52 protein-coding genes and 1 tRNA gene (1 of these 53 running past the window's edge) are annotated in these 57,671 nt (G+C 41.2%); 34 read left to right on the top strand and 19 right to left on the bottom strand.

Going from position 1 to position 57,671, the window contains the following annotated elements; translation table 11 throughout:
- The 3 genes from groL to H5159_RS18095 form a co-directional block, all read right to left on the bottom strand.
- Positions 1 to 638 carry the 5' end (the start) of a chaperonin GroEL gene (gene groL, locus H5159_RS18105; RefSeq protein WP_182780800.1) on the bottom strand. 1,009 nt of this gene lie to the left of the window's left edge, so the window shows 638 of its 1,647 coding nt (coding positions 1–638); it begins with the start codon at positions 636 to 638; its stop codon lies off the left edge, out of view.
- Between the two features lie 48 nt (positions 639 to 686).
- Positions 687 to 974: a co-chaperone GroES gene (locus H5159_RS18100; RefSeq protein ID WP_002958836.1), complete on the bottom strand. Its 288-nt coding sequence runs from the start codon at positions 972 to 974 to the stop codon at positions 687 to 689.
- Positions 975 to 1,084: 110 nt separating this feature from the next.
- Positions 1,085 to 1,561 carry an FxsA family protein gene (locus H5159_RS18095; protein WP_002958838.1) on the bottom strand — a complete coding sequence of 159 codons (477 nt, stop codon included), beginning with the start codon at positions 1,559 to 1,561 and terminating at the stop codon, positions 1,085 to 1,087.
- Positions 1,562 to 1,739: 178 nt separating this feature from the next.
- Here H5159_RS18095 and cutA point away from each other — a divergent pair, with 178 nt between their 5' ends.
- The 5 genes from cutA to accC all read left to right on the top strand — a co-directional run bounded on the left by cutA (position 1,740) and on the right by accC (position 6,440).
- Entirely contained in the window at positions 1,740 to 2,060 is a 321-nt protein-coding gene (cutA, locus tag H5159_RS18090) for a divalent-cation tolerance protein CutA (RefSeq protein WP_002958839.1), read from the top strand.
- A complete protein-coding gene (locus H5159_RS18085) occupies positions 2,060 to 3,889 on the top strand; it encodes a protein-disulfide reductase DsbD (protein WP_182780799.1) in 1,830 nt (609 codons plus the stop codon). Before cutA ends, H5159_RS18085 begins: the two co-directional genes overlap by 1 nt.
- Positions 3,890 to 4,117: 228 nt before the next feature.
- Entirely contained in the window at positions 4,118 to 4,570 is a 453-nt protein-coding gene (gene aroQ / locus H5159_RS18080; RefSeq protein ID WP_002958841.1) for a type II 3-dehydroquinate dehydratase, read from the top strand.
- A gap of 38 nt (positions 4,571 to 4,608) precedes the next feature.
- Positions 4,609 to 5,073 carry an acetyl-CoA carboxylase biotin carboxyl carrier protein gene (accB, locus tag H5159_RS18075; RefSeq protein ID WP_182780798.1) on the top strand — a complete coding sequence of 155 codons (465 nt, stop codon included), beginning with the start codon at positions 4,609 to 4,611 and terminating at the stop codon, positions 5,071 to 5,073.
- A 26-nt stretch (positions 5,074 to 5,099) separates the two neighbouring features.
- Positions 5,100 to 6,440: an acetyl-CoA carboxylase biotin carboxylase subunit gene (gene accC / locus H5159_RS18070; protein WP_002958843.1), complete on the top strand. Its 1,341-nt coding sequence runs from the start codon at positions 5,100 to 5,102 to the stop codon at positions 6,438 to 6,440.
- A gap of 208 nt (positions 6,441 to 6,648) precedes the next feature.
- On the opposite strand, the gene H5159_RS18065 is transcribed toward accC, so the two are convergent.
- Positions 6,649 to 7,350 (bottom strand): FadR/GntR family transcriptional regulator, encoded by a 702-nt coding sequence (locus H5159_RS18065; protein WP_024596672.1) that lies wholly within the window; start codon positions 7,348 to 7,350, stop codon positions 6,649 to 6,651.
- A gap of 199 nt (positions 7,351 to 7,549) precedes the next feature.
- Between H5159_RS18065 and H5159_RS18060 the strand changes: the two genes are divergently transcribed.
- Together H5159_RS18060 and H5159_RS18055 are read left to right on the top strand one after the other, a co-directional pair.
- The gene (locus H5159_RS18060) at positions 7,550 to 8,308 is read left to right on the top strand and encodes an SDR family NAD(P)-dependent oxidoreductase (RefSeq protein WP_002958845.1); all 759 of its coding nucleotides are present in this window, start codon (positions 7,550 to 7,552) and stop codon (positions 8,306 to 8,308) included.
- Positions 8,309 to 8,311: 3 nt separating this feature from the next.
- Positions 8,312 to 9,262, top strand: coding sequence for a 2-dehydro-3-deoxygalactonokinase (locus tag H5159_RS18055; protein ID WP_165723681.1), 951 nt, complete (start codon positions 8,312 to 8,314; stop codon positions 9,260 to 9,262).
- A gap of 59 nt (positions 9,263 to 9,321) precedes the next feature.
- Here H5159_RS18055 and glpD read toward each other — a convergent pair whose 3' ends face one another.
- The 7 genes from glpD to galE all read right to left on the bottom strand — a co-directional run bounded on the left by glpD (position 9,322) and on the right by galE (position 18,339).
- Complete coding sequence (gene glpD / locus H5159_RS18050) at positions 9,322 to 10,827, bottom strand: glycerol-3-phosphate dehydrogenase (RefSeq protein WP_182780797.1); 1,506 nt, start codon at positions 10,825 to 10,827, stop codon at positions 9,322 to 9,324.
- A 211-nt stretch (positions 10,828 to 11,038) separates the two neighbouring features.
- A complete protein-coding gene (gene glpK, locus H5159_RS18045; protein WP_033013631.1) occupies positions 11,039 to 12,538 on the bottom strand; it encodes a glycerol kinase GlpK in 1,500 nt (499 codons plus the stop codon).
- A 207-nt stretch (positions 12,539 to 12,745) separates the two neighbouring features.
- Positions 12,746 to 14,068 (bottom strand): dienelactone hydrolase family protein, encoded by a 1,323-nt coding sequence (locus tag H5159_RS18040; RefSeq protein WP_182780796.1) that lies wholly within the window; start codon positions 14,066 to 14,068, stop codon positions 12,746 to 12,748.
- A 29-nt stretch (positions 14,069 to 14,097) separates the two neighbouring features.
- Positions 14,098 to 15,102 carry a Gfo/Idh/MocA family protein gene (locus H5159_RS18035; RefSeq protein WP_182780795.1) on the bottom strand — a complete coding sequence of 335 codons (1,005 nt, stop codon included), beginning with the start codon at positions 15,100 to 15,102 and terminating at the stop codon, positions 14,098 to 14,100.
- A 19-nt stretch (positions 15,103 to 15,121) separates the two neighbouring features.
- Positions 15,122 to 16,270 (bottom strand): galactokinase, encoded by a 1,149-nt coding sequence (galK, locus tag H5159_RS18030; protein WP_182780794.1) that lies wholly within the window; start codon positions 16,268 to 16,270, stop codon positions 15,122 to 15,124.
- Positions 16,260 to 17,324 carry a UDP-glucose--hexose-1-phosphate uridylyltransferase gene (locus H5159_RS18025; protein WP_182716030.1) on the bottom strand — a complete coding sequence of 355 codons (1,065 nt, stop codon included), beginning with the start codon at positions 17,322 to 17,324 and terminating at the stop codon, positions 16,260 to 16,262. Before H5159_RS18025 ends, galK begins: the two co-directional genes overlap by 11 nt.
- Position 17,325: 1 nt before the next feature.
- Positions 17,326 to 18,339 carry a UDP-glucose 4-epimerase GalE gene (gene galE, locus H5159_RS18020; protein WP_149601995.1) on the bottom strand — a complete coding sequence of 338 codons (1,014 nt, stop codon included), beginning with the start codon at positions 18,337 to 18,339 and terminating at the stop codon, positions 17,326 to 17,328.
- Between the two features lie 267 nt (positions 18,340 to 18,606).
- On the opposite strand from galE, the gene H5159_RS18015 reads away from it, so the two are divergent.
- Both H5159_RS18015 and H5159_RS18010 read left to right on the top strand, forming a co-directional pair.
- On the top strand, positions 18,607 to 19,437 hold the full coding sequence (locus tag H5159_RS18015) for an SDR family NAD(P)-dependent oxidoreductase (protein WP_182780793.1): 831 nt from the start codon (positions 18,607 to 18,609) through the stop codon (positions 19,435 to 19,437).
- Positions 19,437 to 19,793, top strand: coding sequence for a putative quinol monooxygenase (locus H5159_RS18010; RefSeq protein ID WP_024596663.1), 357 nt, complete (start codon positions 19,437 to 19,439; stop codon positions 19,791 to 19,793). The genes H5159_RS18015 and H5159_RS18010 overlap by 1 nt, the downstream gene beginning before the upstream one ends.
- A 62-nt stretch (positions 19,794 to 19,855) precedes the next feature.
- On the opposite strand, the gene H5159_RS18005 is transcribed toward H5159_RS18010, so the two are convergent.
- Positions 19,856 to 20,098 (bottom strand): YdcH family protein, encoded by a 243-nt coding sequence (locus H5159_RS18005; protein WP_002958856.1) that lies wholly within the window; start codon positions 20,096 to 20,098, stop codon positions 19,856 to 19,858.
- Between the two features lie 549 nt (positions 20,099 to 20,647).
- On the opposite strand from H5159_RS18005, the gene H5159_RS18000 reads away from it, so the two are divergent.
- From H5159_RS18000 to speD, 8 genes are all read left to right on the top strand, one after another.
- Positions 20,648 to 21,229, top strand: coding sequence for an aminodeoxychorismate/anthranilate synthase component II (locus H5159_RS18000; RefSeq protein ID WP_024596662.1), 582 nt, complete (start codon positions 20,648 to 20,650; stop codon positions 21,227 to 21,229).
- Positions 21,230 to 21,272: 43 nt separating this feature from the next.
- Positions 21,273 to 22,433 (top strand): HDOD domain-containing protein, encoded by a 1,161-nt coding sequence (locus H5159_RS17995; RefSeq protein WP_182712481.1) that lies wholly within the window; start codon positions 21,273 to 21,275, stop codon positions 22,431 to 22,433.
- 379 nt (positions 22,434 to 22,812) lie between these two features.
- Complete coding sequence (locus tag H5159_RS17990; RefSeq protein ID WP_182737588.1) at positions 22,813 to 24,018, top strand: aspartate aminotransferase family protein; 1,206 nt, start codon at positions 22,813 to 22,815, stop codon at positions 24,016 to 24,018.
- A gap of 85 nt (positions 24,019 to 24,103) precedes the next feature.
- On the top strand, positions 24,104 to 25,120 hold the full coding sequence (gene astA / locus H5159_RS17985) for an arginine N-succinyltransferase (RefSeq protein ID WP_024597056.1): 1,017 nt from the start codon (positions 24,104 to 24,106) through the stop codon (positions 25,118 to 25,120).
- Positions 25,121 to 25,135: 15 nt separating this feature from the next.
- Complete coding sequence (astD, locus tag H5159_RS17980) at positions 25,136 to 26,605, top strand: succinylglutamate-semialdehyde dehydrogenase (protein ID WP_024603338.1); 1,470 nt, start codon at positions 25,136 to 25,138, stop codon at positions 26,603 to 26,605.
- Positions 26,606 to 26,737: 132 nt separating this feature from the next.
- Complete coding sequence (locus H5159_RS17975; RefSeq protein WP_002958862.1) at positions 26,738 to 27,085, top strand: DUF3802 family protein; 348 nt, start codon at positions 26,738 to 26,740, stop codon at positions 27,083 to 27,085.
- Between the two features lie 86 nt (positions 27,086 to 27,171).
- Positions 27,172 to 27,585 carry an OsmC family protein gene (locus H5159_RS17970; RefSeq protein ID WP_002958863.1) on the top strand — a complete coding sequence of 138 codons (414 nt, stop codon included), beginning with the start codon at positions 27,172 to 27,174 and terminating at the stop codon, positions 27,583 to 27,585.
- A gap of 88 nt (positions 27,586 to 27,673) precedes the next feature.
- Positions 27,674 to 28,486 (top strand): adenosylmethionine decarboxylase, encoded by an 813-nt coding sequence (gene speD, locus H5159_RS17965; RefSeq protein WP_024597058.1) that lies wholly within the window; start codon positions 27,674 to 27,676, stop codon positions 28,484 to 28,486.
- Between the two features lie 103 nt (positions 28,487 to 28,589).
- Here speD and H5159_RS17960 read toward each other — a convergent pair whose 3' ends face one another.
- Positions 28,590 to 29,873 carry an aromatic amino acid transport family protein gene (locus H5159_RS17960; RefSeq protein WP_182780792.1) on the bottom strand — a complete coding sequence of 428 codons (1,284 nt, stop codon included), beginning with the start codon at positions 29,871 to 29,873 and terminating at the stop codon, positions 28,590 to 28,592.
- Between the two features lie 444 nt (positions 29,874 to 30,317).
- On the opposite strand from H5159_RS17960, the gene H5159_RS17955 reads away from it, so the two are divergent.
- From H5159_RS17955 to H5159_RS17945, 3 genes are all read left to right on the top strand, one after another.
- Positions 30,318 to 31,115, top strand: coding sequence for an alpha/beta fold hydrolase (locus tag H5159_RS17955; RefSeq protein ID WP_182780791.1), 798 nt, complete (start codon positions 30,318 to 30,320; stop codon positions 31,113 to 31,115).
- Between the two features lie 292 nt (positions 31,116 to 31,407).
- A complete protein-coding gene (locus tag H5159_RS17950; protein WP_182780790.1) occupies positions 31,408 to 32,439 on the top strand; it encodes a YaaC family protein in 1,032 nt (343 codons plus the stop codon).
- Between the two features lie 216 nt (positions 32,440 to 32,655).
- Complete coding sequence (locus tag H5159_RS17945) at positions 32,656 to 33,432, top strand: hypothetical protein (protein WP_182780789.1); 777 nt, start codon at positions 32,656 to 32,658, stop codon at positions 33,430 to 33,432.
- 127 nt (positions 33,433 to 33,559) lie between these two features.
- Here H5159_RS17945 and cysQ read toward each other — a convergent pair whose 3' ends face one another.
- The 6 genes from cysQ to cysG are packed head-to-tail and all read right to left on the bottom strand — an operon-like array spanning position 33,560 to position 40,522.
- A complete protein-coding gene (gene cysQ / locus H5159_RS17940) occupies positions 33,560 to 34,330 on the bottom strand; it encodes a 3'(2'),5'-bisphosphate nucleotidase CysQ (RefSeq protein ID WP_182780788.1) in 771 nt (256 codons plus the stop codon).
- 9 nt (positions 34,331 to 34,339) lie between these two features.
- On the bottom strand, positions 34,340 to 34,933 hold the full coding sequence (gene cysC, locus H5159_RS17935; RefSeq protein WP_182695911.1) for an adenylyl-sulfate kinase: 594 nt from the start codon (positions 34,931 to 34,933) through the stop codon (positions 34,340 to 34,342).
- Positions 34,934 to 34,965: 32 nt separating this feature from the next.
- Positions 34,966 to 36,690, bottom strand: coding sequence for an SLC13 family permease (locus H5159_RS17930; protein ID WP_182780787.1), 1,725 nt, complete (start codon positions 36,688 to 36,690; stop codon positions 34,966 to 34,968).
- A gap of 31 nt (positions 36,691 to 36,721) precedes the next feature.
- Positions 36,722 to 38,146: a sulfate adenylyltransferase subunit CysN gene (gene cysN, locus H5159_RS17925; RefSeq protein WP_182780786.1), complete on the bottom strand. Its 1,425-nt coding sequence runs from the start codon at positions 38,144 to 38,146 to the stop codon at positions 36,722 to 36,724.
- Positions 38,146 to 39,045 (bottom strand): sulfate adenylyltransferase subunit CysD, encoded by a 900-nt coding sequence (cysD, locus tag H5159_RS17920; protein ID WP_002958873.1) that lies wholly within the window; start codon positions 39,043 to 39,045, stop codon positions 38,146 to 38,148. Before cysD ends, cysN begins: the two co-directional genes overlap by 1 nt.
- A 49-nt stretch (positions 39,046 to 39,094) precedes the next feature.
- Positions 39,095 to 40,522, bottom strand: coding sequence for a siroheme synthase CysG (gene cysG / locus H5159_RS17915; RefSeq protein WP_182780785.1), 1,428 nt, complete (start codon positions 40,520 to 40,522; stop codon positions 39,095 to 39,097).
- A 450-nt stretch (positions 40,523 to 40,972) separates the two neighbouring features.
- Between cysG and deoC the strand changes: the two genes are divergently transcribed.
- The 14 genes from deoC to H5159_RS17845 all read left to right on the top strand — a co-directional run.
- Positions 40,973 to 41,716, top strand: a complete 744-nt coding sequence (gene deoC, locus H5159_RS17910) for a deoxyribose-phosphate aldolase (protein WP_182780784.1) — start codon at positions 40,973 to 40,975, stop codon at positions 41,714 to 41,716.
- Between the two features lie 148 nt (positions 41,717 to 41,864).
- A tRNA-Trp gene (locus H5159_RS17905) sits at positions 41,865 to 41,941 on the top strand.
- Positions 41,942 to 42,073: 132 nt separating this feature from the next.
- Positions 42,074 to 42,451: a preprotein translocase subunit SecE gene (gene secE, locus H5159_RS17900; protein WP_002958877.1), complete on the top strand. Its 378-nt coding sequence runs from the start codon at positions 42,074 to 42,076 to the stop codon at positions 42,449 to 42,451.
- 4 nt (positions 42,452 to 42,455) lie between these two features.
- Positions 42,456 to 43,019 carry a transcription termination/antitermination protein NusG gene (gene nusG / locus H5159_RS17895; RefSeq protein ID WP_002958878.1) on the top strand — a complete coding sequence of 188 codons (564 nt, stop codon included), beginning with the start codon at positions 42,456 to 42,458 and terminating at the stop codon, positions 43,017 to 43,019.
- Between the two features lie 214 nt (positions 43,020 to 43,233).
- Positions 43,234 to 43,662 (top strand): 50S ribosomal protein L11, encoded by a 429-nt coding sequence (rplK, locus tag H5159_RS17890; protein ID WP_002958879.1) that lies wholly within the window; start codon positions 43,234 to 43,236, stop codon positions 43,660 to 43,662.
- A gap of 3 nt (positions 43,663 to 43,665) precedes the next feature.
- The gene (gene rplA / locus H5159_RS17885; protein WP_002958880.1) at positions 43,666 to 44,370 is read left to right on the top strand and encodes a 50S ribosomal protein L1; all 705 of its coding nucleotides are present in this window, start codon (positions 43,666 to 43,668) and stop codon (positions 44,368 to 44,370) included.
- Positions 44,371 to 44,693: 323 nt separating this feature from the next.
- Positions 44,694 to 45,188: a 50S ribosomal protein L10 gene (rplJ, locus tag H5159_RS17880; RefSeq protein WP_002958881.1), complete on the top strand. Its 495-nt coding sequence runs from the start codon at positions 44,694 to 44,696 to the stop codon at positions 45,186 to 45,188.
- Positions 45,189 to 45,264: 76 nt separating this feature from the next.
- The gene (rplL, locus tag H5159_RS17875) at positions 45,265 to 45,627 is read left to right on the top strand and encodes a 50S ribosomal protein L7/L12 (RefSeq protein WP_002958882.1); all 363 of its coding nucleotides are present in this window, start codon (positions 45,265 to 45,267) and stop codon (positions 45,625 to 45,627) included.
- A gap of 271 nt (positions 45,628 to 45,898) precedes the next feature.
- Complete coding sequence (gene rpoB / locus H5159_RS17870; protein WP_024597281.1) at positions 45,899 to 49,924, top strand: DNA-directed RNA polymerase subunit beta; 4,026 nt, start codon at positions 45,899 to 45,901, stop codon at positions 49,922 to 49,924.
- Between the two features lie 104 nt (positions 49,925 to 50,028).
- Entirely contained in the window at positions 50,029 to 54,204 is a 4,176-nt protein-coding gene (gene rpoC / locus H5159_RS17865; RefSeq protein ID WP_002958884.1) for a DNA-directed RNA polymerase subunit beta', read from the top strand.
- A 195-nt stretch (positions 54,205 to 54,399) separates the two neighbouring features.
- The gene (gene rpsL, locus H5159_RS17860; RefSeq protein WP_002958885.1) at positions 54,400 to 54,774 is read left to right on the top strand and encodes a 30S ribosomal protein S12; all 375 of its coding nucleotides are present in this window, start codon (positions 54,400 to 54,402) and stop codon (positions 54,772 to 54,774) included.
- Between the two features lie 97 nt (positions 54,775 to 54,871).
- Entirely contained in the window at positions 54,872 to 55,342 is a 471-nt protein-coding gene (rpsG, locus tag H5159_RS17855) for a 30S ribosomal protein S7 (protein WP_010555004.1), read from the top strand.
- Between the two features lie 27 nt (positions 55,343 to 55,369).
- On the top strand, positions 55,370 to 57,484 hold the full coding sequence (fusA, locus tag H5159_RS17850) for an elongation factor G (protein WP_182692564.1): 2,115 nt from the start codon (positions 55,370 to 55,372) through the stop codon (positions 57,482 to 57,484).
- A gap of 62 nt (positions 57,485 to 57,546) precedes the next feature.
- Positions 57,547 to 57,671: GTP-binding protein (locus tag H5159_RS17845; protein WP_033023824.1), on the top strand; the 125-nt coding region annotated here is incomplete at its 3' end.

The following is a 57,671-nucleotide window of genomic DNA, read 5'->3' as shown; positions in this document are numbered from 1 at the left end:
GTGCCTTTTTCTGGGCTGTTGATAAAGTAAGGAGATAAGTAACCACGGTCAAACTGCATGCCTTCAACAACATCTAGTTCGTTTTCAAGTGATTGACCTTCTTCTACAGTAATAACACCACTGTTGCGGCCTACTTTTTCCATTGCTTGAGCAATGATATTACCAATCTCTTGATCAGAGTTAGCAGAAATAGTACCTACTTGTGCAATTGCTTTAGTATCAGAACAAGGAACAGATAACGCTTTAAGCTCTGCAACAGCAGCAATAACTGCTTTGTCGATGCCGCGCTTAAGATCCATTGGATTCATGCCTGCTGCAACAGCTTTAAGGCCTTCATTAACAATAGACTGTGCAAGTACTGTAGCGGTAGTTGTACCATCGCCGGCTGCATCATTTGCTTTAGATGCAACTTCTTTAACCATTTGTGCGCCCATGTTTTCAAACTTGTCTTCAAGTTCGATTTCTTTTGCTACAGATACACCATCTTTAGTGATAACTGGAGAGCCAAATGATTTGTCTAGTACAACGTTACGGCCTTTAGGACCTAATGTAACTTTTACTGCGTTTGCCAGGATGTTTACGCCAGTTAGCATTTTAGCGCGTGCGTCACCTGCAAAAAGTACTTCTTTTGCTGCCATGTTTTAAATTCCTCTAAATTCTTAAATGTTTATAAACGAAAAGTAGGTTTAGCCTACAATGCCTAAAATATTATCTTCACGCATGATCAGGTACTCTTGACCTTCGATCTTTTCAACTTTTTCAACATATGAGCCAAATAACACAGTGTCACCGGCTTTAACTTCTAACGCTCTCACGTCACCGTTATCTAAAACGCGACCATTACCTACGGCTACAACTTCTCCGCGAGTTGATTTTTCAGCTGCAGAGCCAGTTAATACAATACCGCCAGCAGATTTTGTTTCTTCTTCTAGACGTTTAACGATTACGCGATCTTGTAAAGGACGAATGTTCATGTTTTTTAGTTCTCCTAACAGTTTCTGAACAGTACAGAAAAAAGCTTTTCTAATTTGCATTCATTAATGGGGGTAGAGTGTAAAATTCCAAGAGAAAAAATGATAAATTTTTAATCTTTTCGCTCATATTCGCCATCAATAGTCGTTGGTCGTTCCATTTGCCCTTGCTCTCGTTCAGCATGTTGCTGCCCAGCAAACGGCGATGGCCCTTGTTGCCTACCTGCGCTCATTCTAACAGTTGCTTGGCTAGCAAGGCCTGCGGCCAGTTTGTTACGAATTGCAGGCGTTAATAATAGTAACCCAAACACGTCGGTCATAATGCCAGGAGTAAGTAATAATACCCCTGCAATTACAACGCATATTCCGGTAAATAATTCTTTGGCTGGCATTTGTCCTTGCGCCATTTGCGCTTGTACGTTTTGCAGCGCACCCATACCCTGTGTTTTAACCATTTTGGCACCTAAAATCGCAGTAATAACCACAAGTGCAATTGTTGCAAATCCGCCAATCACGTCGCTTACTTGAATCAGCAAAGCGATTTCGATAATAGGGATGATGATAAACAACACAAATAAAAATCTAAACATAGCGCTCTCTAAATAATGACACTCAAAAGAGTTGATGAAATATAAATGAGGGTGACTAGGTCTCTTTTCAAGGTTAGGGCATAGGTATAGTCATTTTACTGATATTTAAGCGTCTACACATTGTATCGGCTATCAGATACTATGAAGCTAGACACTGTCCAATAAGAATAGGTTCATAATGACTACGCATTTTAAAATGATTTTTACGACTTGCAAAGACGAAGCAGAAGCACGCAGCCTAGCAAGGGCGTTGGTAGAAAAAAAGCTAGCAGCTTGTGTAAATATTTTACCTAACATGGGCTCTATTTATATGTGGGAGGGCGAAGTAGCAGAAGCAACTGAAGCCAAGCTACTTATAAAAACAAAAGCAGATAAAATGAACGATGTGTTTTTAACAATAAAAGAGCTACATAGCTACGAAGTGCCGGAGATTCAGGTTGTAGAAGTTTCAACCGGTAATTTGGCGTATTTTAATTGGATGGACGAGGTACTGAATTAATGCGTTTTTTCTTTTTATTGTTGGTTACATTATTAACTGTACCCGTAAAGGCTGCGACTAATAATGTGCTTGGTGATCTACTTGGGCCTCCGCAACAGACTTTTTTACCTGTAGACCAAGCGTTTGTTTTTGATTTTGACCAGCAAGGCAGTACCTTGTTTGTAGGTTGGGATATAGCGCCAGACTATTATTTATATAAAAAGAAAATAGAAATTATCGCCAAAGGTGCAAACATTCAAGTAGGCGACTCTGGCCGTGGCGAAATTATTGAAGATGAATTTTTTGGTAAAACAGAGGTTTTTTTTAATTCCGCGAGTGTTATTAGTAAGCTAAGTAATATAACCGAAGGCGCCGTGGTTAAAGTTCGTTACCAAGGCTGTGCAAAAGCAGGGCTTTGCTATCCACCAGAAGTAATCAGCATCCCACTTAGTGTTATTAGTGGTGCACAGGTTAAAAATGTAGACCAAAATAACACTACAGATGAAGCAGCAACTGCGCAAAGCACATTTGCAGCACTCAACGAGCCAGCTACTGAACCTACAACAAATTCGGATGATACCGAAAAAGAACTTACTTTTACTGAACAGTTAGCAAGTCAGGGCTTAATAACTAATTTACTTATATTTTTTGTTGTTGGTGTAGGCCTTGCTTTTACGCCTTGCGTATTTCCAATGTTTCCTATTTTGTCGAGCTTAATTGCGGGTCAGCAAAACCTTTCAACTAAAAAAGCGTTTGCGTTGTCGTTTGTATATATACAAGGCATGGCAGTTACCTATGCAGCGCTTGGTTTAGTTGTTGCGGCGCTTGGTGGGCAAGTGCAGGGGTATTTACAGCATCCATTTGTATTAGTTAGCTTTAGTTTACTATTTGTATTATTGGCTATGTCGATGTTTGGTTGGTACGAAATTAAACTGCCAAGCAGTATGATGAGCAAGCTAACTCAGGTAAGTAACAATCAAAAAGGCGGCAACTACGTTGGCGTATTTTTAATGGGCGTACTGTCGGGGCTAATTGCATCACCGTGTACTACAGCGCCACTGTCGGCGGCGCTCTTATTTGTTGCGCAAAGTGGTGATTACTTAGTAGGTGGTTTAACACTATACGTGCTTAGTTTAGGTATGGGGTTACCACTTTTATTACTTGGTACATCTGGCGGTAAGTTGCTTCCTAAAGCAGGTGGTTGGATGGAGCAAGTTAAAACCTTGTTTGGCTTTGTAATGCTTGTTGTGCCGCTTATATTACTTGAGCGCCTAATCAGCGCCGACATTATATTATTAATGGCTGGTGTGCTTGCATTAGCAACGGCACTTTACCTACATCACTGGCAAAGTAGCCAAACACAAAGCAAGTTAAAAACTGCATTATGGTTTGCTGCAACGCTATTAGTTATGACAGGGTTTACGTTAACTAAAAACTACTTTTGGCCAGTACAAGCTGTGCAAGTAAGCTCACAAAGTAATGAGTTTAAAAAGGTGGCGGATTTAGCTGAGCTAAAAGAAGCCGTAGCGCAAGCCAGTAATGAAGGTCGAATGGTTATGGTCGACTTATATGCTGACTGGTGTGTGGCGTGTAAAGAGTTTGAGCATTACACGTTTCCAGATGCCAAAGTGCAAAGTGAATTTAGCCATTATCAGCTAATTCAAGTTGATTTAACAAACAGTGACAATAAAACAATTGAGTTAATGGAAGAGTACACCGTGTTTGGTTTACCTAGTATTTTGTTTTTTAACACCCAAGGTAAAGAGCTAACTACACAACGTGTAACCGGCTTTTTAAACGCAGAAGATTTTGCTAAACACCTTGCTACAGTGCGCGCCAGCGCACAATAGTAGTGCAATAGAGCCACTTGGATATACCAAGTGGCTTACGACTCCCTCCTAATTATCTGTTCCCAAAACAGAGATTAGACCAGTATTTTGCTGCTATTTACATCGAAATCACTATAATAGTTGGTTAACGTGAGAATTTGTTGCTACATTACTTTTTTCTGCTTACTTAAAAGCGAAAAACTACTTAGCAACCGCTTAACTCATTACTTATAGGATATATCGCGTATTATGGCTGCAAAATTTAACCTTTTAGTTATAAATGGTCCAAATTTGAACATGCTTGGCAAGCGTGAACCGGATAAATACGGTTTTCAAACGCTAAGTGAAATTATGAGCGAACTAACCAGTGCCGCTGATAGTCTAGATGTTGAGTTAGCACATTTTCAAAGTAATAGTGAGCAAGCCCTCATTGAGCGAATACACAGTGCTTGGCAAGCGGTTGATTACATAATAATTAACCCTGCTGCATTTACGCATACAAGCGTTGCATTACGTGATGCATTGCTAAGTGTTGATATTCCGTTTTTTGAAGTGCACTTAAGTAATGTGCACGCACGTGAAGCCTTTCGTCATCATTCGTATTTTTCTGATGTGGCACAAGGCGTGATATGTGGATTAGGTGCAATGGGTTACCACGCAGCATTAAATGCCGCTGTGAGCCGGTTGAAAAACTCGATTTAATTTTAAATTAACACACAAACAAACAGGCGGGTCGTGTAATGGATATTCGCAAGATAAAGAAGCTTATCGAATTAGTAGAAGAATCAGGTATTGCTGAGCTAGAAATCACTGAAGGTGAAGAATCAGTACGTATTAACCGTAACAACATGAGCGCAGGCCCTGGTTACCCGCAATTTGCTCCACAGCAATATGCACCGGCGCCAGCAGCACCAGCTCCAGTTGCAGCAGCTCCTGTAGCAGTTGAAGCAGAAGCTCCAGCAGAACCTACTGGCCATCAAGTTAAATCACCAATGGTTGGATCTTTTTATGCAGCAGCGTCTCCTGAAGCTCCAGCGTATGTAGAAGTTGGTCAGCAAGTTAAAGTTGGCGATACGCTTTGTATTATCGAAGCTATGAAAATGATGAACCAAATTGAGTCAGATAAAGCCGGTACAGTAAGAGCTATCTTAGCTGAAAATGGCGAGCCAATAGAATTTGATCAACCTCTATTCATCATTGAATAATAGCGTAACCTAAAAGGCCAACTCTAATGTTAGATAAAGTAGTCATTGCAAACCGAGGTGAAATTGCACTTCGTATATTGCGCGCCTGCAAAGAGCTTGGGATCAAAACGGTTGCTGTGCATTCAACGGCGGATCGCGATCTTAAGCATGTATTGCTTGCAGATGAAACCATCTGTATTGGTAGACCATCAGCAACTGAAAGTTATTTAGATATCCCGCGCATTATTGCTGCGGCTGAAATAACTGACGCTGTAGCGATTCATCCAGGTTACGGTTTCCTTGCAGAAAACGCTGATTTTGCCGACCAAGTTGAGCAAAGTGGTTTTGTATTTATTGGTCCAAAAGGTGACACTATTCGCCTTATGGGTGATAAAGTTTCTGCTATTTCAGCAATGCGTAAAGCAGGCGTTCCATGTGTACCAGGGTCTGATGGTCCGGTATCAGATGATAAAGAACGTAACATGCAAATCGCTAAACGAATCGGTTACCCGGTAATCATCAAAGCCGCTGGTGGCGGTGGTGGTCGTGGTATGCGTGTTGTTCGTAGCGAATCTGAACTTATTGATTCAATTGCATTAACACAGCAAGAAGCTAAGCAGTTCTTTGGTAATAGCATGGTTTACATGGAGAAATTCCTTGAAAACCCACGCCATATCGAAGTTCAAGTATTAGCAGATGGCCAAGGTAATGCAGTACATTTAGGTGAACGTGATTGTTCTATGCAACGTCGTCACCAAAAAGTAGTTGAAGAAGCACCAGCGCCAGGTATTACTGCAGAAACACGTAAATTTATTGGTGAACGCTGTACACGTGCATGTATCGAAATCGGTTACCGCGGTGCAGGTACGTTTGAGTTTTTATACGAAAACGGCGAGTTTTACTTCATCGAAATGAATACACGTATTCAGGTTGAACACCCTGTAACTGAAATGGTTACTGGTATTGATTTAATCAAAGAGCAGTTAAAAATTGCTGCGGGTCAACCATTATCATTCACGCAAGACGACGTTGTTATTCGTGGTCATGCTATTGAGTGTCGTATTAATGCTGAAGACCCTGAAACGTTTATCCCTTCACCGGGTAAAATTACACGTTTCCATCCTGCTGGTGGCTTAGGTATTCGTTGGGACAGCCATATTTACGCTGACTATACGGTTCCACCACATTACGATTCAATGATTGGTAAGTTAATCACTTACGGTGAAAACCGTGACGTAGCTATTGCCCGCGCGCGCAATGCACTTAACGAGCTAGTAATTGACGGAATTAAAACTAATACTCCTTTGCATAAGAGAATTCTTGCAGATGAAAACTTCCAAAATGGTGGTACTAACATCCACTATCTTGAGAAGAAATTAGGATTGTAATTCTAGCCTGTAAAAAGGCGTTTTATCTTAGTTAATAACCCGAGTTATTAAGCTGATTTAAATAATTGAAAATCCGATATCAGGAGACTGATATCGGATTTTTTAATGCCTGTAATTTAAGTTTTATAGGCAATAAAAAAGTCCATAAAATATACTGCAAAGAGTAAATTCGATGGACTCAATATTTATATAATATGCTGAACTAACATTACACTAATTTAGATTCAATTAACTGTAGTGCTTCTTCTAAAATTGTTTCTACTGCTTTTTTAGCGCGCTCAGGATCGCGTGACTTTATAGTCTCTAAAATATCAGCGTGCTTAGCAACATCTGCGCCCGGTACACCTTTAATGTGGTTTGTATAACGAATACTTACTCTAAGAGCTGTACTAATAAACTCAGTTAACTGCACAAAAAAGCGATTGTTACTGGCCACTAATATGCTGGTATGAAAAGCAATGTCGGCTTCTAATGGGTCGTCTAAGCCTTCGTCTGCTTCAGCCATACGGGCTAAGGCACTATCTATATCAGCGAGTTGTTCAGCAGTTGCATTTAGTGCTGCAAGAGCGGCCGCTTGTGGTTCAAGGGCTACGCGTACTTGAGTAAACTCTTTTAATAACGACAGTGATGGCTTACTGCTTAAAATCCAACGTAGTACGTCGGTATCAAACATGTTCCAGCTACTTTCAGGTAATACACGAATACCTTGCTTAGGACGCGATGAAATTAACCCTTTAGCAGAGAGCATTTTTACCGCTTCGCGGGTAGCGCTGCGACTTACATCATACTTTATACATAAATCGGCTTCAGAAGGCAGGCCTTCGCTTACAGGGTAAACACCACGCACAATAGCAAAACCCAAATCGTGGGTTAATTGTTGTGTTAAATTTTGACGGGGTTGGCTTTTCATTGCGCAGGATTCCGAGTTGATATATTGCTTTATTATATATCATATATCATATTAATGTACTCAAGGATATGATATAAACTTTTAATTAACTAAATATTTTAACACAGCAATAACGACTTAGTTTGGCTCTTTATACTGTAAATGTAAGTTTATAAAGGGTTTAAATAAAATTGAAAATGCGCTGTATGGAGAGTTGAATTTGAACACCCTAGCTCAATATCATAGTCTTTCTGGTAAAGTTATTTTTATTACAGGCGGTGCATCAGGCATTGGTAGAGCAATGGTTAAATCCTTTGTAAACCAAAATGCAAAAGTAGCATTTATAGATATTGATGATAAGGCAGCGCAATCGCTTATTCGTGATTTACCCAATGCAAAACTATGGTATAGGCAAGTTGATGTAACTGACTCTCATGCACTTCAGCAATCACTTGTGGATGCATGCGCCGCTTTTGGTGCCATTAATGTACTAGTTAATAATGTAGCGAACGATCGCCGTCAAGCAAGCGAAGACGTTACAGTGCAAGACTGGGATCAGTGCTTACAAATAAACTTAAACCCTGCATTTTTTGCCTCTCAAGTTGCTATGTCTTTTATGAAGGGCGATGGAGCGGGCAGTATCATTAACTTTAGTTCTATTAACGCTATTATGGGGCAACCTCAAATGGCAGGCTATGTAACCGCAAAAGCAGGCCTAATTGGTATGACTAAGGCACTGGCTCGCGATTACGGCGAGTTTGGTATTCGCGTTAACGCTATTTTACCAGGGTGGGTGGCTACCGACCGTCAACTAGCAAGCTGGTTTACCGAAGAAGAGCAAGTTAAGTGGATGGAAGCCATGGCGCTTAAAAAATTAGTAACTCCTGAAGATGTTGCTAATTTGGCACTCTTTTTAGCCGCCGATGAAAGCAGTATGATCACCGGGCAAAGTATTAAAATTGACGGTGGGAGGCTTTAAAGCTTGGCTACTTCATCTCTTTTTATTGCTGTTGACTGGGGCACGAGCCATTTACGCGCTTATTTGTGCGAAGTACAAGCGCAATCAACACTTAAACTATTAGCACAACGTGATGGCCCTGGCGTTGTTAAGGCAAATCAAAATTTTGAGCAAACCCTAATCGACACCATTGCGGTGTGGAAGCAAGAGTATGGCAGCTTACCTATATATATTGCAGGACAAATTACCTCAAGCATCGGCTGGCACGAAACACCTTATTTAGAATGCCCAATTAATCCCGAAGGGTTACTTAATGCTGCTGTTAGCTTTGATTGCGATGGGCATATTATTAAAGCGTTACCTGGCACAAAGTGTACGCTGCAAAATGGCTTGTTTGATGTAATGCGCGGCGAAGAGCTGCAAATTTTAGGGTTTTTAAAGCAAAACCCAGAGTATCAACAAGGTAAAATATTACTCTGTTTGCCTGGCACACATACCAAATGGGTGCTTATAAATAATGGCGAAATCATTTGCTTTAAAACAGCCATGACCGGCGAGCTATATGATTTGTTATGTCATCAAAGTGTTTTAATTCCTAACGACTGTGCAGAAGGTGAGTTTGACTTTAAAGCATTTGAGCAAGGCTGTGAGCTAACTTTAGGTAGTGATAGCGGTAACTTGGCACATGGTATTTTTAGTGTGCGTACCCGCCAGCTTTCAAAGGAGTTAACGCCAGTACAAGCCAAAGCCTATTTGTCGGGTGTATTAATTGGCAGCGATGTACGAGCAGCTCGCCATGCTAGCGAATGGCAATTATTAAGTGATACGCAAGTTGTGGTGATTGGCACAAAGCAGCTGAATAAGTGTTTTACTACGGCGCTTAACCAAATAGGTGTGAAGTGTGTTGAGTTTGATATTAAAACAGCGACGCTTAGCGGCTTTAATTATTTATTTAATTTAGAGTCAAAAAAATAAACCCCTTTATAACGGTTAAATTATAAAGGGGTTAACAGGAAGTTATTATAACTTGATAGTTAAGCGCTTTTAGCTGCTTGGTTATGCTCAATATAATCATTAAGCGCAGCAACTTGCGCCTCATTAAAACGTAGTCCTAATTTGCTGCGGCGCCATAAAATATTGTATGCGTTTTCTGCCCACTCTTCATTTAGCAAGTAATCTACTTCTGCTGCAAATAAACCATGGCCAAAATCCTGGCCTAAATCACTCAGCCCAGTTGCACTACCTAAAATATGTTTAGCACGAGTACCATAAGTGCGTACAAAGCGTTTAAGTGTTATTTCAGGTAGCCATTCGTATTTTGTTTTTAGCTCTGATTTAAGTGCTTCTACAGAGCTAAAATCACCACCAGGGAGCGGACTATGTTTGGTCCACGCATTGCTCATTTGCGGATAAAAATCTTCAAGCTTATTAACCGCAGCTTCGGCAAGTTTGCGATAAGTTGTAATTTTTCCGCCAAACACACTCAGTAGAGGTGTTTGCTTAGCATCACTCGAAAGCTCTAATTTATAATCGCGAGTAACGGCTTGTGCATTAACTGATTCGTCATCAAGTAATGGGCGTACACCAGAAAAGGTATGTACTATGTTTTCGCGTTTAATCGGTTGTTTAAAGTAGGTATTAGCAATATCAATTAAGTAATCAATTTCTTCATCACTAATTTTAACGTCTTGTGCTTCACCTTTGTGTTCTACATCGGTTGTGCCAATAAGTGAGAAGTCATCTTCAAACGGAATAACAAACACAATACGCTGATCTTTATTTTGTAAAATATAAGCTTGTTTTTCATCGTGAATGCGAGGCACTACAATGTGGCTACCTTTTACAAGGCGAATATTTTGTGGTGATTTTTCTGTTAGTGCTTCGTCAAATAATTTAGCTACCCAAGGACCCGCAGCATTAACAATGCCTTTGGCAGAAATGGTGTATTTAGCTTTGCTCTTTTGCTGCTCAAGGGTTACCTGCCATTTACCTTGCTCTCGTTTAGCATTTACACACTTAGTTTGCGTGGTAATAACAGCACCTTTTTGTTGCGCTGCTAGGGCGTTTAAAACGACTAGGCGAGAGTCATCAACCCAGCCATCTGAGTATTCAAAACCTTTAGTAATAGAGGGTTCTAAAACGCTATTTTCACCAAATTTAATGCTTCGAGAACCCGCTAGTGTTTCGCGCTTTGCTAGGTTGTCATACATAAACAAGCCAATACGAATCATCCACGCAGGGCGGAGGTGTTTTTGATGCGGCAATCTAAAGGTTAGCGGCCACATAATATGAGGTGCGTTTTTAAGTAGCACTTCACGCTCTGCTAGCGCTTCTTTTACTAATCTAAATTCGTAATGCTCAAGGTAGCGCAGACCGCCGTGGATCAGCTTAGAACTGTTTGAAGATGTTGCACAGGCAAGGTCTGATTGTTCGCACAATAGAACTTTTAACCCTCTGCCAGCTGCATCAGCTGCTATTCCAGTGCCGTTTACACCGCCACCGATGACTAGTAAGTCATATTCGTTATCTGCTAATTCCACCGAGCTAACCTTTTTATTTGTAATATAAATAAGACATAAGCATCATAAAGCTGCTGTTTTCATTTGACAATAGAAAACCCAGTTTTTTATTCGTTAATTTTGACGCCAATCCATTTTCAATTTAAAGCAGTAAAACATGCCTTTTAAATCTAGCATTTAGCTAAGTTAGAAAAGCAAAGTGGCTAAAGTACTGGCCTTAACCACTTAGTATTTACTGCGGGCAGTTTTTATTCGTTAAGCAGACTTGAGCTACGCAGTGCTGCCATTTTGCGTATAGATCGTTACGCTCGTCGGCACTCATGGTGGGCTCAAAGCGACGGTCGCATGTCCACATTTTAGATAACTGTTCAGTTGACTCGTACACACCTGCTTGCAAGCCTGCTAAATAAGCGACCCCTAAAGAGGTGGTTTCGGTCACTGTTGGTCGCTCAACTGTTGCACCTAAAATATTTGATAAAAAGGTCATAACCCAATTATTTTTTACCATACCGCCATCTACACGAAGCACACTTGGGCGAAGGCCATCACGCTCCATCGCTTTTTGTAAATCTTTGGTTTGGTAGCCAACTGATTGCAGCGCTGCAGCAACAATAGTGCTAATACCCGAATCGCGTGTTAGCCCTAAAATAGCGCCACGTGCATTAGGGTCCCAATAAGGAGCGCCTAAACCAGTAAACGAAGGCACTAAAAATACACCATGATCGAGCGGTACATCTTTAACCATCGACTCACTTTCGCCAGCATGGCTAAGTAGTTTTAAGCCTTCAACAATCCACTGCATAGTTGCGCCAGCCATAAATATACTGCCTTCAATGGCGTAAGTTGGCTTGCCGTTTAATCTATAAGCAACAGTGGTCAGTAAGCGGTTTTCTGAGGTCAGTGCTTTTTCGCCAGTGTTAAGCATTAAAAAACAGCCAGTACCGTAAGTACTTTTAGCCATGCCTTGTTCAAAACATGCGTGTCCTACAAGCGCAGCTTGTTGATCGCCTGCAATACCACAAACACGAATTGGCGCGCCAAAAATATCAGCGCTGGTTGAACCAAACTCGTCAGCTGAATCCATTACTTCTGGCAGCATAGATTCTGGAATATCGAATAACTCTAAAAGCTCTTGATCCCACTGCTGGGTATGAATATTAAATAACATGGTGCGCGATGCATTGGTTGCATCGGTTCGGTGCTCTTTACCGCCAGTTAGCTGCCAAAGTAGGTAAGTGTCAACCGTACCGAAGGCGAGTTCGCCTGCAAGGGCTTGTTCGCGTGCGCCTTCAACGTTATCTAAAATCCAACGAACTTTAGTGGCCGAAAAATAAGGGTCGAGCAGTAAGCCTGTTTTATCGCTTATTGTTTGGCAAAGCTCATCAGTTGTTAGGCTTTCGCAATAGTCACTGGTGCGACGGTCTTGCCATACAATAGCGTTATAAATTGTTTTGCCTGTTTTTTTGTTCCATACCAAAGTGGTTTCGCGCTGATTGGTGATACCAATGGCAATAATTTCTTCAGGCTTTACATCGTTTTTAGTTAACACTTCGCGACTAGTGCTAAGCACTGTTTGCCAAATATCGTTAGGGTCGTGTTCTACCCAACCATTTTGTGGAAAATGCTGCGAAAATTCTTGTTGTGCTGTACCAAAAACGTCTGCATCTTTTGTAAACAAGATGGCCCGAGAGCTTGTGGTTCCTTGATCAATTGAGAGTATGTATTTGGACATGATATTTGTGTTATTTATCTTATCTTATATATGACTAGATTGCCTTTAACCGAAGTTAATGGCAATGGTTTTTTCTTAAAATAGCAGATTAAAAAATAAACACGCCAATATTTGCTGGTAACTCTTTTATATAAAAGGCGTTTTATTTTTGCATTATTTTAAGGGCGTATGCGGCTATTGATTAAAACAACCGCTTAAAGCTTATTATTACTTGGTGTGAGGTTTAGCTTGTTGCCAATCCATACCGGTAGAAAAGCGATTATCAAACCCGCGCCACTGTGGCAGCGGCTTACCATCAACAACAGCTTGGTCGCCGTTTTGTGGTAAATCTAAGTATTTACACTCGCTGGCTATGCCTTTTACGTGGCAATCCATCATGGCAAGTACAAAGTGTTTGTTGGTCTCGTTTAGTGTGCGCATAGACCACGAAGGCTCATAGTAATGGCCTATATCTAGCTCACTGCTGCTTTGTGCAATAGCAGGGGCTGGGTGTGGTGCTATATTATGGCGTGCATTTTTGTAAGTAAGCATGTACTTATCTTTGCTGCCTGTTTGTTCATAAAGACTTTTAATGCCTTCATAGCCTGAAATGTCATCTAAGTTACCGGCTACATAAAGCGAAGGTACTTTAATATTTTCCATTGCTTTGGCATCAAATATAGCGTGCTGTCCGCCCCATGGTGCAAAGGCCACCATCGCTTTTATACGAGGGTCTATTTTTGGGTTTTGGTATTGTCCACCAGCGCAGCTGTTTAGTAATTGCTGTACTTTTTTAATTTGAGCTGGGTCTTTCATACCCGTAAACATAGCCGTAGTTTGCTCATTAAAAGCGTAACAACCACCTATCGTATTTACCGCGCCATAGCCACCCATTGAGTAACCAATTACACCTGCGCTTTTGTTATCTACCTGCTTGCTGGCAAAGTTGTTTTGCTCATTAAAGTAATTAATTACAAACTGCTGATCGCGTGAGCGATTTATAAGCGTGCTAAAAAAGCCAGAAAACGGTGCGTTTTCAAAATCAACATCGGCATTGGTTGAGTCAGTATGGTCAATAGCTACCACAATGTAACCGTGCGACGCTAAATGCTCGCCAAGGTAGTACATAATTGTACGGTAACCGGTATAACCGTGCGAAAGCACTATCACAGGGTAGTGCTCTTTATTATTAATGGCGACATCACGCATTGCATCGGCTTGCAAAGTAAACTCTTTACCTGAGCGAGTTTCATCTGTGTAGCTGCTAAGTGGCGCTTTTGCTGTATTTGCAGCCGGATACCACACCTCTACTTTTAAAGGACGATCTTTTTGACTTTGTGTAGCGGGGTCAAATTGCGCAGGGTTAACTAAATCAAGTGTTTGCACACCTATATTGTAGCTACCTTTAGCTGCAAGCTCTGGCAGTACTTCGCTAGTGAGTGGCGGGTATAGCTGCTCTGGTTTATTAGATTCAGCAACAGCTACACTGGCAGATAAACTGCACGTTGCAAGTAATATGGCTTTTGAAAGCGCCTTGAGTGTGTGTGTCATTGTGTGTCCTTGTTGTGTATTTTTATTTTTTAATTAGTCAGTTCAGCCGACTCGACGACATTGCTATATTGCAACTGCCACTGTGCTCGCAAGGTATCCATTATGTTCATAACTCGTAAGCTAGTACTGAGGGGCAACACGCTGCTTTGGGTTTGTTTTTGTAATATACACTGCGTGACATGTGCAATTTCAAACTTAAAGTTTTCATCGTCGCTAAAGTCGTATTCAAGGTACTGAGGGTCTTGGTCTTTTATGTGTAGCTCTAGCGTTTGTGCACCTACAAACTGAGGTATTCGAATATAGCCAAGCTCACCATTAATACATGCTTCTGTTGGGCCATTTTGCTGCAGTGCGCTGGCAAGAGATGCAAATTGCCCGTTACCGTAATCAACTATAGCAGTGCTTCGCTCATCAACGCCGGTTGTGCTTTTATGTATAAAGGAGTTGATGTGTTCAGGGGCTTTATTAAATACCACATCAGCAATCGAAATAGGATAAATACCTAAATCGAGCAGGGCGCCACCCGCTGTTACAGGGTTCATTAATCGGTGAGTGTCGGCAAAGCTGCCAGGTAAACTAAAGTTGGCATTAACACTGTGCACATTACCAATAACACCTTCACTTAGGAGTTGTTGTAATTTTACTATGGCTGGTAAAAACCGCATCCAAACGCCTTCCATTAAAAAGCAGTTTTGTTGCTTGGCAAGCTCAGTGAGACTTTGCAACTGCTTAGCATTAACGGTGATTGGTTTTTCGCTTAGCACGTGCTTATTGTGTTTTAAGCATTGGGCTATCGTTTTAAAGTGTTGATCGTGGGTATTGGCAATATAAATAGCATCTATATTTGGGCATTGCATAAGAGCTTGATAGCTTTCATAGCCTTGAATATTGTACGGTGTGGCAAATTCTTTAGCGCGCTGTATACTCGTTGATGCCGCGCCAATAAGCTGTGCGTCACTGCAATGCGCAATGCTTGTAGCAAAGGTGTGAGCTATATTACCACACCCAATAATTCCCCAATTAACCTTTGCCATGCTTATTCCTTAAGTTTATTTAAAAAGACGTAATTTGTAATCCTGAACCCGCTGAACATACGTAAATATCAGCATTTAAATTAAAGCGTTCAAAGTAATGCTTTTCTACCGCTTCTTTAATTAGTGGTACTTCCGCATCACGACATAAACATACAATTGCGCCACCAAAACCACCCCCTGTCATACGAACTGCGCCACGCTCGCCCATCGCTTCTTTACAAATTTCTACTAAGCCATCGGTTGCAGGTACGGTTACTTCAAAGTCGTGTTTAAGTGATTGATGCGATGCTGCCATTAGCGTGCGAAGTGCATCCATATCGTTATTTTGTAGTGCAGTAGTTGCTGCAATTACACGGTCGTTTTCGCTAATTACGTGGTGTGCACGTTTATATTCGTTTTCGCTTAATGTCGCTTTTACTGCTTGCAGGCCAGCCATGGTGGCTTGGCGAAGTGTTTCTACACCCATTTTTACAGCAGCTTGTTCGCAGTCAATACGGCGCTGGTTGTATTCGCTATCAACCAACTTACGCGGGTAGTTTGAATTAACAATAACAATATTTAAATCATCAGGAACTTTAACTGATTTGGTTGCGAGGTTTTCACAGTCGATTAATAGTGCATGACCATTCTCGCCTTTAGCTGAAATAAGCTGATCCATAATGCCGCATTGGCAATGCATAAAGTCGTTTTCGGCTTCTTGACCAAATAGCGCAATTTGCTCTGGCGGTAAACCAAGCTGTGCAATATGGTTAAACATACCGCCTACAGCAACTTCTAGTGCGGCCGATGACGACAAGCCACTACCTTGCGGTAAGTTGCTGTCAATAAGTAGGTCGGCGCCACGCAGTGTGTAGCCCGCTCTTTTAAGAACATAAGTAACAGCACGAATGTAGTTACCCCATTGCGACTGGCCTTCAGTGATTTCTTCATCAACACTAAAGCTGTCTTTTTCGCCTGGGTAATTTAAAGAATGCACAGTAATAATATTGTCGTCGCGCTCTTTAAACATCACTTGGGTACGAAACTCTAACGAACACGGTAAAACAAAACCGTCGTTGTAGTCGGTAAATTCGCCAATAAGGTTTACACGCCCCGGTGCTGCTGCAATACCTTGAGCAGGCGCGCCATACAGTGACAAAAATTGTTGTTGGAATTCGTTAAGCTTCATCTGTGTGTCCTGCTGTATCTTTATAGTGTGTTGTACTGGCTGCTTTTAAAATAGAAGCAGCGGTTTCTGCGCTTAAATCGCGCTGGCTTTCGCCTAGCATTTCGTAGCCTACCATGTGTTTTTTAACAGTAGCAGAGCGAAGTAGCGGCGGATAAAAATGGGCATGCAAACGCCAATGTTGCTCATCAGAGCCTCTGTTAGCCGGTGCATTGTGCCATCCCATTGAGTATGGGAAGCTGCAATTAAATACGTTGTCGTACTTAGTGGTTAATACTTTAAGTGCCTGAGCCAAAGAGTCTGTTTGCGCATCGTTTAGCTGGCTAAAGTTTTGAATGTTATCTTTAGTTACTAGCATTGTTTCAAACGGCCATGCTGCCCAAAATGGCACTACAACAAGCCAATGTTCGTTTTCAAATACAACACGTGTTTGATCTGCTTGCTCTTTTTGCGCGTAATCGGCAAGCATAGCTGTGCCATGCTTTTTATAATAGGCGAGCTGCTGGGTATCTTCGGCTTCTATTTCGGTTGATAAATGCGAGTGAGCCCAAACTTGGCCGTGAGGATGAGGTTGCGAACAACCCATTATCTCGCCTTTATTTTCAAAAACTTGTACGCATTCGTACTGCTGTGCAAGCTCTGTATAATTTTGTTTCCAGGTTTTCACTACTTCGTGCAATGCGTTTTGGCTAAGCTCTGGTAGTGTTTTATTATGCTCTGGAGAAAAACAAATTACGCGGCATTCGCCACTGGCTTCGTCGGCAATAAATAAATCACTGTCTGACTCTAAGCTTTGTAATTGCTCGCTGGCATTAGGCGTTAATGCACCAAAGTCATTTCTAAATACGTGTGTGTATTTATAATCTGGGTTACTGTCGCCATTTGCACGGGTATTACTTGGGCAAAGTGGGCAGCTTTCATCGTGTTTTGGTAATACGTTTTCGTTAACGGCTTCTGTTGCGCCTAACCATGGGCGGTTATTACGATGTGGTGACACTAATACCCAACGACCCGTTAGCGGGTTTTTACGTCTGTGAGTACTTTCCAATAAAGCCATGTTAACTCTCCAACCCACTTGGGTAATTAGTTTGCCAGCGCCATGTGTCGTTTGTCATGTCGCTAAGTGTTAGTTCTGCGTACCAGTTAAGTGTGTTTTGCGCTTTTGTAGCATCGGCGTAGTTACAGGCAATATCACCTGCTCGGCGCGGTGCAATCTTATACGGAATATCTTTATTGGCTGATGCGCTAAATGCGTTGATCATATCAAGCACAGAATAACCTTGCCCTGTGCCTAAGTTGTAAGCATGAAATGCGGTATCTGTTTTATGCTGCATAAATGCCGCAACATGACCTTTAGCTAAATCTAAAACATGAATATAGTCGCGCACACCTGTGCCATCTTCGGTGTCGTAGTCGTCACCAAAAATATTAACCACGTCACGTTTACCTACTGCAGTTTGGGCAATAAATGGCATTAAGTTATTAGGAATACCATTAGGACTTTCACCTAATAAACCACTTGGGTGTGCACCTACTGGGTTAAAGTAACGAAGCGCAATACCCATAAATTGACTGTTGGCATTACATACGTCTTGCATGGCTTGTTCAACCATGACTTTAGTCCAACCATAAGGGTTCGTTGCGCGTATAGGGTGCTTTTCGTCAATAGGGAGGTAGTCTGGCTCGCCGTATACTGTAGCCGATGAGCTAAATATAATATGGTTAACGCCTTCATCTTGCATGTTTTGTAGCATGCTTAATGTGCCCGACACGTTATTTTGATAATAACGCAGCGGTTGCTCGGTAGATTCGCCAACGGCTTTTAAAGCTGCAAAGTGAAAAACAGCTTCGGCTTTAGTGTGTTTTAGAGCGAGCTTAAACTGTTGCTCGTCTTGAATGTCGCCCAAAATAAACTCAAACCGAGTACCCGTAATCTTTTCGAGTTGGTCAAGTACCCGCGCACTTGCATTAGACAAGTTATCATAAATAACAGGCGTAATACCTGCTTCATGCAATGCAATACATGTGTGGCTACCTATGTAACCCATGCCGCCAGTAACTAAAACTTTCATGTTATTTCTCGAAAAGTGTATTTATATGATAAATACTACTATTAAGGTGGTTTAAAAACAATAGTTATGATTGCTGAGTAATTCAAATAAAAGCATAAAAAATATTCAGCTTAAACACTCATCTGCCTTTTAAAGGAATACTTTTATATTAACTAACATAGGCTTAGCTTTATCAATTAATTCTATAAACTGATTCAACTATTGGCCTAATTATCAGCAGTAAGTCGGGGTGCTAATATAGCGAAAATAAAGTAAGGAGAGATCAACATGAACAAAACAATTTTACTTACCGGCGCAACCGATGGCATTGGGCTAGAAACTGCAAATATGTTATTAGCACAAGGTCACACCGTATTATTACATGGCCGCAGCCAAGCAAAGCTCAATGCGCTGCAAGCAGCTTTAACCGAGCAATACCCAAATGCAAGTACACATACTTATATTGCTGATTTAAGCGATATGAGCCAAGTTCAAACTTTGGCAAAAAATGTATTAGCCGATATGGCCGATAATAATAACCAGCTCGACGTACTTATTAATAATGCAGGCGTTTATCAATTAGTTGATGCTACAACAATTGACGGCCTTGATGCTCGCTTTGTTGTAAACACGATTGCGCCATATCTTCTTACAAAACTATTATTACCTGTCCTTGGTCATGATTCGCGAGTGGTTAATGTGTCATCAGCTGCGCAATCAAGCGTTAACTTAAATGCACTTATAGGTAACACTGAACTTTCTGATAGTGCGGCTTATGCACAAAGTAAATTGGCTATTACTATGTGGTCACGTCATTTAGGGCTTGAGCTTAAAGATATTGGGCCATTAGTTGTATCGGTAAACCCTAAATCGTTACTGGGAAGCAAAATGGTAAAAGACGCTTACGGTATAGATGGTGGGGATTTAAAAATTGGCGCAGATATTTTTTGTCGCGCAGCGCTTAGTGATGAATTTAAAGATGCCGCAGGCCTGTATTTTGATAACGATATAGGACGCTTTGCGCCTCCTCATGTTGATGCACTTAATAATGCTAAAAATCAACAACTCGTAGATACGTTAGACAGTATTTTAGCACAGCTTAAATTAGGTAAAGCATAATGAAAAAGCATGTTACCTGGACAGTACAAGGCCAAATTAAAGAAGGTAAATACGATGAGTTTTTACTGGTAATGGCACAATTAGTTACTTTGGCTAAAAGTGAAGCGGGCACTTTAATGTATGAGTGGACAGTAAGTGAAGACAAGCGCAATGTACATATTTACGAGCGTTACCAAGATGAAGATGCTGCTAAAGCGCATCTTGCTGGTTGGGGCGAAAGTGGCCCACTATTTTTAAGCGTAGTTGATATGGATAAAGTAACGGTATTTAGTCAATTATCAGAAGAGTTTGCACAAGCCTTTGCAGGCCCAAGCAGTGTATTTATGAAACCTGTGGGTGGCTTTGTAAAGTTTTAGAGAAAATACCCATTGTTGATCTAAAGAGCTCACCTCATCAGTGAGCTCTTTTTTTAGTGGCATTACTGCTCTTGCTGCAAGCGCTCGTATAGCCAATCTTTTAATTCTGTACGTTCGTGTTTTAATAGATGCATTTGTTCATCGCTTATGGGCGCATCTTTGAGCTCTAACACTCTAATCTCTTTATCTAGCTTGTCGTACTTATCTGCTTTTTTTGCAAATTCAGTATCGCTTTCATTTAACTCGGCAATGGTCTTTAAGTACTCTGGAAAGTCATTTGTTAATGAGTGGTCTTCGCCTAACATATTCGCTCCTTAGTAGGATATAAATGAGCTCACAAGTAAGTGAGTTGTATAAGTGAATTACTGCCTTTCATATAATACACTGGGGCTTACATAGATATAATTCAACCATCGAGCCGCTAATTTGATGTAGCACAAGCAATCTGTTTATTTTGCTCAGTAAGGCATTTCACCAAAGTATCTAATAGTGCGATCAATAAATGCACGTACTTTAGAGGTCAATAATTTATTGTTGGGGTATACAGCCTACGTAGGTGTATTAACTAATCGTAAAAAGCTTAGGGTTCGATATTATTGCTCAAGGTGCAAGGAATCTCTGGCTAGAGAAAATAAATTTAAATATCATCATGATTCAATACGTTAGTAAATCTCTTAACCAGAGTTCAAGTTAGTAAACCAATACCCGCTAAAGGCTTTTAAGCATTTTAGCTAAAAGAGTTAATTTTTAACGCTTTTTGCTAATTTATGTTGGTTAATTAATAGTGGTAGAATGCAGCGCTTAGTACCACTTGTGTAAAGTAGTGGTCAATAATTTATAAGGTCTGTTGTGTAATGCTGTTGATGATCGACAACTACGATTCGTTTACTTACAACTTAGTGCAATATTTTCAGCGTTTAGATCAAGACGTTTTAGTGAAACGTAATGATGAGCTAAGCATTGCACAAATAAAACAGTTAAACCCGCAGCACATCGTGTTATCGCCAGGGCCATGCACCCCTAACGAAGCGGGTATTTCACTAAATGTTGTTGAGCAACTAAAAGGGCAATATCCTATTTTAGGGATTTGCTTGGGGCATCAAACTATCGCACAAGCTTTAGGTGGAGATGTAATACGTGCTAAAAAAGTAATGCACGGTAAAACATCACCCATAGTTCATACTAATAAAGGGGTGTTTAAAGGCTTAGCTAATCCGTTAACGGTATGTCGTTATCATTCTTTAGTGGTTAAAGCGCAAACTCTGCCTAAAGAGCTTGAAGTAACCGCATGGACTCAAACTGAGCAAGGCGAGTTTGACGAAATTATGGGGTTGTTACACAATGAACTTGCTATCGAAGGTGTGCAGTTTCATCCCGAAGCTATTTTAACTGCTCAAGGCTTAGAACTGCTTGATAACTTTTTAACTCGCTTCTAATGTTATAATACACATAGCATTTTATACTTTATTAATGGATGTCATGACTGAACTTGTAGCCCAGCAGCGTACTGCCAAAATACTAAGCCAACGAGCTCATGACTTATTGCTTGGGCACAGCTTTGCGCATCAGCAAATTGGTTTCATTCATACATTAGATATAGATTACGGCGAACCCATGAAGCAGCGTACCTTGCTGCAGGTTGAAGTGGCCGCACAGAATAAACGCCAGCAAAGCAGTACTGCACATCATAAGTACCGCGCTCGAGCCAGTGAGCAACTGCACAAAACAATTGAAACAGCTATATATAAGCAGCTCGAAGATATAGATGGCGTAATTCATAGCACCATAGGTATTGAAGATGGTATTGCCAATATACTCGATATATTAGCGGTAAAGTCAGCGTCGGTAGGGCGTTTAGAGCCATTGGTTAATGATATAAGCTGGTTGGGTAGGGAGTTAGTAACGCTCGTTAATTTACCTTACTATCGTAATCAACGTAGTAAAAACACGTCTGTAAAAGTAGATAAGCCATCGCTCGCCCTTCGTTATATTGGCCTTGATAACTTACAGCTAGTTATTCCTACATTTGCTGCCCGCCATTGGATGCCACATAGCACCGAACCATTTTCGTTATTAAAGCGTCGTTTACGTGACAGTGCCATGGCAAACGCCATTGCTGCGCAAAAAATTGCACAAATTAATAATGTAAATGACGTTCATGCATTTACCCTAGGTATGCTTTTAGATGTAGGGCGAATTGCATTAGTGCGCTTGTACTTAAAAACGTTTGAGCAAATATGGCAACGTAAAGTACAGCTAGCCCGAAATGAAAACCAAAAAGATTTACACACCGCTTTATTAGAGCTTCAGCCCGACCCGCTATTTTTAACCACTCTACTTAGCAATAAATCGATAGAAGTAAGCGCTAAGGTAATAGACAAAATGGCTTTTAAATATTTACCGTTTAAAGGGGTAATGCAGCAGCTAGTAAATGGGGTAGATAAGGGCGATACATTACTGCCATTAACAGAAGTAATGCTAAAGGCACGGTGCTATTCTCAATATCTTAATTTAAAAGAACATCAACTTATTGAACCTGATGAAGCTCTAAGCTGGTTTTCGCACTTTAAGTTCACTAAAACGGAACTAAAAACCCTCCAATCGAGTAATTTTACCAATTTAGCTATTCAAATTGACTAAAAATCTGAATTTTTTGTTAATTTTTTTGCGACTAACCATTCATTCTCATCTTATTGTTATATTACATATTTGCCGATTAAAGCGTGTGCGCCTCTGTACTCATGCGGTTAGTTGCCTAAAAATAAGCATAAATAGCTATGCAAATAGTTATTCACTATCTATGAAATAATATCTTTAGCCCTTTATTTTCAAGGGATACATGAAAGTTTTTAACGAGACAGATATCAGTAATTCTGAAATAATGTGCGTCTGAAAATTGAACCACAAAGCAATTTTGCGCAATTATCAGGTTACTGATCTTGCCTATAAAGTTGGTTACAAATATTAACCAAACACCTATTTTGATGTTTTGTGTTGCTCACAATTAAGAGGAAATAAAATGACAGTCAATCGCGAATTATTTGATCACGTAATGGTTCCTAACTACGCACCTTCAAGCGTAATTCCTGTTCGAGGCGAAGGCTCTCGCGTATGGGATCAACAAGGTCGAGAGTTTATCGACTTTGCTGGTGGTATTGCAGTTAACTGTCTTGGCCATTGCCACCCTGCATTAGTAGGCGCATTAAAAGAGCAAGGCGAAAAAATCTGGCATCTATCTAACGTAATGACCAATGAGCCGGCACTTCGCCTAGCTAAAAAAATGGTTGATGCGACATTTGCTGAAAAAGTTTACTTTGCCAACTCTGGCGCAGAAGCAAACGAAGCCGCGCTTAAATTAGCGCGTCGTTTTGCACTTGATAAGTTTGGCGCAGAAAAATCACAAATCATCGCGTTCAACAAAGGTTTCCACGGTCGTACATTCTTTACCGTAACTGTTGGCGGCCAAGCTGCATATTCAGATGGTTTTGGTCCTAAGCCTGGCGACATTGTACATTGTGATTACAATGACCTTGCTGCATTTGAAGCACTTATCAGCGATAAAACATGTGCCGTAATGATGGAACCTCTACAAGGTGAAGGCGGTATTGTTTCACCAACTGATGAGTTTGCTCAAGGCGTTCGCGATTTATGTACTAAACATAACGCACTGCTTATTTTTGATGAAGTTCAAACAGGTGTTGGTCGTACTGGCGATTTATATGCATACCAAGGCTTAAACGTAGTACCTGATATTTTAACTTCGGCTAAAGCACTTGGCGGCGGTTTTCCTATTGGCGCTATGATCACAACAACTGAAATTGCACAGCACCTTAAAGTAGGCACACATGGTTCTACTTATGGCGGTAACCCGCTTGCCTGTGCTGTTGCAGAAGCGGCATTTGATACAGTAAATACCCCAGACGTACTGGCTGGCGTAAAAGAAAAAGCAGCATTATTTAATGAACTACTTAGCGCGGTTAACGAAAAATACAACGTATTTAGCGAAATCCGTGGCCAAGGTTTATTAATTGGTGCAGTAGTGAACGAGCAATACAAAGGTCGTGCAAAAGAGTTTTTAGTGGCAGGTACTGAGCAAGGCCTTATGTCACTAGTTGCCGGTGCAGACGTAATACGTTTCACTCCATCTTTAGTAATTCCTGAAGCGGACATTCGCGAAGGTATGGCACGCTTTGAAAAAGCAGTAGCAAGCGTAGTAAACGCATAAGCGACTTAAGCCAACCAATTAAGGGCAAGCACCGCTTGCCCTGCAATTCCTATTTACCGTTATTTATAAGGGAGCAAGCGGACTCATGATGATCCTTCGCCCAATCCAGCAAAATGATTACTCAGCATTACTGAAAATTGCCCACGAATCTGGGCATGGTTTTACGTCTTTGCCATTAAACGAAGAACTATTGCAAAAGAAAATAGACCATTCTGTAAGTTCATTTGCTAAGCAAACGTCACAACCCGGTGACGAAGGCTACCTGTTTGTTCTTGAAGATAGCGAAACCGGTGATGTTGTAGGTACGTCTGCAATTGAAGCTGCGGTAGGGCTTGATGATGCATTTTATCATTATCACTTAAGTAAAGTGATTCACTCTTCGCGCACATTAAACGTATACAAAGCGGTTGATATTTTAACGCTATGTAACGACTACACAGGCGCTACAGAGCTTTGCACATTGTTTTTAAAAGATGGCTATCGTAAAAATTGTAACGGTAAGCTACTTTCCAAAGCGCGCTTTATGTTTATAAAGCAGCATCAAGAGCGTTTTGCACAAACAGTGATTGCAGAAATGCGCGGTGTGTCTGACGAAAACGGCAGTAGCCCTTTTTGGCAGTGGCTTGAAGAGCACTTTTTCTCAATGGATTTTCCAACAGCTGACTACCTAACAGGTATTGGCCAAAAGGTTTTCATTGCTGAATTAATGCCTAAATACCCAATTTATGTAAATTTGCTAAGTAAAGATGCGCAAGCCGTAATAGGTAAAGTACACGACAACACACGCCCAGCAATCGAGTTATTAAAAAGCGAAGGCTTTACGTTTAATGGCTATGTAGACATTTTTGACGGCGGCCCAACGGTTGAAGCAAAAGTAGATAACATTGCGACGATTCGTAATGCAAATAACTTTAACGTTGAAATTGGCGAAATGACTGGCGACACCATGGTGTTACTAGCTAACGAAAAGCTTGAAGATTTTAGAGCAACCGTTGCACCAATGACATTTGACGAGCGCGCAAAAAGCCTTATTTTATCGCAAGAAGTAGCAGATGCATTGCATTTGCAAACTGGCGATATTGTTAGTGCAACCACGATTTAATTTAGGAGAAAGTATATGACTCATCCTGCACAATTTATTAATGGTCAATGGTCACAAGGCCAAGGCACAGAATTTAATTCAGTAAACCCTGCAAATAACGACGTTATTTGGCAGGCATCATCAGCAACTGCGGCGCAAGTAGACACCGCAGTAAATGCAGCGCGCGAAGCGTTTTATGCATGGGCTGATAAAAGCTTTACTGAGCGTTTAGAAATAATTAAAGCATTCGCAGCGCAATTAAAAGAAAACAGCGAAGAGCTCGCTATTACTATCGCACAAGAAACAGGTAAGCCACTGTGGGAAACGCGCACAGAAGCGGGTGCTATGGTTGGTAAAATTGCCATTTCTGAAAAAGCATTTTTAGAGCGCACTGGCGATGTAGAAAACGCAATGCCACTTGGCCGTGCGATGATTCGTCATAAGCCACATGGGGTTGTAGCCGTATTTGGTCCGTATAACTTTCCGGGTCACTTACCTAATGGCCACATTGTGCCAGCGCTTTTAGCAGGTAACACGGTTGTATTTAAACCGTCTGAACTGACTCCTAAAGTTGCCGAGCTTACGCTTAAACTGTGGGAAAAAGCAGGCTTACCAGCCGGTGTAATTAACCTAGTTCAAGGTGAAGTAGAAACGGGTAAAGCCCTTGCTGCTCACAAAGGGATTGATGGCTTGTTCTTTACGGGTTCTTCGCGTACTGGTCATATTTTACATGAACAGTTTGCGGGTCAACCGGGTAAAATTTTAGCGCTAGAAATGGGTGGTAATAATCCACTTATTATTACTGACGTTGAAGACACTAAAGCGGTTGTTCACGATATTATTCAATCAGCGTTTATCTCAAGCGGCCAGCGTTGTACATGTGCACGTAAACTATTTTTACCTAAAGGCAGCAAAGGCGATGCAATTTTAGAGCGCCTTATCACTGCAACTAAAGCGATTAAAGTAGGCAACTACGATGATGCAGACCAGCCATTTATGGGCTCTATGATCTCATCAGCGGCAGCAGCGGGCATGGTTAAAGCGCAAAACGAGCTTGTTGAGCTTGGCGCTCAAGTATTAGTAGAGCTTGAGCACACAGCCAATACCGGTTTTGTAACACCAGGTATTATTGAGTGTACAAATATTAGTGATTTCCCAGATGAAGAACATTTTGGACCACTTTTAAAAGTATTCCGCTTTGATGACTTTGACCAAGCCATTGATAAAGCAAACGATACAACCTTTGGTTTATCGGCTGGTTTATTAAGTGATAGTGCAGCAGATTATGACCATTTTTTACGTCGTATTCGCGCTGGTATTGTTAACTGGAACCGCCCAATTACTGGCGCATCAAGCGCAGCACCATTTGGTGGTATTGGCGCATCGGGCAACCACAGAGCAAGCGCGTATTACGCAGCTGATTACTGTGCATACCCAGTTGCTTCAGTAGAGCTTGAAAAAGTAGCGATGCCAGCAACACTAAGCCCAGGCTTAAAAATAGATTAAGTAGTAATACTACTTAATCATTATAAAAGCAGCTTCGGCTGCTTTTTTTGTATTGCTATCGTACAAGGCTAGTAATTATCGACTCTTTCTGCTTAAATCAGCATAATTAAATATATTTAGGTGGTTCGCATAATGGTTTTAGATAGGCAAGGGTACGATGATTTGATCATGTATCTAACTCAAAATTTAGCATTGTTTGAGAAGCCAGGCGAAATAAAACCAGGCGCTCCAACAGTAATGGAATTAATCGAAGACGTCATTGCACAAAATGTGATGCTTATTTGCGAGCAGCACACAGACCTCAACACAGAGCAGCGTAGTCAAATTGTACGTGAAGTTGATGGCATAGTTTACGATTTAGAAGAAGTCCTCAGCAGCATCACCTCACAGCCTGTCACGGTTGAACAGCATGCCTTTATAGATGAATTTGCAGGTTTAGTAAAAAACCTCTTTGATAGCGCTTTAGCACAACAATCTTAGCCATTTTATAGCCCTGCGTTGCATTTTCATTTGCAACTACGGCTAAGTTGCTTACAATCAAGAAAATATTTTTTTGAGATATAACAATGCAAGCAAATGTAAAATGGGTTGAAGGCGATACGTTTATTGGCCGTTCTAATTCTAACCACAATGTTGTGTTTGATGGCGGTAGCGATAGCGCAGCACCAAGCCCAATGGAAATGGTTTTAATGTCAGTTGGCTGTTGCTCATCAGTTGATGTGGTTAGTATTTTAAAAAAAGCTAAACAAGATTTTTCAGACGTGCAAGTGCAACTCAGTGCAGAACGCGCCGAAACAGCACCGCGCGTGTTTACCAAAATCAACTTACACTTTGTTGTTAAAGGCAATAATGTGTCTGAAAAGCACCTTGCACGTGCAGTTTCACTCTCTGCTGAAAAGTATTGCTCGGTTGCATTAATGCTTGATAAAACAGTAGAAATTACGCATAGCCACGAAGTTGTGCAAGATCAAGCAAAATAACGCTTTTTCCACGAGGAAAATTCGTATAAAATCCGCGAACTTTTCATTCTGCAGGTGCAGAACCCACTAATTTATAGGTTGGTTTATTATGAACAAACCCTTCGATAAACTTAAACTTCATGGCTTTAACAATTTAACCAAAAGTTTAAGCTTTAGTATTTATGATATTTGTTACGCAAAGACCGAGCAACAACGTAAAGAATATATTGAATATATCGATGAGCAGTACAGTGCAGATAGACTAACCGATATTTTAGGTGAAGTTGTTGATATTATTGGTGCTAACATTTTAAATGTAGCGCGCCAAGATTATGAACCGCAAGGCGCAAGTGTAACTATTTTGGTTTCAGAAGAACCAGTAGAAGAGCAGCAAAATTACGATGCTGACGAAGCACCAGGCCCATTACCTGATTCAGTTGTTGCACACCTAGATAAAAGCCACATTTGTGTACACACATACCCAGAAGCTCACCCTGATGATGGTATTTGTACATTCCGTGCTGATATTGAAGTATCTACCTGTGGCATTATTTCGCCACTTAAAGCGTTAAACTTCTTAATTCATAGCCTTGAGTCAGACGTAGTAACAATAGACTACCGCGTTCGTGGTTTTACCCGCGACATAAACGGTGTTAAGCACTACATTGATCATGCTATTAGCTCGATTCAAAACTTCATGACAGAAGATACAAAAGAAGCGTACCAGATGATGGACGTGAACGTGTATCAAGAAAACCTGTTCCATACTAAAATGATGTTAAAAGAAACCGACTTAAATACCTATTTATTCGGCCTTTCTACTGATGAGTTATCGGACGAAGAAGAAGACGAAATTCGCTCTAAGCTGACTCGCGAAATGCAAGAAATATTCTATGGCCGTAACCTGCCAGATACAGAATAATAGCAACGAATTAAATTAAAAATGGCGCTCAGTGAGCGCCATTTTTTTATGGCTAAAAAAGCCCAGCTAATTAAATTAGCTGGGCTTTTGAATATATAGCGTATTAATTAATCATGCTGTAAATAAGTGCAAATACAGCAAGTGAACCAACCGCTAATATAAATAGCGTGCTTAAACGGTTACGGTACTTATGAAGTACAGGCACTTTATAAACTGCAATCATTGGCATGATGAATAAAATCATTGCGATGATAGGGCCCGATAACTGATCCATCATGTCTAAAATACTTGGGTTTTTAACAGCGCAAAACCAAATAGCTAAAAACATAATTAGCACACCAATTTTATCGGCCGCTTTTGCGCTTAAGCTTGTTTGTTTAGTTACTAAACCCGTAAAGCTCTCACGTGCCCCTAAAAAGTGACCCAAAAACGACGATGTAATAGCAATAAAGGCAACAAGCGGCCCAAGTGTGGCAATAAACGAGTTATCAGTAATATTAGCAAGGTAGGATAAAACCGATACGTTAGCGGCTTTAGCCGCTGCCATTTGCTCGCCTGTAAGCGACAGCACGCAAGAGAACACAAATAACAGTACAAAGGTAATAAGTAGTAAGCTAGTGCGCTTTAAAATCGCCTCAGACTTATGTGTAGCTTGTTCACCGTAGTGACCGCGTTGCACGTTTACAAAGCTTGAGATAGCCGCTGCGTGGCTAAACGAAAACACAATAATAGGAATCGATAACCACAACGTTTTTCCAAAGCTGCCCATTTCAGGCATTGTCATATCTGGCATTTGCCAGCTTGGGATTAAATAAAGTGATAAAAAGAACAATATACCCACAAGCGGGTAAACTAAAATAGCAAAGGCACGCAGCATTAAGCGCTCGCCGCCCATCATTAAGCTAATCATACCTGCAACTAATACACCCGAAAGCAACACGCGAGAAGGTGATTCCATCCCCATTTGATTAACCATAAAGCTATCAACGGTATTGGTTAAGCCCACACCGTAAATAAGCAAAATTGGGAATATAGATAAAAAGTACAATAAAGAAATTAACCGCCCCGCAGTCACACCAAAGTGTTCTTCAACTACATCGGTAAAATCGGCATCTTTATTTTTTGATGAAAGTACAAAACGCGCTAATCCACGGTGTGCACAAAAGGTCATTGGAAATGCTAAGCATGCCAAAATAATTAACGGCCAAAAACCGCCAATGCCAATGTTAATAGGTAAAAATAAAATACCCGCACCAACGGCGGTACCAAAAAGGCTTAAAGTCCACTGCGTATCGTGCAGGTTCCATTTAGAAGTGGGTGTGTTTGAAGGTGTGTGTGCACCTTTTGTTGATGCATTTGAAAGCGTTGCATCTTGAGATGTTGTCATGTGTGTGTTTATCCATTATTTAAATAATAATCGCGCGCAAGAATATAGTTTTTAGCTAAAAATTTCATGTTTTGAGAGGATTTGTAGACTAATTAATTAGACCAAATTGAAGGGTAAGTGTCATGAATACGAAACAGCGGTGTAAAAGTGAGCAAACCCTTAAGCGGCAGCACCACATTATAATTTTAAAGTAGGTTGGTTTGAGCGCAGCGAAACCCAACACGCTATAGTGTCACGCGAGCAGCAAAGCCGAGGTAGGCGGTTTTCATAACGTAAAAATAGGGGAAGGTCATTTTATTGGCTTTCATTTAAAAATCAGAATCTGCAGCGAAAAGCTGTTAAGTAGAAGCCTTTGATCTGAACTTCATAAGAGATTTTTATTAAACTCCGTTATACTTCCTGTAATTGAATATGCCAAACGAAGTAAATAGGCCACTAACTGCAATGAGCAAAGAGATTCTCTTCCATACTACTTTTGCGCACGAAACCAGTAAAACATGGGTTGTATTTGTCCATGGAGCAGGTGGTAGCTCGGCAATTTGGTTTCGTCAGCTTAAAGCCTATAAAAAAGAATATAATGTGTTGTTGCTAGATCTTCGTGGTCACGGTAAATCGAATAACTTAGTACAAAACTTTGTTGATAATAATTATTCATTTAATAATGTCTCTAGAGACATTATCGATGTGTTAGATCATAACAATATCACCAGCGCACACTTTGTTGGTATTTCATTGGGCACAATTATTATTCGAAATATTGCTGAAATTGCGCCGCAATATGTTTCTAGCATGGTGCTAGGTGGAGCGGTTACTCGTTTTAATACTCGCAGTAATACATTGGTTTATTTAGGTAATACTTTTAAACACTTCTTGCCTTATATGTGGCTGTATCGTTTATTTGCTTTTATTATGATGCCGAAAAAGCGTCATAAAGAATCTCGACTTTTGTTTGTTCGTGAAGCAAAACGCTTGTGCCAAAAAGAGTTTATAAAATGGTTTAAATTAGCCATGGACGTAAATCCTTTAATGCAATACTTCAAAGAAAAAGACATTGATATTCCCATTCTTTACATTATGGGTAAGGAAGATCATATGTTCCTTGGCCCTGTTAAAGAAATGGTTAAGCGTCATAAAAATAGCGTACTGCAAACGATTCACCAATGTGGCCACGTTTGTAATGTAGAACGCCCAGACTTATTCAACCAGCACTCGCTTGCCTTTATCGCTCAGCAAAACCGCTAAGGATTGTCGCTTTTAAAAAGCGTCCAATTAATGGCAAGTACTTTGTAAATGGGAGTAGGCCATTCTTTTGCCTTTTTTCTTAGGCTAAAATAAAAACACAGCCTTGCTTCATGCCACACTATTTTACACATAGTAAAATACCTCGATTAAATATAATTTTATAATTGGCAATCACTTGCACAGTTTGCTACTAATAGATGTTCACAAAATAAGGATATTTCACGTGAAATTATGGGGTACCCTTTTATTGAAGTGTTATGCGTAATAATTTTAATTATAAAAGTAGGTAATCGTGGCTAGAAAAAAAGTAGAACAAAAATATGGTTTCCCATTATTCAGTCAACCTAGTTCTGTTGTCAATTTAGGCAAAAATGAAAAGTTAGTAATATCTGATATATGGTCATTTTGGAATTATGTAATTAAAAAAGGGTCTAGCGATAAAAAAGGTGAGGAGTTTCTTCGTTCTTTACTTGAGCAAGCAAAGCATTTTTATATATCGGCAGAATCAAGCCCAATTAAAAGTCAGCCATTACTTTATTATTACTCCTTTCTAAATTTAGCAAAAATCATGATTAACTTGAGGGGGACATTTGGCGAAAATAAGATGTATATGCATGGTATGTCTGAAAAGCATAACCATAAGTTTCTTAACTCTGAAGTTACTAAGCAAAAACAAAAGCAGCAAATAGTTCAAGTTGCTCATGAGTTAGTTTCTCTTTTTGATCCAAATACATGTACCGATGATATCAAGCTGAATACAAAAGAGTTATTAAATCACTGCGTTGGTGTACATCGAGCTTATAGTGAAATTTATAATCAGAAAGAAACTTTTGTCCGTATAGAATCATCGGAATTATTAAAAGATAGTAAACAGCTAATCTTCAGAGCTAAGCTAGCATCTAGCCCTGAAGAAATTATTGAGTTAAAAAATATTGGTTATAACATTATCCAAGAAAAGGATGGCTTCTTTTATGAAGAGCTGCACGAAATGGCTTCTTATACACCAGGTAGATCCGATTATTCTACTTTATCTCAGAAAATTAGAAATAAAGGCATTTGGTACTTTATAGGAGCTAACGGCTATACAATGTACTTATCTAAGTGTGCCGATAAACGATACAGTCAAGAATCAATTATTTACATGTTTATGTTTTATCTTGGGTCAATAACTCGTTATCACCCATACATGTTCGATAGAATATTCTCAGATAAAGAGCAATGGCTTATGAGTGAGTTTTTGAGCACTCAGCCAAAACAGTTTTTATATCTTGCAACTGCAAATGTACTAGGACAAAGTGTGATGAAAGCATATGCGAGCTTTTAGTTTACGCATAATAAGGTATTTTAAATAATAATCGGACTGGTACTTTATTTTTGTTTCTCCCTGAAAAATCAAAAATAAAGTTTGATTCCATAGCTTTTTATGATTGCTTAATAAGGTGGTTACCTCTGTTTATTTTAAAGAGGGGTAAATCATTAGTCATTATAGTTAAAAGTGCTCGGTAGGCACTAGTATTACTAAATGGAGATTGGTGAGGCTATGAAATTGTCTAATTACTTTTACATCAATGGCGAAAAGGCCTTACATAAAAATTTTTTGTTTTGGTTGGCGACTATCTCACCACTGATTTTAGCTTTGTTCTTTGCATATCCCTTAATTGATGGGCTTAAGTTGTCAGGGACAGTGGACGCGTATTCTAGTTTTATTTCAATATTTAAACTACCCCTCTGGATTGCGTCTGGAAGTTTGATATTTGGGGTAACAGTTAGTAGATTCCATAGTTCAGAACAACGAGCAATTACAATTAAGCAAAGTATAAATCAAAATAACTTCTCCAATTACTTAAATCATCGAGATCACTTTCAGAAATACTTAACCTCAATATCTGCGACTTTTGATATAGAGGTAGATTCTTTTAAAATATACGGAATAATTTTTAGTAGCTCTACTCCATATAATGCGAATGTAATATTGTCTTCTGGTATATCAGATTTCTTTTGTGAAAAATTTGAAACTGAGTTTTGGTCAAAAATGAAGTTTTCCGCGCCAAATTTCACTAAGGAAGAGGTTAATATTTATTTTCCTAGGTTTGCTAAATCAATTGGAGTTAATGCAGAGCATATAACGCTGGGTGACTTTGAGGAATTGAAGTCGTTATTAGTAAGAATTCGCAAAATCTATCGCCGTGCAATGGAATATGGAGTAACTAGGGAGCAACCTGAATCTCTTCAAGAAATAGAAGAATCTGGATTTTCTATTCTAATAGGTGAGTTTAGCGATTGGGCTAGTGAAAACAATTTTAAAGGTCGATGGTAAAAGTGCTTTTATCTCCGTAAAAAGTAACCGTTCTCTCACTGCTCATTTAATAACTCCAGATTGCACTTAGTATGCAGGCTATCACTTGTCTTGCTGACAACTGATAGCTAACCACTCAAAACTGCTCTTACTCTTCCACCGCACTCACTACAAAATACGGATTCAAATACTCATCTTTGGTGTTATAAATAAGCGGGCTGCCATCGAGCTTAGTTACTTTAGCGCCGGCTATTTCAGCAATAGCATGGCCTGCGCCTGTATCCCATTCGCAAGTTGGACCTAAACGCGGGTAAATATCGGCGCTGCCTTCGGCGACTAAACACAGCTTTAGTGAGCTGCCTTTAGACACCATTTCAACCTCGTCAAAGCGTTTTACAAACTCGGCTAAATCGGGTGATGGGTGAGAGCGACTGCCTACAACTCGAATTAACCCTTTATTAGATTTGGTCGTTACTTTAAGCTCAATTCGCTCATCGCCTTTATCTTTAAATGCGCCAATTGCTTCGGCAGCTAAGTAGGATACGCCAAGGGCAGGTGCATCTACTACGGCTAAAATAGGAATGCCGTTTTTAATTAGGGCGATGTTTACGGTAAATTCACCGTTCTTTTTAATAAATTCTTTAGTGCCGTCGATTGGATCAACTAACCAGTAGCTTTTCCACGTTTGGCGTACATCCCAGCTTATGTCGGCGTTTTCTTCACTGAGTATTGGAATATCAGGTGTGAGCTGTTGAAGCCCTGCCACAATCAGTTTATGAGCTGCTAAATCGGCGTCGGTTACGGGGCTTTCATCGGCTTTGTACTCAACGTTAAAATCCTTTTCGTAAATTCCCATTATCGCTTGGCCTGCTTTGCGGGCAAGGATGAGGGTTTCTTCTAGCAGTTCGGTTTGATTCATGGGGTTAACCTATATTATGTGCTTTTGTTTTAGATACGTTATCAGTTGTGTAACCGATTGGTCTAGGGTGTTTTTACTTGTATCTAAAATTATTTCTGGATTGTTTGGCACTTCGTAGTTTGAATCGATACCTGTGAAGTGTTTTATCTCTCCAGCGCGGGCTTTTTTGTATAAGCCTTTTGGATCGCGGCTTTCGCATACATCCAGTGGGGTATCGATAAATACTTCGATAAATTCGCCGTCATCTACTAAGTTACGCACCATGTCGCGTTCTGCTCTAAAAGGCGATATAAACGCAGTAAGTACTAACAAGCCAGCGTCGGTCATTAGTTTTGCGGTTTCGCCTACGCGGCGTATGTTTTCAATGCGGTCTTCGTCGCTAAAGCCTAGATCTTTACACAAACCGTGGCGTACGTTGTCGCCATCGAGCAGGTAAGTGTGCGTACCTTGCTGATTAAGCGCCGCTTCTAGTGCGTTTGCTACGGTGCTTTTGCCAGAGCCTGAAAAGCCGGTAAACCATAAAATAGCGGGCTTATGTTTTTTTTGCTCACTACGCTGTGCTTTTGTAGTTGCGTAGTTATGCCAAACTATATTTTCATCCATAGTGAGAGTCTCTTATGCTGTGAGCGCAGGTATTAAAACGGAAATACCAGCGGGATCAGGGTTAATACCGTGATTGAATAAATAATAGAAAGGGGTAAGCCCATTACTATGTAATCTTTTAAGCGATAGTTACCCGCGCTATAAACCATTAGGTTAGTTTGATACCCAAATGGCGATATAAAGCTGGCTGATGCGCCAAAGGCAACCGCCATAATAAACGGTAGTGGGTCTACATTAAAACCAACCGCGAGCGAGTAAGCAACAGGGAAAGATAAGGCAGCAGCTGCGTTGTTAGTTATAAGCTCGGTAAATAATACGGTCATTAAAAATATAGCTATAAACGCGCCGTACGGGCCAAAATCCCCAAGTACCATAAACATGGCGTCGGATATTTGCCCGGCAAGTCCGGTGCCTATCATTAATTTAGCAAGGCCAATGGCGCTACCTACAACTACGAGTAACTCGATAGGAAAACGGCGTTTTACTTCGTTAAGTTTTATGGTGCCGCTGAGCATTAAGCCAATCAGTAATACTAATAAGCCTTTAACCAGCGGCACTATGCCAATAATGCTTAAACCCAGTACTGCGGCAAAGCTTAGTAGCACAATATTTGATTGCTTAGGTGCAAGGTGGGCTTGTAAGTCAAACCCTGAAATATACACAAATTCGCGCTTTAAATTAGGCAAAGTGTAAAAGTTTTTGCCTGGTGCGAGTATAAGTGAGTCGCCAGCTTGTAATTGCACTTGCCCAAGGCCGCCCTGTAAGCGGTCGTGTCCACGGCGAATAGCAATAACAGCAGCATGAAACTGCTCTCTAAAGCGGGCTTCTTTTACGGTTTTACCAATAAATTTTGAAGATTGACTTACAACTACTTCTACTAAGTGTTCTATGTCTTTTTGATGATTCTCGTGCACTACTTTTAAACCGTCGAAACGGGTAAGTAATGGCACCGATTTTATGTCACCTACAAACAGCAGCACGTCGTCTTTTTGAATAACTTGCTGTGGAGTGACTGCGCAAATGCGGCTCCCGTCGCGAATAATTTCAGCAAGGAATAAGTCTTTTAAATCACGTAGGCCGTTTTCTTCTACGGTTTGGCCTATTAATTTTGAGCTTGCTTGTACTTTACCTTCTAGGTAAAAAGGCACGACTTCTTGGTCGCTTTTACCGTTGTCGGGTAAGTATTTAAGCATTACTAAAATGGTAATTAGGCCTACGCTTAGCGCGCCTAAACCTACTAAGGTAAAGTCAAAAAAGCCCAGCGGTTCCATGCCCGCATCTACTGCAAAGCCATTAACGATTAAGTTGGTTGATGTACCAATAAGCGTAATAGTGCCGCCCAAAATAGCAGTGTACGACAGCGGTAATAATAGCTTTGAAGGGGAGTGATTAGGATTGTCTTTTATCGCTGTAATAAGCGATGCAACAACGGCGGTATTGTTAGTGAACGACGATAAAAAGGCGGTTGATAACCCCAATTTTGTTACCGATTTTACTAAACTACCTTTAGATAGCGATTGCGCTAACTTTTGAATTAGGGTGGTTTTTTCTATTGCGGTCGACACTAACACCAATAGTACTAAAGTGATAAGCGACGGGTTAGCGTAGTTAACTAACATACTTTCAAGATCGATTAGCCCTGCTAAGTAGCTGGTGCCAATAGCGCTTACAAATAACCATGCTGGATTAATACGGGTGCCAAAAAGGCACCCGACTAAGGTAAGAATAATGCCTGTTAAAACGAGCTGTTCTACCATGCTTTTAAATTCCTAACAGGCTAAAGTTAACTTATAACTTAGAAATATCAAGCGCTTGCCAATGCGGGAAGTGCTTGCGTACTAAGCTGTTAAATTCAACTTCAAATTCGCTAAAGTTACTTTGCTGTGCTTGGCTTTGCAGTACTTGCTCAATCATACCGGCAGCAACTGTTAGGTTTGATAAGCGATCGATTAGGATAAACGAGCCTGTTTCGTGATTGCTGTGGTACTCGTCTGCCAAAATAGTTTCGGTTAGTTCAAGCGTTACAATCGCAATTTCGTTTAGCTGTAATGAGTCGCTAGTGCCGTGCTCAAGCGTGTTTACATCAATTGTGTAGTCAATCTTTTTAACAATAGCTGAGGTGTTTTTGCTACCTAGTTTTAGGTTATAGCTTTTACCTAACACTAATGGCGATTCATGCATCCACACAATTTTAGCTTGCAGCTGGTTAGTAACAGCGGCCGTTGAGTTTGCAGGTACGATTACATCCCCTCGGCTAATATCAATTTCGTTATTTAGGGTAACGGTAATTGCTTGGCCTGCTTCGGCGCTGTCCAGATTACCATCAAAGGTAACAATTTCTTTAATGCTTGATGTTTTACCCGACGGTAGTACTTTTATAGCATCGCCTACGTGCATCTTGCCCGATGTCAGTGTGCCCTGAAAACCACGGAAGTTTAAGTTAGGACGCACGACATATTGCACCGGTAGGCGCGCTTCAAAGCCTGTATCTGTTTCGGCTGCTGGCGAATCTTCTAATAACTCTAGTAGCGGCTTGTCGGTGTAATACGGTGTATGTGCAGAGCGTGTTACTACGTTGTCGCCTTTAAGCGCCGACATAGGCACAAACTTAATGTTTGATACGTTAAGTTGCTCAGCAAATTTAAGATAATCGGCCTTAATTTTTTCATACACGGTTTCGTCAAAATCAACGATATCCATTTTATTAACGGCAACAACAAACTGTTTAATGCCCAGCGAGTCACAAATAAAGCTATGGCGCTTAGTTTGTACTTGTACGCCGTAACGCGCATCAACCAAAATAATGGCGACATCGCTTGTTGATGCACCAGTTACCATGTTGCGCGTGTATTGCTCGTGCCCAGGCGTGTCGGCAATAATAAATTTACGCTTAGCCGTTGAAAAGTAACGGTACGCTACGTCAATCGTAATGCCTTGTTCACGCTCAGCTTGTAGGCCATCAACTAATAAAGCAAGGTCAAGATCTTCACCTGCATTACCTACTTTTTCGTTATCTTTATGAAGGGCTGCTAGCTGATCTTCATAAATTTGGTGGCTGTCGTGCAGTAGGCGGCCAATCAGTGTTGATTTACCGTCATCTACGCTGCCACAAGTAAGCATGCGTAATAAGCTTTTGTCTTGTTGGCGTGCTAGGTAGGCGTCTATGCCTATTTCTTTTACTTCGTTAAATGTATCGTTATTTTGGCTAGACATTAAAAATACCCCTCACGTTTTTTCTTCTCCATTGAGCCGGCTGAATCATGGTCAATAACACGACCTTCACGTTCAGATGACGTAGATAGCAGCATTTCTTCGATGATTTCGGTTAAAGTACTGGCTGTTGATTCAACTGCACCGGTAAGTGGGTAGCAGCCTAATGTACGAAAACGTACAGATTTCATTTGCGGTACTTCACCTTCATTAAGAGGCATACGCTCATCGTCAACCATAATCAAAGTACCGTCGCGCTCAACTACTGGGCGATCTTTAGCTAGGTACAATGGCACCATTTCGATGTTTTCTTGATAAATGTATTGCCAAATATCAAGCTCAGTCCAGTTAGATAATGGGAAAACACGAATGCTCTCACCCGGATTAACTTGGCTGTTATAGGTATTCCAAAGCTCTGGGCGTTGGTTTTTAGGGTCCCAACGGTGGTGTTTGTCGCGGAACGAATAAACACGCTCCTTTGCGCGTGACTTTTCTTCGTCGCGGCGTGCGCCACCAAATGCAGCATCAAAGCCGTATTTATCTAGCGCTTGTTTTAAGCCTTGGGTTTTCATTATGTCGGTATGTTTACCCGAGCCATGCGTAAACGGGCCTACACCCATTTCAATGCCTTCTGGATTTTTGTGTACCAGTAGATCAAAGCCGTATTCTTTAGCTATACGGTCGCGAAACTCGATCATTTCACGAAACTTCCAGTTGGTGTCTACGTGTAATAACGGAAACGGAATTTTTGCAGGGTAAAATGCTTTACGCGCTAAGTGCAAAAGTACCGACGAATCTTTACCAATAGAGTAAAGCATTACTGGGTTCTCAAACTCAGCGGCGACTTCGCGCATGATTTTGATACTTTCAGCTTCAAGTTGCTGAAGGTGAGTTAAAGCCATTGTTAGTCGTCCTACTAAAATGATTAAAAGTTACAAATTTAAAATTCGGTTATGTATTTGATACATCTGTTAGCGGCTGTGCAAAGCTGCTTGTTTGCTCGTTCTTCCCAAACCACGCTAGTTGCGAGTGCAGGGCGGCTACTTCACCAATAATGAGTAGCGCAGGCGATATAATGCTGTTGCGTTCAATTAAGTCGGCAAGTTCGCCTAATTGGCCTGTTACTACACGCTGATTTTTACGTGTACCGTTTTCGATAATGGCAACAGGGGTGTCGGCTTTGCGGCCATGTTTTAAAAGCTCGCCTTGTATGTGCGGCGATTTAATTACGCCCATGTAAATAGCCAGCGTTTGATTTGCTTTTGCCAGCGATTGCCAATCAAGTTCTTGACCGTCTTTTTTACAGTGGCCAGTTACAAATTGAATGGCTTGTGCATGGTCGCGATGCGTAAGCGGAATACCCGCGTAAGCACTACAACCTGCAGCGGCTGTAATACCTGGAACAATTTGATAATTTACGTTGTTAGCAGCCAGTACTTGTACTTCTTCGCCACCACGGCCATAAATAAACGGGTCACCACCTTTAATGCGGCACACTTTTTTGCCTTGTTTAGCAAGGTCGACCAGCATTTGGTTGGTATCTTCTTGAACAACACTATGATCGCCCAAACGTTTACCTACACAAATAAGGTCAGCATCGCGGCGCACTAGTTCCATAATTTCGTCAGAGACTAAAAAGTCATAAACGACGACGTCGGCTTGTTGCATAAGTTGTAGTGCTTTAAGTGTTAAAAGCTCTGGATCGCCAGGGCCTGCGCCTACTACATATACTTCGCCTTCAGGTTCTGCTTTAGCATCTAGCATTTGCTCTAGTTGCTGCTGTGCGGCTTGGGTATCGCCGGTTTGTACTTTACTCACGACAGATGAGTCGAACACGCCTTCCCAAAATTGGCGGCGGTCTGAAAAATGCTTAAAGCGTTTTTTTACTTTTTCTCTAAAGCCACCGACAAGTGTTGCAAGTGGGCCAATATGATGTGGAATAAGAGTTTCGAGCTTTTCGCGTAAGCGACGTGCAAGTACGGGCGCTGTGCCAGCACTTGATATAGCAATCGTAATTGGGTCACGGTCAACAATGGATGGGAATATAAACGTACATTTAGGTTGGTCATCAACCACGTTTACAAACACATTGCGGGCATTGGCAAGTTCAAATACGTTGTTGTTTACTTCATCGCGGTCGGTTGCTGCAATAACAAGCATTTTGCCATCAAGGTGCGATTCATCAAAATAAGCATCAATAAGCTTTACTTCATTATTATGTGCATGCTCTTTTAGTTCGTCGCAAAACCAAGGTGCTACTAAAGTAACGCTTGCTCTCGCTTTTAAAAACGCGCGACATTTGCGTAATGCGACCTCTCCACCGCCAACAACCAATACTGGTTTGTTGTCGAGTTTGGTAAAGATAGGTAAATACTGCACGTTAATAAGACCCCTAAACAAATTCAAATATAAGAAAACGCTTTATTCTGTTAAGCAGAATATAGTGGCTATCAATAAGTAAAAAATAATTAAAACCAAGTTGATATAACCAAAAGTTATAATAGGTGGGCTTTTTAGGCCTAAGAGCTAGTTAACAAGGGATTGCGCCGAGTTACAAGTAAAATAACCAGCTTATAGTGTTTGGTTATGAGCTATAGCGAGTTTGGTTTAATTTGTTAATATGGAGGCATATCAAATTTTGTACTTATACCAATTGCATTAAATTAGTGATCTATTATAGCGACGAGAAAATAGCTCAATAACAAGGCTAAAATTATGATACATAGTTGTTCTATATAAATAGTTTTTAACCTAGTTAGTGCGTTATTTAATACGCTAAAATGATCATGTTTTTAATAAAATTGGTATTACATAAGCAACGGAGCTCTAATGACACAACACCAAAAAGATGCCGCATTAGCAGTCGCACTGATGGATTTAACAAGCTTAAACACCAGCGATACCACCAAAAGCATTCAAGCACTTGTTGATAGCATAAATCCTACCTTAGGCACGCCTGCCGCTGTATGTGTTTATAGCGACTTTGTTGATGATGCAAAAATAGCACTCGCAGCGCGTGAGCTTAACTATATTAAAGTCGCAACAGTTACTAACTTTCCAACAGGTGATGCACCACTGAGTGATGTAATTAACGAAACACTTATTGCAATAGAGCGCGGCGCTGACGAAATTGATTTGGTTATTCCTTATAAAAAGTTAATCGCTGGCGATGCTCAAACTGTAGTTAACTATGTAAGCGAAAGTAAAAAAGCATGTGGGTCGCGCGCGCAACTTAAAGTAATAATAGAAAGCGGCGAGCTAAAAACCGACGCGCTTATTACTCAAGCCACGGAGCTTGCAATTGAAGGCGGTGCTGATTTTGTAAAAACCAGTACGGGTAAAGTAGCTGTAAATGCCACGCTTGAATCAACAAAAACTATGCTAACAGCCATTAAAAACTCAAATAAACGTGTGGGCTTTAAAGCGGCCGGCGGTGTTAAAACAGTGGCCGATGCTAGTGATTATTTAGCGCTAGCACGCGCAATAATGGGTGATGATTATTTGCAAGCAAATACATTTAGGTTTGGCGCTTCAAGCTTGTTAAGTGACGTTTATAAAACCATAGGGAAATAATCAATATCTTTGGATTGTAGGTTTATCTAACCGATTAAATTATTAGCAGTTTAAACAATAATGTAATTAATTAATTAGATTTTCCAATGTGGGTATCTTTTAGGCTTGTGTTAATGAACTGCGTAAGTATAATAGGCATCCACTTTGCAGGGGCGTAGTTCCAATTGGTAGAACAGCGGTCTCCAAAACCGATGGTTGGGAGTTCGAATCTCTCCGCCCCTGCCAGTTTTACTTGTTATTTGAGTAGTCTGAGATTAAAAACCGGTTTAAATTAAGTCTGTTTTTAAGTTTAGATTTTAATGGATTAACCCTGCCGTAGTGTAGGGTTGTTGTGTCTGTAGTTAAGGTAATAATATTATGAGCACGAATGTAGAAACACCATCAAGTGCGATGGAGTCAGTAAAGTGGTTAGTAGCAATCGCGCTACTTGCAGGCGCAGTTGTTGGTAATCACATGTATGCAGATCAATCTGTATTACTACGTGCTATTGGCGTTGTTGTTGCAATAGCGGCCGGATTAGCAATTGCCTCGCAAACATTTAAGGGACGTAACTTTCTTGCTTTCGCTAAAGAAGCTCGAATTGAAGTACGCAAAGTTATTTGGCCAACGCGCCAAGAAACTACCCACACGACATTAATTGTAATGGTTGCAACAGTGATTATGGCACTTATCCTTTGGGGATTAGATGGCATTTTATTCCGCGCTGTAGGCTTTTTAACTGGATTGGAGATCTGATCCCATGTCGGATGAGAACGAGAACAAAGAAATTAAGTTACGTTGGTATGTAGTACAGGCCTTTTCTGGTTACGAAAAGCGTGTTGCTCAAACGTTAATTGAACATATTAAAATCGAAGGTCTAGAATCGAGCTTTGGTGAGATATTGGTACCAACTGAAGAAGTTGTTGAGATGCGCGCTGGCCAAAAGCGTAAATCTGAGCGTAAATTCTTCCCAGGTTATGTATTAGTACAAATGGATATGAATGACGCAAGCTGGCACTTAGTGAACAGCACAGAACGCGTTATGGGCTTTATTGGTGGTACGTCTGATCGTCCTGCTCCTATCAGCCCTAAAGAAGCTGAGCGCATTCTTAATCGCCTACAAGAAAATGCTGAAGCACCTAAACCTGCTACATTATTTGAACCAGGTGAAGTTGTACGCGTTACAGATGGTCCATTTGCAGATTTCAGTGGTGTAGTTGAAGAAGTTGACTACGAAAAGAGCCGCGTAAAAGTATCTGTACTTATTTTTGGTCGTTCTACGCCAGTTGAGCTTGAATTCGGTCAAGTTGAGCAAGATAAGTAATTGATTAAAAAAGCTTCGCTAATTTTTATTTAAATTTTGGCATGAAGCTTGAAAAAGGCCGCTGATTAACTTATAATCAGCGGCCTTTTTGTATTAAGGTAAAATTTATTTTTTACTGTGCAAAAAGTACGAAACCAATTTTTAAACTGGGAAGCCGTTAGAGTACGCGTCCTCGCGCGCACAAGGCTGAGACCCACCAAATGAGGTATTTATAATGGCTAAAAAAGTTGAAGCTCTAATCAAGCTACAAGTTGCCGCTGGTATGGCTAATCCTAGTCCTCCTGTAGGTCCTGCACTAGGTCAACACGGTGTAAACATCATGGAATTCTGTAAAGCGTTTAACGCACGTACAGAGTCTATCGAAAAAGGCGCTCCAGTTCCTGTAGTGATCTCTGTTTACGGTGACCGTTCATTTACGTTCGACATGAAAACGCCACCTGCTGCTTACTTACTTAAGAAAGCTGCTGGTATCAAGTCAGGCTCAGGCCGTCCTAACACTGATAAAGTAGGCACAGTAACTCGTGCTCAACTTGAAGAAATTGTTGAGACAAAACGAACTGACCTTACAGCTGCCGATATGGACGCAGCGGTTCGCACTATCGCAGGTTCTGCGCGTGCGATGGGCTTGAACGTAGAGGACTAAGAAATGGCTAAATTAACTAAACGTATGCGTACTATCCGCGAAAAAGTGGAAGTAACTAAAGATTACGAAATCAATGAAGCAGTTGCTCTTTTAAAAGAGTTAGCGACAGCTAAATTCGTAGAAAGTGTTGACGTTGCCGTTAACCTTGGTATCGATGCTCGTAAATCTGATCAAAACGTTCGTGGTGCTACTGTACTACCTAACGGTACTGGTCGTGACGTTCGTGTTGCTGTATTCACACAAGGCGCTAATGCAGAAGCTGCAAAAGAAGCCGGTGCTGAATTAGTAGGTATGGAAGATCTTGCTGAACTAGTTAAAAAAGGCGAGATGAACTTTGACGTTGTTGTTGCATCACCAGACGCTATGCGTGTTGTTGGTCAACTAGGTCAAATCTTAGGCCCACGTGGTCTAATGCCAAACCCTAAAACTGGTACTGTAACGCCTAACGTTGCAGAAGCAGTTAAAAATGCTAAAGCAGGTCAAGTACGTTACCGTAATGACAAAAATGGCATCATCCATACTACTATTGGTAAGGTTGATTTCACTGCAGAGCAGTTACAACAAAACCTTGAAGCTCTAATTGTTGCGCTTAAGAAGGCTAAACCTTCTCAAGCTAAAGGTGTTTACTTGAAGAAAGTAACTATCTCTACAACAATGGGCGCAGGTGTTTCTGTTGACCAAAACACTTTAAGCACTATTGTTGCTTAATTGAGTGTTTACATGGCGTGAAATTTGTACTATAATTTCGCGCCATTTTGTTGATTAATTTATTAATTTGCAAAGTAAAGAATTCGGGTTGAAGTCCATAATTTCGTTAAGCCTTCGGGGTTAACGATAAATTGGGCTTCCGTCCAAGACCGTAGGTGGCTTCGGCCTTAATATTCACCTACGTAGACGGTGTAGACCCCAGATAGATTTTTCCTAATCCTTCTGGCTCTCGCCGTAAAAAGCATCTCTACCTTGTTTGGTAGGGAAGAGTAGAACAGGGGAATCCGATAATCGGTACCCCCATTAAACCAGGAGTAACACCCATGGCTTTAAATCTTCAAGGCAAAAAAGCAATAGTTGCTGAAGTCAACGAAGCAGCCAATGGTGCTCTATCTGCAGTTGTTGCAGATTCTCGTGGTGTAACAGTTGGCGCAATCACTGCCCTTCGTAAAGAAGCTCGTGCAAATGGTGTTTGGATGAAAGTTGTCCGTAACACTTTAGCAAAACGTGCTCTTGAAGGAACAGATTTTGAGTGTCTTTCTGATTCATTTGTTGGTCCAAGCTTAATCGCTTTCTCATCAGAGCACCCAGGTGCTGCTGCGCGTATCTTTTCAGATTTCGCGAAAAAGAATGAGAAATTCGAGCTTAAAACGGCCGCTTTTGAAGGAAATGTTGTTGATGCAGCAATGCTTGCTACATTACCTACATACGATGAAGCTGTTGCACGCTTAATGAGTGCTATGAAAGAAGCGTCTGCTGGCAAATTGTGTAAAACAATTGAAGCAGTACGTGTACAGAAAGAAGAGCAAGCTGCTTAATTTTAAGCTGTTTAATCTCACTTTCGGTGTAAAATTTATTTGGACTTAATGTCCGTTAATTATTAGGAAATTTGTAATGTCTGTATCTAAAGACCAAATCCTTGACGCAATTGCTGAAATGTCAGTAATGGACGTTGTTGCTCTTATCGAAGCAATGGAAGAAAAATTCGGCGTAACTGCTGCAGCTGCAATGGTAGCTGGTCCAGCTGCTGAAGCTGCTGAAGAGAAAACAGAATTTGACGTAATCCTTACTGGCGCTGGCGCTAACAAGGTTTCTGCAATCAAAGCTGTTCGTAGCGCAACTGGCCTTGGCCTTAAAGAAGCGAAAGCTCTTGTTGAAGCTGCTCCTACACCTGTTAAAGAAGGTGTATCTAAAGAAGAAGCTGAAGCACTTGCAAAAGATCTTACTGAAGCTGGTGCTGAAGTTGAGGTTAAGTAATTTAGCTTTTGCTAAGTTCGCTGCCTGAGAAATCAGGCAAGGGCTGGTGATTATTTAATCACCGGCCTTTTTGCGCTATAGAGTGATGCACTCTTTTAGTTCAAATAAAATCTGATTTTTTCTTTACTTTCAACGCTTTATAGTTTGCTAGTGTTAAAGTGGGATCTAATTAGAACAACAGTTAAATGTTGTAAAATCTTGGCATAGCTGCCAGTTAAGTCTGTTCTTACAAGAACAGGTCGGGTCAAAGATCAGCAAGCTGAGGAACCCCATGGCTTACTCTTATTCTGAAAAGAAACGTATCCGTAAGGATTTTGGTAAACGTCCACAAGTTTTGGATATACCTTTTTTACTGTCTACACAGTTAGAATCGTTTAAAAAATTCTTAGTGCCGGACGCTGATGGCGATCATGGTTTGGAAGCTGCCTTCCGTTCTGTGTTCCCTATTAAAAGCTACTCGGGAAATTCTGAGCTTCAATACGTAAGTTACCGTATTGGTGAGCCAGTTTTCGATGTAAAAGAATGTCAAATTCGCGGTGTGACTTATTCTGCTCCACTTCGCGTGAAACTGCGTCTTGTTGTTATGGACAAAGAAGCACCAGGCACAGTTAAAGACATTAAAGAGCAAGAAGTTTACATGGGCGAAATTCCGCTCATGACAGATACCGGTACTTTTGTAATCAATGGTACAGAGCGTGTTATCGTTTCTCAGCTACACCGTAGCCCTGGTGTATTCTTTGATAACGACCGCGGTAAAACCCATTCATCGGGTAAAGTATTATATAACGCACGCGTTATACCTTACCGTGGTTCATGGTTAGACTTCGAATTTGATGCAAAAGATAACTTATATGTACGTATTGACCGCCGTCGTAAATTACCGGCGTCTATCATCCTACGTGCACTAGAGTATTCTAGCGAAGAAATCCTAGATATGTTCTTCGATAACACTACGTTTGAAGTAACGAATGGTAAAGTTCTTATGGAACTTGTACCTTCGCGTTTACGTGGTGAAACTGCCGCTTTTGATATCAAGAGCGAAGACGGTGAAGTATTTGTTGAAAGCGGTCGTCGTGTTACGGCTCGCCACATCAAGAGCATCGAGAAGAAAGGCATTAAGCAATTAGAAGTACCACATGAGTACATCATTGGCCGTATTGTAGCTAAAAACTATGTTGATGAGTCAACTGGTGAAGTTATTGCAAATGCAAATGACGAGCTAACTCTAGAGCTAATGGCTGAATTGGTTAAAGCCGGTCACACTAAAATTGATACGTTATATATCAATGAAGTGGACAGCGGTGCTTACATGTCAAATACATTGAACATTGACTCTTCAAGCAGCCGTTTAGAAGCACTAGTAGAAATTTACCGCATGATGCGCCCAGGCGAGCCACCGACGAAAGACGCGGCTGAAGCCTTATTCCAGAACTTGTTCTTCTCTGAAGAGCGTTATGACTTATCTACTGTAGGTCGTATGAAGTTCAATAGCCGTGTTGGTTACGATACAGACACAGGCCCAGGCACATTAAGCAAAGAAGACATCGTGTCTGTTATGAAAGTATTAATTGCTATTCGTAACGGTCAAGGCGATGTTGATGATATCGATCACTTAGGCAACCGTCGTATACGTAGTGTTGGCGAAATGGCTGAGAACCAATTCCGTGTTGGTCTAGTACGTGTTGAACGTGCTGTACGTGAGCGTTTAAGCTTAGGTGACCTTGACGCGATAATGCCACAAGATCTTATTAACGCTAAGCCTATTTCGGCAGCGGTTAAAGAGTTCTTCGGCTCGTCTCAGTTATCACAGTTTATGGACCAAAATAACCCACTATCAGAAGTTACGCATAAACGTCGTATCTCTGCATTAGGTCCGGGCGGTCTAACTCGTGAACGCGCAGGCTTTGAAGTACGTGACGTTCACGTAACTCACTATGGTCGCGTATGTCCAATCGAGACTCCTGAGGGTCCAAACATCGGTCTAATTAACTCGTTGTCTACGTACGCACGTACAAATGACTACGGTTTCTTAGAAACACCTTACCGCAAAGTGGTAGATGGTGTTGTAACTGATGAAGTTGATTACTTATCAGCCATTGAAGAAGGTCAGTTTGTTATCGCACAGGCGAACTCAAACTTAACTGAAACCAATGAGTTTGTTGATGAACTTATTCCATGTCGTCACAAAGGTGAATCTACCTTTATGGGTCGCATGGACCAGCAGTATATGGATGTATCACCACAACAGGTGATCTCTGTAGCGGCAGCACTTATCCCGTTCCTAGAACACGATGATGCTAACCGTGCATTGATGGGTTCAAACATGCAACGTCAAGCAGTACCAACATTGAAAGCGGATAAACCGTTAGTAGGTACTGGTATTGAGTTAACACTAGCGAAAGACTCTGGTGTAACTATCGTTGCTAAACGTGGTGGTGAAGTAATGTATGCTGACGCAAGTCGCATCGTTGTAAATGTACATGAAGAAGAGCGCATCCCTGGTGAAGCGGGCATCGACATCTACAACTTAACCAAATACACACGTTCTAACCAAAATACATGTATTAACCAAAAACCAACTTGTATGGTTGGCGAACCGGTTACTCGTGGTGACGTGTTAGCAGATGGTCCTTCGACTGACTTAGGTGACTTAGCCCTTGGTCAAAACCTTCGCGTGGCATTCATGCCATGGAACGGTTACAACTTCGAAGATTCAATCTTGTTATCAGAGCGCGTAGTTGAAGAAGATCGTCTAACGACTATCCATATTCAAGAACTACAGTGTGTTGCCCGTGATACTAAATTAGGTCCTGAAGAGATCACTGCAGATATCCCGAATGTGGGTGAGTCTGCGCTAGGCAAGCTTGATGAATCAGGCGTTGTATATATTGGTGCTGAAGTTAAAGGCGGCGATATTCTAGTAGGTAAAGTGACTCCTAAAGGCGAGACACAGCTTACACCTGAAGAGAAGCTCCTACGTGCTATCTTCGGCGAAAAAGCGTCTGACGTTAAAGACAGCTCTTTACGTGTACCAAACTCTGTAACTGGTACTGTAATTGACGTGCAAGTTTTCACCCGTGATGGTGTTGAAAAAGATAAACGCGCGTTAGAAGTTGAAGATATGCAGCTTCGCGAAGCGAAGAAAGACTTCAACGAAGAGTTCCGTATCTTAGAAGCAGGCGTTTTAGACCGTGCACGCAAGCTACTTATAGCTGCTGGTTTTGATGAAGAAAAACTTGCATCTCTTAATGCTGAAAAAGTACTTACGCAAAGCCTTGCTGAAGAAGACAAGCAAGCTGAGCTTGAGCAACTAGCTGCACAGTACGATGAGCTTAAAGCTGAATACGATAAAAAGTTTGAAAACAAACGTCGTAAAATTACCCAAGGTGATGATTTAGCACCAGGCGTACTTAAGATTGTTAAAGTATACCTAGCTGTTAAACGTCGTATCCAACCGGGTGATAAAATGGCGGGTCGTCACGGTAACAAAGGTGTTATCTCGACTATCGTACCAGTAGAAGATATGCCTTACGATGACAAAGGTCGTACGGTAGATATCGTATTGAATCCACTAGGTGTACCATCGCGTATGAACATCGGTCAGATCCTTGAAACACATATGGGTCTTGCTGCACGTGGTATCGGTGAACGTATTGAAGAGATGATGAAAGAACAACGTGAGCTTCATGAGCTACGTGAATTCATCAAGCAAGCTTACGAAATTGGTGAATCTCGCCAAGTTGTAGACATTGCTAGCTTCACTGATGACGAAATTCGTCGTCTAGCTGAAAACTTAAAAGGTGGTTTACCAATAGCTACTCCTGCATTTGATGGCGCGAAAGAAAGCGAAATCAAAGACATGCTTGAGCTTGGTGGATATCCTCGAAGTGGTCAGGTTACACTTTATGATGGCCGTACTGGCGATCAGTTTGAACGTCAAGTAACTGTTGGTTACATGTACATGCTTAAACTTAACCACTTGGTTGACGATAAGATGCACGCACGTTCTACTGGTTCTTACAGCCTTGTTACTCAGCAGCCGCTGGGTGGTAAAGCACAGTTCGGTGGCCAGCGTTTTGGTGAGATGGAAGTATGGGCACTTGAAGCTTACGGTGCTGCTTACACTCTACAAGAAATGCTAACAGTGAAATCGGATGACGTGAACGGTCGTACTAAGATGTATAAAAACATCGTTGATGGTAACCATAAAATGGAACCAGGTATGCCAGAATCGTTCAACGTATTGTTGAAAGAAATCCGCTCACTGGGTATCAACATCGAGTTGGAAGAAAATTAAGCCAATTAGATGCTGCAGTTAACGCTGCAGCATCTGTTACGGCTGAATAGAATGTAGGGACGAGACTATCCGTCCTCAAGATTAACTCCGACAGGAGAGCTAAGGTGAAAGACTTACTTAAGTTTCTGAAGCAACAAAATAAGACCGAAGAATTCGATGCAATTCGCATTGGTCTTGCTTCACCAGACATGGTTCGTTCATGGTCATACGGTGAAGTAAAGAAACCTGAGACTATTAACTACCGTACTTTCAAGCCTGAGCGCGACGGCTTATTCTGTGCCCGTATTTTCGGCCCAGTGAAAGATTATGAGTGTTTATGTGGTAAATATAAACGCCTTAAACACCGTGGTGTGATCTGTGAAAAGTGTGGCGTTGAAGTAACACTCACTAAAGTGCGACGCGATCGTATGGGTCATATCGACCTTGCGAGCCCAGTTGCACATATATGGTTTTTAAAATCATTACCGTCACGTATTGGCTTAATGCTAGATATGACGCTTCGTGATATTGAACGTGTTCTTTACTTCGAATCATTCGTAGTAACTGAGCCTGGTATGACAACGCTTGAGCGTGGTCAACTATTAGGTGAAGAAGAATACTTAGATTCACTAGAAGAGCACGGTGATGAATTTGAAGCGAAGATGGGTGCTGAAGCAGTTTTAGACTTGCTTCGTGAACTTGATCTTGCTCAATTAATTGCTGAGATGCGTGAAGAGTTACCAACAATTAACTCTGAAACTAAGCGTAAAAAAATCACTAAACGTCTTAAGTTAATGGAATCGTTCCACCAATCAGGTAATAACCCTGAGTGGATGATCATGACAGTACTTCCAGTATTGCCACCTGATCTACGTCCATTAGTACCATTAGACGGTGGTCGTTTTGCGACATCTGATCTAAACGACCTTTACCGTCGTGTTATTAACCGTAATAACCGTCTTAAGCGTCTACTAGATTTAGCAGCACCAGACATTATTGTACGCAACGAAAAACGTATGTTACAAGAAGCGGTAGATGCGCTACTTGATAACGGTCGTCGTGGTCGTGCAATTACAGGTTCTAACAAACGTCCTCTTAAATCTCTTGCTGATATGATCAAGGGTAAGCAAGGTCGTTTCCGTCAGAACTTACTTGGTAAGCGTGTAGATTATTCAGGCCGTTCTGTAATCACAGTAGGTCCTACACTTAAGCTTCACCAATGTGGTCTTCCTAAGAAGATGGCACTAGAGTTATTCAAACCATTCATCTATGGCAAATTAGAGCGTCGCGGCATGGCTACGACAATCAAAGCAGCTAAGAAGATGGTTGAACGTGAAGTTCCGGAAGTATGGGATGTACTTGACGAAGTAATTCGTGAACATCCAGTATTACTTAACCGTGCACCAACACTTCACCGTTTGGGTATCCAAGCGTTTGAACCTGTGCTTATCGAAGGTAAAGCGATTCATTTGCATCCATTAGTATGTGCGGCCTACAACGCCGATTTCGATGGTGACCAAATGGCGGTACACGTACCGTTAACAATCGAAGCACAGCTTGAAGCTCGTGCCTTAATGATGTCAACAAACAACATTCTATCTCCTGCGAATGGTGAGCCAATCATCGTTCCTTCACAGGATGTTGTATTGGGTCTTTATTACATGACTCGTGACCGCATTAACGCTAAAGGCGAAGGCGCGATATTTAAAGATCCAAAAGAAGCAGAAAAAGCATACCGCAGCGGCAATGCAGACCTTCACGCAATCGTGAAAGTACGTATTAGCCAATCAGTTAAAAACGAAGACGGCATAGTAGAAGACACTGTTACTGTTATCGATACAACTGTTGGTCGTGCAATTCTGTCTCTAATTTTACCTAAAGGCATGCCGTTTGCGTCAATCAACCAGCCGCTAGGTAAAAAGCAGATTTCTGGCTTATTGAATGAGTGTTACCGTCGTCTAGGTCTTAAAGATACAGTTATCTTTGCTGACCAAGTTATGTACACCGGTTTCCATTATGCAATGAAGTCAGGTGTTTCTATCGGTATTGATGACTTAGTTATCCCACCGATTAAAGCACAGATAATTGAATCAGCTGAAGCTGAAGTGACTGAAATCAACCAACAATTCCAATCAGGTCTTGTAACGGCTGGTGAAAAGTACAATAAAGTTATCGATATCTGGTCACGTGTAAACGAAAACTTATCACGTGAGATGATGGCTAACTTGTCAAAAGATACAGTTATCAATGCAAAAGGTGAAGAAGTAGAGCAACCGTCATTTAACTCAGTGTTTATGATGGCCGACTCAGGTGCTCGTGGTAGTGCTGCACAGATTCGTCAGTTGGCGGGTATGCGTGGTCTAATGGCACGTCCAGATGGTTCAATCATCGAGACGCCAATCACAGCTAACTTCCGTGAAGGTCTAAACGTACTTCAGTACTTCATCTCAACGCATGGTGCGCGTAAAGGTCTTGCCGATACAGCACTTAAAACAGCAAACTCGGGTTACCTAACGCGTCGTCTAGTAGACGTTGCACAAGATTTGGTAATCAATGAAGATGACTGTGGCACAGAAGATGGCTTAACAATGAAACCGCTTATTGAAGGTGGTGATGTTGTAGAAGCACTTCGCGAACGTGTTCTAGGTCGTGTTGTTGCAGAAGATATTGTAATTCCAGGTACTAATACTGTACTTGTTGAACGTAATGTTATGCTTGACGAAAAACTGTGTGACCTTTTAGAAGAGCACTCAGTAGATGAAGTTCGCGTACGTTCTGTTATCACATGTGATAATGACTTTGGTGTTTGTGCTAACTGTTACGGTCGTGACCTAGCACGTGGTCACATCATCAACGCTGGTGAATCAGTGGGTGTTATCGCGGCTCAATCAATCGGTGAGCCGGGTACACAGTTAACAATGCGTACCTTCCACATCGGTGGTGCGGCATCTAGAGCATCTGCAGAAAATAATGTACAAGTTAAAACTAACGGTACATTAAAACTTCATAACTCTAAGTACGTATTAAACACAGACGGTAAGATTGTTATTACCTCTCGTTCTACGGAAATTACTATCATCGATAGTCATGGTCGTGAGAAAGAGCGTTATAAAGTACCTTACGGTGCGGTACTAACAGTGCAAGACAATGCAGAAGTTCAAGGTAATGACATCGTCGCTACTTGGGACCCGCATAGTCACCCAATCGTTCTTGAGCATAAGTCAAAAGTATCGTTCAGCGATATCGATGATTCAAATACTGAAGCACAGACTGATGAACTAACCGGTTTAACCCGTGTAGTTGTAAAAGATCTTGCTAAAGTAAATACGAAAGAACCAAAGCTTATCATTGAAAGTGAAGAGCGCGGTCTGCAAGAAACACGTCTTCCTTCATTCACTACGATTGAAGTTATTGACGGCGTTACAGCAAACCCAGGTGACGTGTTAGCACGTATTCCGCAAGAAGGTTCGAAAACTCGTGATATCACGGGTGGTCTACCACGCGTAGCCGACTTATTTGAAGCTCGTAAGCCAAAAGATCCAGCTATATTAGCTGAAGTAACTGGTACAATTAGCTTCGGTAAAGAGACTAAAGGTAAGAAGCGTTTAGTTATTACTCCAGCTGAAGGTGATCATTACGAAGAGATGATTCCTAAGTGGCGTCAACTTAACGTGTTTGAAGGTGAGCAAGTGTCTAAAGGTGAAGTTATTGCCGATGGTCCTGAATCACCGCATGACATCTTACGCCTACGTGGTGTAACTCATGTTGCTAACTATATCGTTAACGAAGTGCAAGAGGTTTACCGTTTGCAAGGCGTTAAGATCAATGACAAGCACATTGAAACAATTATCCGTCAAATGTTACGTAAATGTACCATTATGCACGGCGGTGATACTGACTTCTTAGCCGGTGAACAAATCGAAGTGGCGCGCGTTAATATCGCAAACCGTGACCTTGAAAAACAAGGTAAGATACCAGCTAAGTTTGAAATCCAGTTAATGGGTATCACAAAAGCATCACTAGCAACAGAATCTTTCATCTCTGCAGCGTCTTTCCAAGAGACAACACGTGTTCTTACAGATGCGGCAGTGAATGGTAAGAGCGATGAGCTTCGCGGTCTTAAAGAAAACGTAATTGTGGGTCGTTTGATCCCAGCCGGTACCGGTTTTGCGTATCATCAAGAACGTATGGCTCGCCGTAAACAAAGCAAAGTAGTAGTAGAAGAGCAAACAGTAAGTGCAGAAGAGGCGACTCAAGCACTTACAGACGCTCTAAATGCTGATTTGTCTGGAAATCAATAAACTGTTCTTAATCAATAGATTAAGTGATCGTAAGGCAGTTATATGCTGTCTTACGATTAGTTTAGGTTGACAGGTTAAACTTTGCTCATTAAAATTCCGCCACCCATTTACTTGTGTGCTTAATGCAGGCTCGTAAATAAAGGGCGGATTTTTTTATTTTTTTCAGTAGTAATTTTAATTTCAGGAGCTATTTAAATGGCAACTATTAACCAGCTAGTGCGTAAGCCACGCCGTAGCAAGGTTACGAAAAGTAACTCAGCTGCACTAAAAGCGTGTCCGCAAAAGCGCGGTGTATGTACTCGCGTATATACAACTACACCTAAGAAACCAAACTCGGCGTTACGTAAAGTAGCACGTGTACGTTTAACTAACGGTTTCGAAGTAACTTCATACATTGGCGGTGAAGGTCATAACCTTCAAGAGCATAGTGTAATCCTAATCCGTGGTGGTCGTGTTAAAGATTTACCAGGTGTGCGTTTTCACACTGTTCGTGGTGCACTTGACTGTGCAGGCGTTAGCGATCGTCGTCAAGCTCGTTCTAAATACGGTGCAAAACGCCCTAAAGGGTAATTGTATTCCGTTAGTAAGGCCAAGCACTAAATATTTATAATTATTGTTTTGGGTGATTGACTCGAAAGAGCAAACCTGAATAAACCGGAGATACAAAATGCCTAGAAGACGCGTAATCGGTCAACGTAAAATTCTTCCAGATCCTAAGTTCGGATCGGAACTTCTTGCTAAATTCGTTAACATCGTGATGTTAGACGGCAAGAAATCTACTGCTGAAAAAATTGTTTATGGTGCGCTAGACGTGGCTGCTGAGAAATCAGGCAAGTCGCACCTAGAAATCTTTGAAACTGCACTTGATAACATCCGTCCACAGGTAGAGGTTAAATCTCGCCGTGTTGGTGGTTCAACTTATCAAGTACCAGTTGAAGTACGTCCAGTTCGTCGTAACGCATTAGGTATGCGTTGGTTAGTAGACGCTGCACGTAAGCGTGGCGAAAAATCTATGGGCTTACGTTTAGCTCAAGAAATCGTTGACGCTTCTGATAATAAAGGCACTGCGGTTAAGAAACGTGAAGACGTTCACCGTATGGCTGAAGCGAATAAAGCATTCGCTCATTACCGTTGGTAATCTGTCTTTAACCTTTAAGAGGATCATATGGCACGTACAACTCCACTTGAGCGCTATCGTAATATAGGTATTGTTGCTCACGTAGATGCAGGCAAAACCACCACAACAGAACGTGTTCTGTTCTACACAGGTCTTTCTCATAAGATCGGTGAAGTACATGATGGCGCTGCAACTATGGATTGGATGGAGCAGGAACAAGAGCGTGGTATCACAATCACTTCTGCTGCAACAACGTGTTTTTGGAAAGGGATGGATGCTCAATTTGACGCCCATCGTATCAATATTATTGATACTCCAGGACACGTAGATTTCACTATCGAAGTAGAGCGTTCTTTACGCGTACTAGATGGTGCGGTAGTTGTTCTTTGTGCTTCATCTGGTGTACAGCCGCAAACTGAGACAGTTTGGCGTCAAGCGAACAAATACGAAGTTCCGAGAATGATCTTCGTAAATAAAATGGATCGCACGGGCGCAGACTTCTTAGCAGTGGTCAGCCAGGTGAAATCTCGTCTTGGAGCAACGCCTGTTCCAATTCAGTTGCCTGTAGGCGCTGAGGACGACTTTAAAGGTGTTATTGACCTTATAAAAATGAAAGTGATTAACTGGAACGAAGAGGACCAGGGTATGACTTTCTCTTATGAGGCAATACCGGCAGAACTTCTGGAATTAGCTGAAGAATGGCGCGCTCATTTAGTTGAAAGCGCTGCTGAAGCAACAGAAGAACTAATGGATAAATACTTAGAAGGTGAAGAGTTAAGTGAAGCAGAAATTAAAAATGCTTTACGCCAACGAACATTAGCAAATGAGATTGTTCCAGTTACTTGTGGTAGCGCATTTAAAAACAAAGGCGTTCAAGCTGTGCTTGATGGCGTTGTTGAATATATGCCGTCACCAGAGCAAGTGAAACAAATCCAAGGTATCTTAGAAAATGGTACTGAGGAAGAACGTCCAGCTAATGATAAAGCGCCGTTTGCTGCACTCGCATTTAAGATTGCAACAGACCCGTTTGTTGGAACCTTGACCTTTTTCCGTGTTTACTCTGGTACTGTTAAACAGGGTGACACGGTATATAATCCAGTAAAAAGTAAGCGTGAGCGACTTGGCCGTATCGTACAGATGCATTCAAACTCTCGTGAAGAGATCAAAGAAGTTTTCGCAGGCGACATCGCGGCAGCTATTGGTCTTAAAGACGTAACAACAGGTGAAACACTGTGTGATCCGAATTCTATTATTACGCTTGAGCGTATGGAATTCCCAGAACCAGTAATCTCTATTGCGGTTGAGCCCCGCACTATAGCTGACCAAGATAAGATGGGTATCGCACTAGGTAAACTAGCTGCTGAAGATCCTTCTTTTCGCGTACAAACTGACGAAGAATCAGGCCAGGTTATAATCTCTGGCATGGGTGAACTTCACTTAGATATCATCGTCGACCGTATGAAACGTGAATTCAGTGTTGAATGTAACGTTGGTAAGCCGCAGGTCTCATACCGAGAAGCTATTCGTTCAACTGTTAAGGTTGAAGGGAAGTTTATACGTCAGTCAGGTGGTCGTGGCCAATATGGACACGTTTGGATTAAACTTGAACCGATGGATATTACGGATGATGAGTCACCAATTTACGAGTTCGTTAACGAAACCGTAGGTGGTTCAGTTCCTAAAGAATTCGTTCCTGCGGTAGACAAAGGTATCCAAGAGCAAATGTCTCAAGGTGTACTGGCAGGCTACCCATTACTTGGCGTTAAAGCGACTTTATATGATGGTTCATTCCATGATGTAGATTCGAATGAAATGGCATTTAAAATAGCAGGTTCACTGGCAATGAAAAACGGGGCGCTTGAAGCTAACCCTGTACTTTTAGAGCCAGTAATGAAGGTTGAAGTACTCACTCCTGATTCAAATATGGGTGATGTAGTTGGCGACTTAAACCGTCGCCGCGGCATAATCGAAGGCATGGAAGATGCATTAGGTGGACTTAAGCAAATTAATGCGCAAGTTCCTCTTTCTGAAATGTTTGGTTATGCAACTGCTTTACGATCTGCAACACAGGGCCGTGCCTCATACTCTATGGAGTTTGTGAAGTACGCTGAAGCCTCTAAAAATGTCGCAGATACAATAATTTCAGCTCGCGCTGTTATATAATTTTAGCTTGTCTGGCTCAATAGTGAGTCAGGCTTTAATTTCTTTATTAGGAATTTTTTAAGATGGCAAAAGAAAAGTTTGAACGCGTAAAACCGCACGTAAACGTTGGTACAATCGGCCACGTTGACCACGGTAAAACTACACTAACTGCAGCAATCACTAACGTACTTGCAAAAGTATACGGCGG

It is taken from the genome of Pseudoalteromonas sp. SG43-1, assembly GCF_014164415.1.
Classification (GTDB): Bacteria; Pseudomonadota; Gammaproteobacteria; order Enterobacterales; family Alteromonadaceae; genus Pseudoalteromonas; species Pseudoalteromonas distincta.
Note: the sequence above shows the minus strand (reverse complement) of the source record. Positions and strands in the feature narration are given on the sequence as shown.

Bases quoted from the DNA above. Each gene is read 5' to 3' on its own strand.
- H5159_RS18095 (WP_002958838.1), bottom strand. From the start codon at position 1,561: ATGTTTAGATTTTTATTTGTGTTGTTTATCATCATCCCTATTATCGAA.
- rplA (WP_002958880.1), top strand. From the start codon at position 43,666: ATGGCTAAATTAACTAAACGTATGCGTACTATCCGCGAAAAAGTGGAA.
- galK (WP_182780794.1), bottom strand. From the start codon at position 16,270: ATGAAGCTTAACGAATTCCAACAACAATTTTTGTCACTGTATGGCGCG.
- rpsL (WP_002958885.1), top strand. From the start codon at position 54,400: ATGGCAACTATTAACCAGCTAGTGCGTAAGCCACGCCGTAGCAAGGTT.
- H5159_RS18005 (WP_002958856.1), bottom strand. From the start codon at position 20,098: ATGTTAGGCGAAGACCACTCATTAACAAATGACTTTCCAGAGTACTTA.
- cysN (WP_182780786.1), bottom strand. From the start codon at position 38,146: ATGTCTAGCCAAAATAACGATACATTTAACGAAGTAAAAGAAATAGGC.
- rplJ (WP_002958881.1), top strand. From the start codon at position 44,694: ATGGCTTTAAATCTTCAAGGCAAAAAAGCAATAGTTGCTGAAGTCAAC.
- speD (WP_024597058.1), top strand. From the start codon at position 27,674: ATGAACAAACCCTTCGATAAACTTAAACTTCATGGCTTTAACAATTTA.
- rpsG (WP_010555004.1), top strand. From the start codon at position 54,872: ATGCCTAGAAGACGCGTAATCGGTCAACGTAAAATTCTTCCAGATCCT.
- H5159_RS17990 (WP_182737588.1), top strand. From the start codon at position 22,813: ATGACAGTCAATCGCGAATTATTTGATCACGTAATGGTTCCTAACTAC.
- H5159_RS18100 (WP_002958836.1), bottom strand. From the start codon at position 974: ATGAACATTCGTCCTTTACAAGATCGCGTAATCGTTAAACGTCTAGAA.
- H5159_RS18000 (WP_024596662.1), top strand. From the start codon at position 20,648: ATGCTGTTGATGATCGACAACTACGATTCGTTTACTTACAACTTAGTG.
- secE (WP_002958877.1), top strand. From the start codon at position 42,074: ATGAGCACGAATGTAGAAACACCATCAAGTGCGATGGAGTCAGTAAAG.
- H5159_RS18040 (WP_182780796.1), bottom strand. From the start codon at position 14,068: ATGACACACACACTCAAGGCGCTTTCAAAAGCCATATTACTTGCAACG.
- H5159_RS18025 (WP_182716030.1), bottom strand. From the start codon at position 17,324: ATGGCTTTATTGGAAAGTACTCACAGACGTAAAAACCCGCTAACGGGT.
- accB (WP_182780798.1), top strand. From the start codon at position 4,609: ATGGATATTCGCAAGATAAAGAAGCTTATCGAATTAGTAGAAGAATCA.
- H5159_RS17930 (WP_182780787.1), bottom strand. From the start codon at position 36,690: ATGGTAGAACAGCTCGTTTTAACAGGCATTATTCTTACCTTAGTCGGG.
- nusG (WP_002958878.1), top strand. From the start codon at position 42,456: ATGTCGGATGAGAACGAGAACAAAGAAATTAAGTTACGTTGGTATGTA.
- H5159_RS18015 (WP_182780793.1), top strand. From the start codon at position 18,607: ATGAACAAAACAATTTTACTTACCGGCGCAACCGATGGCATTGGGCTA.
- fusA (WP_182692564.1), top strand. From the start codon at position 55,370: ATGGCACGTACAACTCCACTTGAGCGCTATCGTAATATAGGTATTGTT.
- glpK (WP_033013631.1), bottom strand. From the start codon at position 12,538: ATGTCCAAATACATACTCTCAATTGATCAAGGAACCACAAGCTCTCGG.
- astD (WP_024603338.1), top strand. From the start codon at position 25,136: ATGACTCATCCTGCACAATTTATTAATGGTCAATGGTCACAAGGCCAA.
- cutA (WP_002958839.1), top strand. From the start codon at position 1,740: ATGACTACGCATTTTAAAATGATTTTTACGACTTGCAAAGACGAAGCA.
- cysQ (WP_182780788.1), bottom strand. From the start codon at position 34,330: ATGAATCAAACCGAACTGCTAGAAGAAACCCTCATCCTTGCCCGCAAA.
- aroQ (WP_002958841.1), top strand. From the start codon at position 4,118: ATGGCTGCAAAATTTAACCTTTTAGTTATAAATGGTCCAAATTTGAAC.
- H5159_RS18065 (WP_024596672.1), bottom strand. From the start codon at position 7,350: ATGAAAAGCCAACCCCGTCAAAATTTAACACAACAATTAACCCACGAT.
- H5159_RS18035 (WP_182780795.1), bottom strand. From the start codon at position 15,102: ATGGCAAAGGTTAATTGGGGAATTATTGGGTGTGGTAATATAGCTCAC.
- deoC (WP_182780784.1), top strand. From the start codon at position 40,973: ATGACACAACACCAAAAAGATGCCGCATTAGCAGTCGCACTGATGGAT.
- H5159_RS17945 (WP_182780789.1), top strand. From the start codon at position 32,656: ATGAAATTGTCTAATTACTTTTACATCAATGGCGAAAAGGCCTTACAT.
- accC (WP_002958843.1), top strand. From the start codon at position 5,100: ATGTTAGATAAAGTAGTCATTGCAAACCGAGGTGAAATTGCACTTCGT.
- H5159_RS17955 (WP_182780791.1), top strand. From the start codon at position 30,318: ATGAGCAAAGAGATTCTCTTCCATACTACTTTTGCGCACGAAACCAGT.
- cysC (WP_182695911.1), bottom strand. From the start codon at position 34,933: ATGGATGAAAATATAGTTTGGCATAACTACGCAACTACAAAAGCACAG.
- H5159_RS17970 (WP_002958863.1), top strand. From the start codon at position 27,172: ATGCAAGCAAATGTAAAATGGGTTGAAGGCGATACGTTTATTGGCCGT.
- H5159_RS17960 (WP_182780792.1), bottom strand. From the start codon at position 29,873: ATGACAACATCTCAAGATGCAACGCTTTCAAATGCATCAACAAAAGGT.
- H5159_RS18010 (WP_024596663.1), top strand. From the start codon at position 19,437: ATGAAAAAGCATGTTACCTGGACAGTACAAGGCCAAATTAAAGAAGGT.
- rpoB (WP_024597281.1), top strand. From the start codon at position 45,899: ATGGCTTACTCTTATTCTGAAAAGAAACGTATCCGTAAGGATTTTGGT.
- H5159_RS17975 (WP_002958862.1), top strand. From the start codon at position 26,738: ATGGTTTTAGATAGGCAAGGGTACGATGATTTGATCATGTATCTAACT.
- galE (WP_149601995.1), bottom strand. From the start codon at position 18,339: ATGAAAGTTTTAGTTACTGGCGGCATGGGTTACATAGGTAGCCACACA.
- cysD (WP_002958873.1), bottom strand. From the start codon at position 39,045: ATGGCTTTAACTCACCTTCAGCAACTTGAAGCTGAAAGTATCAAAATC.
- rplL (WP_002958882.1), top strand. From the start codon at position 45,265: ATGTCTGTATCTAAAGACCAAATCCTTGACGCAATTGCTGAAATGTCA.
- H5159_RS17995 (WP_182712481.1), top strand. From the start codon at position 21,273: ATGACTGAACTTGTAGCCCAGCAGCGTACTGCCAAAATACTAAGCCAA.
- H5159_RS18085 (WP_182780799.1), top strand. From the start codon at position 2,060: ATGCGTTTTTTCTTTTTATTGTTGGTTACATTATTAACTGTACCCGTA.
- astA (WP_024597056.1), top strand. From the start codon at position 24,104: ATGATGATCCTTCGCCCAATCCAGCAAAATGATTACTCAGCATTACTG.
- rplK (WP_002958879.1), top strand. From the start codon at position 43,234: ATGGCTAAAAAAGTTGAAGCTCTAATCAAGCTACAAGTTGCCGCTGGT.